The organism is Pseudomonas spelaei (assembly GCF_009724245.1).
Lineage (GTDB): Bacteria > Pseudomonadota > Gammaproteobacteria > Pseudomonadales > Pseudomonadaceae > Aquipseudomonas > Aquipseudomonas spelaei.
The window spans coordinates 172740-228730 of the sequence record NZ_WNNK01000007.1 but is presented as its reverse complement, the minus strand read 5'-3'; the positions used below and the strand labels follow the sequence as shown (position 1 = coordinate 228730).

57 protein-coding genes and 1 tRNA gene (2 of these 58 cut by a window edge) are annotated in these 55991 nt (G+C 59.5%); 42 read left to right on the top strand and 16 right to left on the bottom strand.

Annotated elements, in window-relative coordinates; genetic code table 11:
* The 14 genes from fabF to GNF76_RS10800 form a co-directional block, all read left to right on the top strand.
* A protein-coding gene (gene fabF / locus GNF76_RS10865; RefSeq protein WP_178123271.1) for a beta-ketoacyl-ACP synthase II crosses the window boundary here: on the top strand, positions 1-340 show its final stretch. Its footprint begins 905 nt before the window's first position; only the last 340 of its 1245 coding nucleotides appear in the window; the start codon falls outside the window, past its left edge; the stop codon is at positions 338-340.
* Positions 340-1155, top strand: a complete 816-nt coding sequence (pabC, locus tag GNF76_RS10860; protein ID WP_155583158.1) for an aminodeoxychorismate lyase — start codon at positions 340-342, stop codon at positions 1153-1155. The genes fabF and pabC overlap by 1 nt, the downstream gene beginning before the upstream one ends.
* 1 nt (position 1156) lies before the next feature.
* Positions 1157-2287 carry an endolytic transglycosylase MltG gene (gene mltG / locus GNF76_RS10855; protein WP_155583157.1) on the top strand — a complete coding sequence of 377 codons (1131 nt, stop codon included), beginning with the start codon at positions 1157-1159 and terminating at the stop codon, positions 2285-2287.
* A 19-nt stretch (positions 2288-2306) separates the two neighbouring features.
* Positions 2307-2939 carry a dTMP kinase gene (gene tmk / locus GNF76_RS10850; RefSeq protein ID WP_178123270.1) on the top strand — a complete coding sequence of 211 codons (633 nt, stop codon included), beginning with the start codon at positions 2307-2309 and terminating at the stop codon, positions 2937-2939.
* On the top strand, positions 2932-3921 hold the full coding sequence (locus GNF76_RS10845; RefSeq protein ID WP_178123269.1) for a DNA polymerase III subunit delta': 990 nt from the start codon (positions 2932-2934) through the stop codon (positions 3919-3921). Before tmk ends, GNF76_RS10845 begins: the two co-directional genes overlap by 8 nt.
* Before the next feature lie 63 nt (positions 3922-3984).
* Positions 3985-4767 carry a TatD family hydrolase gene (locus GNF76_RS10840; protein WP_155583155.1) on the top strand — a complete coding sequence of 261 codons (783 nt, stop codon included), beginning with the start codon at positions 3985-3987 and terminating at the stop codon, positions 4765-4767.
* A 435-nt stretch (positions 4768-5202) separates the two neighbouring features.
* Complete coding sequence (locus tag GNF76_RS10835) at positions 5203-5856, top strand: TetR/AcrR family transcriptional regulator (protein ID WP_155583154.1); 654 nt, start codon at positions 5203-5205, stop codon at positions 5854-5856.
* Positions 5857-5995: 139 nt separating this feature from the next.
* A complete protein-coding gene (locus GNF76_RS10830) occupies positions 5996-6964 on the top strand; it encodes a GTP 3',8-cyclase MoaA (protein WP_155583153.1) in 969 nt (322 codons plus the stop codon).
* Between the two features lie 74 nt (positions 6965-7038).
* On the top strand, positions 7039-7644 hold the full coding sequence (locus GNF76_RS10825) for a DUF4823 domain-containing protein (RefSeq protein WP_155583152.1): 606 nt from the start codon (positions 7039-7041) through the stop codon (positions 7642-7644).
* 17 nt (positions 7645-7661) lie between these two features.
* The gene (locus GNF76_RS10820; protein WP_155583151.1) at positions 7662-8222 is read left to right on the top strand and encodes a DUF1285 domain-containing protein; all 561 of its coding nucleotides are present in this window, start codon (positions 7662-7664) and stop codon (positions 8220-8222) included.
* Positions 8223-8292: 70 nt separating this feature from the next.
* On the top strand, positions 8293-9006 hold the full coding sequence (locus GNF76_RS10815) for a GntR family transcriptional regulator (RefSeq protein WP_155583150.1): 714 nt from the start codon (positions 8293-8295) through the stop codon (positions 9004-9006).
* Positions 9003-10004: an ADP-ribosylglycohydrolase family protein gene (locus tag GNF76_RS10810; RefSeq protein ID WP_155583149.1), complete on the top strand. Its 1002-nt coding sequence runs from the start codon at positions 9003-9005 to the stop codon at positions 10002-10004. Before GNF76_RS10815 ends, GNF76_RS10810 begins: the two co-directional genes overlap by 4 nt.
* Before the next feature lie 193 nt (positions 10005-10197).
* Positions 10198-11664, top strand: coding sequence for a purine-cytosine permease family protein (locus GNF76_RS10805; RefSeq protein WP_155583148.1), 1467 nt, complete (start codon positions 10198-10200; stop codon positions 11662-11664).
* On the top strand, positions 11657-12577 hold the full coding sequence (locus tag GNF76_RS10800) for a PfkB family carbohydrate kinase (protein WP_155583147.1): 921 nt from the start codon (positions 11657-11659) through the stop codon (positions 12575-12577). The genes GNF76_RS10805 and GNF76_RS10800 overlap by 8 nt, the downstream gene beginning before the upstream one ends.
* Positions 12578-12646: 69 nt before the next feature.
* On the opposite strand, the gene GNF76_RS10795 is transcribed toward GNF76_RS10800, so the two are convergent.
* Together GNF76_RS10795 and GNF76_RS10790 are read right to left on the bottom strand one after the other, a co-directional pair.
* The gene (locus GNF76_RS10795) at positions 12647-13876 is read right to left on the bottom strand and encodes an MFS transporter (RefSeq protein WP_155583146.1); all 1230 of its coding nucleotides are present in this window, start codon (positions 13874-13876) and stop codon (positions 12647-12649) included.
* 113 nt (positions 13877-13989) lie between these two features.
* Entirely contained in the window at positions 13990-14634 is a 645-nt protein-coding gene (locus GNF76_RS10790; protein ID WP_155583145.1) for an HD domain-containing protein, read from the bottom strand.
* Between the two features lie 113 nt (positions 14635-14747).
* Between GNF76_RS10790 and GNF76_RS10785 the strand changes: the two genes are divergently transcribed.
* The 6 genes from GNF76_RS10785 (at position 14748) to GNF76_RS10760 (ending at position 20895) form a co-directional block, all read left to right on the top strand.
* Positions 14748-15227: a GNAT family N-acetyltransferase gene (locus tag GNF76_RS10785; protein WP_155583144.1), complete on the top strand. Its 480-nt coding sequence runs from the start codon at positions 14748-14750 to the stop codon at positions 15225-15227.
* A 327-nt stretch (positions 15228-15554) separates the two neighbouring features.
* Positions 15555-16376, top strand: a complete 822-nt coding sequence (locus GNF76_RS10780; protein WP_155583143.1) for an SDR family oxidoreductase — start codon at positions 15555-15557, stop codon at positions 16374-16376.
* A 33-nt stretch (positions 16377-16409) separates the two neighbouring features.
* Positions 16410-17399, top strand: coding sequence for a substrate-binding domain-containing protein (locus GNF76_RS10775; protein WP_155583142.1), 990 nt, complete (start codon positions 16410-16412; stop codon positions 17397-17399).
* Entirely contained in the window at positions 17396-18904 is a 1509-nt protein-coding gene (araG, locus tag GNF76_RS10770; RefSeq protein ID WP_155583141.1) for an L-arabinose ABC transporter ATP-binding protein AraG, read from the top strand. Before GNF76_RS10775 ends, araG begins: the two co-directional genes overlap by 4 nt.
* Positions 18905-18920: 16 nt before the next feature.
* Positions 18921-19886, top strand: coding sequence for an L-arabinose ABC transporter permease AraH (gene araH, locus GNF76_RS10765; protein WP_155583140.1), 966 nt, complete (start codon positions 18921-18923; stop codon positions 19884-19886).
* A gap of 205 nt (positions 19887-20091) precedes the next feature.
* Positions 20092-20895 (top strand): IclR family transcriptional regulator, encoded by an 804-nt coding sequence (locus GNF76_RS10760; RefSeq protein ID WP_155583139.1) that lies wholly within the window; start codon positions 20092-20094, stop codon positions 20893-20895.
* On the opposite strand, the gene GNF76_RS10755 is transcribed toward GNF76_RS10760, so the two are convergent.
* A complete protein-coding gene (locus GNF76_RS10755; protein ID WP_155583138.1) occupies positions 20896-21948 on the bottom strand; it encodes an NAD(P)-dependent alcohol dehydrogenase in 1053 nt (350 codons plus the stop codon).
* 179 nt (positions 21949-22127) lie between these two features.
* Here GNF76_RS10755 and GNF76_RS10750 point away from each other — a divergent pair, with 179 nt between their 5' ends.
* Positions 22128-23018 (top strand): AraC family transcriptional regulator, encoded by an 891-nt coding sequence (locus GNF76_RS10750; RefSeq protein ID WP_155583137.1) that lies wholly within the window; start codon positions 22128-22130, stop codon positions 23016-23018.
* A gap of 390 nt (positions 23019-23408) precedes the next feature.
* Here the strand turns inward: GNF76_RS10750 and GNF76_RS10745 are convergent, their stop codons facing one another.
* Complete coding sequence (locus tag GNF76_RS10745; RefSeq protein WP_178123268.1) at positions 23409-25073, bottom strand: 4Fe-4S dicluster domain-containing protein; 1665 nt, start codon at positions 25071-25073, stop codon at positions 23409-23411.
* Positions 25074-25624: 551 nt separating this feature from the next.
* On the opposite strand from GNF76_RS10745, the gene GNF76_RS10740 reads away from it, so the two are divergent.
* From GNF76_RS10740 to GNF76_RS10675, 14 genes are all read left to right on the top strand, one after another.
* Entirely contained in the window at positions 25625-26374 is a 750-nt protein-coding gene (locus GNF76_RS10740; RefSeq protein WP_155583136.1) for an electron transfer flavoprotein subunit beta/FixA family protein, read from the top strand.
* Between the two features lie 2 nt (positions 26375-26376).
* Positions 26377-27306, top strand: a complete 930-nt coding sequence (locus GNF76_RS10735) for an electron transfer flavoprotein subunit alpha/FixB family protein (RefSeq protein ID WP_155583135.1) — start codon at positions 26377-26379, stop codon at positions 27304-27306.
* Between the two features lie 82 nt (positions 27307-27388).
* Complete coding sequence (locus GNF76_RS10730; RefSeq protein WP_155583134.1) at positions 27389-28204, top strand: substrate-binding periplasmic protein; 816 nt, start codon at positions 27389-27391, stop codon at positions 28202-28204.
* A 9-nt stretch (positions 28205-28213) separates the two neighbouring features.
* Positions 28214-28576, top strand: a complete 363-nt coding sequence (locus tag GNF76_RS10725) for a DUF4398 domain-containing protein (protein ID WP_178123267.1) — start codon at positions 28214-28216, stop codon at positions 28574-28576.
* Positions 28573-29385, top strand: coding sequence for an OmpA family protein (locus GNF76_RS10720; protein ID WP_155583133.1), 813 nt, complete (start codon positions 28573-28575; stop codon positions 29383-29385). The genes GNF76_RS10725 and GNF76_RS10720 overlap by 4 nt, the downstream gene beginning before the upstream one ends.
* 191 nt (positions 29386-29576) lie before the next feature.
* A complete protein-coding gene (locus GNF76_RS10715) occupies positions 29577-31016 on the top strand; it encodes an aminotransferase-like domain-containing protein (protein WP_155583132.1) in 1440 nt (479 codons plus the stop codon).
* Positions 31017-31120: 104 nt separating this feature from the next.
* A complete protein-coding gene (locus tag GNF76_RS10710) occupies positions 31121-31609 on the top strand; it encodes a translation initiation factor 2 (RefSeq protein WP_155583131.1) in 489 nt (162 codons plus the stop codon).
* 163 nt (positions 31610-31772) lie between these two features.
* The gene (locus tag GNF76_RS10705; protein ID WP_155583130.1) at positions 31773-32027 is read left to right on the top strand and encodes a YkgJ family cysteine cluster protein; all 255 of its coding nucleotides are present in this window, start codon (positions 31773-31775) and stop codon (positions 32025-32027) included.
* Between the two features lie 41 nt (positions 32028-32068).
* The gene (locus tag GNF76_RS10700; RefSeq protein WP_155583129.1) at positions 32069-32674 is read left to right on the top strand and encodes an START domain-containing protein; all 606 of its coding nucleotides are present in this window, start codon (positions 32069-32071) and stop codon (positions 32672-32674) included.
* A gap of 182 nt (positions 32675-32856) precedes the next feature.
* Complete coding sequence (locus GNF76_RS10695) at positions 32857-33093, top strand: hypothetical protein (RefSeq protein ID WP_246211892.1); 237 nt, start codon at positions 32857-32859, stop codon at positions 33091-33093.
* A 213-nt stretch (positions 33094-33306) separates the two neighbouring features.
* Entirely contained in the window at positions 33307-33648 is a 342-nt protein-coding gene (locus GNF76_RS10690; RefSeq protein WP_155583128.1) for a ribonuclease E inhibitor RraB, read from the top strand.
* Between the two features lie 437 nt (positions 33649-34085).
* Positions 34086-35495 carry a circularly permuted type 2 ATP-grasp protein gene (locus tag GNF76_RS10685; RefSeq protein ID WP_155583127.1) on the top strand — a complete coding sequence of 470 codons (1410 nt, stop codon included), beginning with the start codon at positions 34086-34088 and terminating at the stop codon, positions 35493-35495.
* A gap of 4 nt (positions 35496-35499) precedes the next feature.
* Complete coding sequence (locus GNF76_RS10680) at positions 35500-36450, top strand: alpha-E domain-containing protein (protein ID WP_155583126.1); 951 nt, start codon at positions 35500-35502, stop codon at positions 36448-36450.
* On the top strand, positions 36447-37244 hold the full coding sequence (locus GNF76_RS10675) for a transglutaminase family protein (protein ID WP_155583125.1): 798 nt from the start codon (positions 36447-36449) through the stop codon (positions 37242-37244). The genes GNF76_RS10680 and GNF76_RS10675 overlap by 4 nt, the downstream gene beginning before the upstream one ends.
* A 123-nt stretch (positions 37245-37367) precedes the next feature.
* Here GNF76_RS10675 and GNF76_RS10670 read toward each other — a convergent pair whose 3' ends face one another.
* Positions 37368-38180: a c-type cytochrome gene (locus GNF76_RS10670; RefSeq protein WP_379652555.1), complete on the bottom strand. Its 813-nt coding sequence runs from the start codon at positions 38178-38180 to the stop codon at positions 37368-37370.
* Positions 38181-38885: 705 nt separating this feature from the next.
* On the opposite strand from GNF76_RS10670, the gene GNF76_RS10665 reads away from it, so the two are divergent.
* From GNF76_RS10665 to GNF76_RS10655, 3 genes are all read left to right on the top strand, one after another.
* Positions 38886-40091, top strand: a complete 1206-nt coding sequence (locus tag GNF76_RS10665) for an acetyl-CoA C-acetyltransferase (RefSeq protein ID WP_155583124.1) — start codon at positions 38886-38888, stop codon at positions 40089-40091.
* 16 nt (positions 40092-40107) lie between these two features.
* Positions 40108-42252 carry a 3-hydroxyacyl-CoA dehydrogenase NAD-binding domain-containing protein gene (locus tag GNF76_RS10660; RefSeq protein WP_155583123.1) on the top strand — a complete coding sequence of 715 codons (2145 nt, stop codon included), beginning with the start codon at positions 40108-40110 and terminating at the stop codon, positions 42250-42252.
* Between the two features lie 95 nt (positions 42253-42347).
* Entirely contained in the window at positions 42348-43070 is a 723-nt protein-coding gene (locus GNF76_RS10655) for an amidotransferase (RefSeq protein ID WP_155583122.1), read from the top strand.
* Between the two features lie 21 nt (positions 43071-43091).
* On the opposite strand, the gene GNF76_RS10650 is transcribed toward GNF76_RS10655, so the two are convergent.
* The 3 genes from GNF76_RS10650 to GNF76_RS10640 form a co-directional block, all read right to left on the bottom strand.
* On the bottom strand, positions 43092-44063 hold the full coding sequence (locus GNF76_RS10650; RefSeq protein ID WP_155583121.1) for a magnesium and cobalt transport protein CorA: 972 nt from the start codon (positions 44061-44063) through the stop codon (positions 43092-43094).
* Positions 44064-44128: 65 nt separating this feature from the next.
* Positions 44129-44884 (bottom strand): lysophospholipid acyltransferase family protein, encoded by a 756-nt coding sequence (locus GNF76_RS10645; RefSeq protein WP_155583120.1) that lies wholly within the window; start codon positions 44882-44884, stop codon positions 44129-44131.
* Between the two features lie 215 nt (positions 44885-45099).
* The gene (locus GNF76_RS10640) at positions 45100-45789 is read right to left on the bottom strand and encodes a crotonase/enoyl-CoA hydratase family protein (protein WP_155583119.1); all 690 of its coding nucleotides are present in this window, start codon (positions 45787-45789) and stop codon (positions 45100-45102) included.
* Between the two features lie 333 nt (positions 45790-46122).
* Between GNF76_RS10640 and GNF76_RS10635 the strand changes: the two genes are divergently transcribed.
* A tRNA-Ser gene (locus tag GNF76_RS10635) sits at positions 46123-46212 on the top strand.
* Positions 46213-46357: 145 nt separating this feature from the next.
* Here GNF76_RS10635 and GNF76_RS10630 read toward each other — a convergent pair.
* From GNF76_RS10630 to GNF76_RS10615, 4 genes are all read right to left on the bottom strand, one after another.
* Positions 46358-46966: a hypothetical protein gene (locus tag GNF76_RS10630; RefSeq protein ID WP_155583118.1), complete on the bottom strand. Its 609-nt coding sequence runs from the start codon at positions 46964-46966 to the stop codon at positions 46358-46360.
* Between the two features lie 9 nt (positions 46967-46975).
* The gene (locus tag GNF76_RS10625) at positions 46976-47575 is read right to left on the bottom strand and encodes a papain-like cysteine protease family protein (RefSeq protein WP_155583117.1); all 600 of its coding nucleotides are present in this window, start codon (positions 47573-47575) and stop codon (positions 46976-46978) included.
* A gap of 284 nt (positions 47576-47859) precedes the next feature.
* Positions 47860-48438: a DUF4337 domain-containing protein gene (locus GNF76_RS10620; RefSeq protein ID WP_155583116.1), complete on the bottom strand. Its 579-nt coding sequence runs from the start codon at positions 48436-48438 to the stop codon at positions 47860-47862.
* Positions 48439-48492: 54 nt separating this feature from the next.
* Entirely contained in the window at positions 48493-49377 is an 885-nt protein-coding gene (locus tag GNF76_RS10615; RefSeq protein WP_155583115.1) for a LysR family transcriptional regulator, read from the bottom strand.
* Positions 49378-49471: 94 nt separating this feature from the next.
* On the opposite strand from GNF76_RS10615, the gene GNF76_RS10610 reads away from it, so the two are divergent.
* Positions 49472-50458: an SDR family oxidoreductase gene (locus GNF76_RS10610; RefSeq protein ID WP_155583114.1), complete on the top strand. Its 987-nt coding sequence runs from the start codon at positions 49472-49474 to the stop codon at positions 50456-50458.
* A gap of 124 nt (positions 50459-50582) precedes the next feature.
* Positions 50583-51272 carry an HAD-IA family hydrolase gene (locus tag GNF76_RS10605; RefSeq protein WP_155583113.1) on the top strand — a complete coding sequence of 230 codons (690 nt, stop codon included), beginning with the start codon at positions 50583-50585 and terminating at the stop codon, positions 51270-51272.
* A 161-nt stretch (positions 51273-51433) separates the two neighbouring features.
* Here GNF76_RS10605 and GNF76_RS10600 read toward each other — a convergent pair whose 3' ends face one another.
* The gene (locus tag GNF76_RS10600) at positions 51434-52180 is read right to left on the bottom strand and encodes a 3-oxoacyl-ACP reductase family protein (RefSeq protein WP_155583112.1); all 747 of its coding nucleotides are present in this window, start codon (positions 52178-52180) and stop codon (positions 51434-51436) included.
* A 127-nt stretch (positions 52181-52307) separates the two neighbouring features.
* On the opposite strand from GNF76_RS10600, the gene GNF76_RS10595 reads away from it, so the two are divergent.
* Entirely contained in the window at positions 52308-53231 is a 924-nt protein-coding gene (locus GNF76_RS10595) for a LysR family transcriptional regulator (protein ID WP_155583111.1), read from the top strand.
* Positions 53232-53317: 86 nt separating this feature from the next.
* On the opposite strand, the gene GNF76_RS10590 is transcribed toward GNF76_RS10595, so the two are convergent.
* The 3 genes from GNF76_RS10590 to GNF76_RS10580 all read right to left on the bottom strand — a co-directional run.
* Positions 53318-54046 (bottom strand): aspartate/glutamate racemase family protein, encoded by a 729-nt coding sequence (locus GNF76_RS10590; protein ID WP_155583110.1) that lies wholly within the window; start codon positions 54044-54046, stop codon positions 53318-53320.
* A 24-nt stretch (positions 54047-54070) separates the two neighbouring features.
* On the bottom strand, positions 54071-55600 hold the full coding sequence (locus GNF76_RS10585; RefSeq protein WP_155583109.1) for an NCS1 family nucleobase:cation symporter-1: 1530 nt from the start codon (positions 55598-55600) through the stop codon (positions 54071-54073).
* Positions 55601-55953: 353 nt separating this feature from the next.
* Positions 55954-55991: the 3' end of a phosphoadenylyl-sulfate reductase gene (locus GNF76_RS10580; protein ID WP_155583108.1), read on the bottom strand. Its footprint extends 697 nt past the window's final position; 38 of the gene's 735 nt are visible here — the last part of the coding sequence; its start codon lies off the right edge, out of view; its stop codon occupies positions 55954-55956.

Here is a 55991-nt window from a genome sequence, read left to right as displayed (position 1 = left end):
CGCCCACGGTACGTCGACCCCGACTGGCGACCTGGCGGAAGCCGAAGCCATCAAGTCGGTATTTGGCGAGCATGCCTACAAGCTGGCGGTCAGCTCCACCAAGTCCATGACCGGTCACCTGTTGGGTGCGGCGGGCGCGGTCGAAGCGATCTTCAGTGTGCTGGCGATCCAGGATCAGGTCGCACCGCCGACCATCAACCTGGATGAGCCGGATGAAGGCTGCGACCTGAACTTCGTGCCTCACGAGCCGCAGAAAATGCCGATCGACGTGGTGTTGTCCAACTCGTTTGGCTTTGGCGGCACCAACGGTTCCCTGGTGTTCCGTCGGTTCGCCGAGTAATGCACAGCTGGGTCGACGGTCAGCCGGCGGACGCAGTGTCCCTGAAAGACCGCGGCCTGGCATACGGCGATGGCTTGTTTGAGACCATCGCCGTCAAGGCTGGGCAGCCGGTGCTGCTCGACCGCCACCTGCAGCGCCTCGACGAAGGCTGCAGGCGATTGGCGATTGTTGCGGATCAGCCGTTGATCCGCAGCGAGTTGCTGACCTATGCCGCCGCCCTGGGCAATGGTGTACTCAAGTTGATCCTCACGCGTGGCGATAGCCTGCGCGGGTATGGCATCAACGCGGGGGCCTCGGCGCGTCGCATTCTGCAAGGCAGTCCACCTGCCACTTATCCCGAAGCTCATGGGGCGTCAGGCATACGCCTGTTCCCGTGCGCTACCCGTTTGTCCGAGCAACCTTTACTCGCCGGTCTCAAGCACCTCAATCGCCTGGAACAGGTGATTGCCCGTTCCGAGTGGCAGGATGCCGATCATGCTGAAGGTTTGATGCTGGATATGTCCGGTCGAGTCATTGAAGGCGTGTTCAGCAACCTGTTCCTGGTGCGTGACGGCAGGTTGCTGACCGCTGATCTGAATCGCTGTGGTGTCGCTGGCGTCATGCGGGCCGAGTTGTTGGCCCAGGCGCAGGCATTGGGCATCCCGGTAATCGTGGCCGATATCAGTTTTGAGCAACTACAGCGGGCCGACGAAGTCTTCGTTTGCAACAGCGTATATGGCATTTGGCCGGTGCGTGGATGTGGGGCAATGAGCTGGTCGGTTGGGCCGCTCACCCGTAAACTGCAGGGCATTGTTCGCGCGCTATTGGGTATTTGATTTGAGACGTAAATTTGTACTGTTGCTGGAGATCGGCCTGGTCCTGGCGGGTCTGCTGCTGGGCGCTTCTGCCTGGAAGATGAACTCAGCCCTGGAGCAGTCTTTAAACCTGAGCCAGGAGCAGTTGCTGGATGTACCGGCCGGTGCCACACCCACTGGCACCTTCAACCGTCTGGAAAATGACGGTGTGCTCAAGGACGCCTTCTGGCTGCGTCTCTACTGGCGTTTCAATCTCGACGGCCAGCCGCTGCACAGCGGTGAATACCGCATGACCCCCGGCCTTACCGCCCAGGGCCTGATCGGTCTGTGGCAGCGTGGCGAAGTGGTGCAGTACAGCATCACGCTGGTGGAAGGCTGGAACTTCCGCCAGGTGCGCGCCGCCTTGGCCAAACATGAAAAAATCGAGCAAACCCTGTCGGGCTTGAGCGACAGTGAGGTGATGGACAAGCTTGGTCACCCAGGCATTTTCCCGGAAGGGCGGTTCTTCCCGGACACCTATCGTTTTGTACGTGGCATGACGGACCTTGAGTTACTGAAAAAGTCCTACAACCGACTGGATGATGTCCTCGCTCAGGAATGGAGCAAGCGCGCTCCCGATGCGCCCTACACCGAACCCTATCAAGCGCTGATCATGGCCTCTCTGGTGGAGAAAGAAACCGGAGTGCCAGAAGAGCGTGGGCAGATTGCCGGGGTGTTTGTGCGGCGCATGCAGATCGGCATGTTGCTGCAAACGGACCCGACGGTGATCTATGGCCTGGGTGAGCGCTACAACGGCAAGTTGACCCGCGCCCACCTCAAGGAAGCTACGCCCTACAACACTTATGTGATTAGCGGCTTGCCGCCGACACCGATTGCCATGGTGGGCCGCGAGGCCATTCATGCCGCGCTGAACCCGGTGCCGGGCAGTAGCCTGTATTTTGTCGCCCGTGGCGATGGCAGCCATATTTTCTCTGACAACCTGGATGCGCATAATACTGCGGTGCGTGAATTCCAGATCAAGCGTCGTGCCGATTACCGCTCCAGCCCCGCGCCTGTGGCGAAGCCCGCTGATACGGCCCCCGAGGTACCCGCTGAACAAGCGCCCGAGCCTGCTTCAGTGCCGGACGCCGACGCGCCGCAAAGCCCGCAATGACTCTGACTAAGGACTGCCTGTGACTGGCTTGTTTATTACCCTGGAAGGCCCGGAAGGCGCCGGCAAAAGTACCAACCGTGAATACCTGGCCGAGCGTTTGCGTGCCGAGGGAATCGAGGTGTTACTGACCCGCGAACCGGGCGGTACCCCTCTGGCCGAGCGGATTCGCGAAGTCTTGCTGACTCCGGGCGACGAATCGATGAACCCGGATACCGAACTGCTGTTGGTGTTCGCTGCCCGCGCCCAGCACCTGGCCGAAGTGATTCTCCCGGCCCTGGCCCGTGGCGCCGTGGTGATTTGTGATCGTTTTACCGATTCGACCTACGCCTATCAGGGCGGCGGTCGTGGTCTGTCCCTGGAGCGTATTGCAACCCTGGAGACCTTCGTCCAAGGCGACTTGCGCCCGCACCTGACGTTGGTATTCGACTTGCCGGTGGAAGTCGGTTTGGCTCGCGCCAGTGCCCGTGGCCGCCTGGATCGTTTCGAGCTGGAAGGTCGGGTATTTTTCGACGCGGTGCGCAGTGCCTACCTCAAGCGCGCTGAAGCAGACCCGGCGCGTTACTGCCTGGTGGACGCGGCGCAGCCCCTGGCTAAGGTTCAGCAATCACTGGATACCCTGTTGCCCAAACTCTTGGAGCTTTACCGTGGCTGAGGCCTACCCGTGGCAGGACAGTCTCTGGCAGCAACTGGCCGGCCGTGCCCAGCACGCCCATGCCTATTTGCTGCATGGTCCCGCAGGCATCGGCAAGCGCGCATTGGCTGAGCGATTGATGGCCAGTCTGTTGTGCCAGCGGCCGGAGGGTCTGGAGGCGTGCGGGCAGTGCAAATCCTGCCTGTTGCTCAAGGCCGGCAGTCACCCGGACAACTACCTGCTGGAGCCGGAAGAGGCGGACAAGGCGATCAAGGTCGACCAGGTTCGCGATCTGGTCGGCTTCGTGGTGCAGACCGCGCAGATGGGCGGGCGCAAGGTGGTGTTGATCGAGCCGGTGGAGGCGATGAACATCAACGCTGCCAACGCCTTGCTCAAGAGCCTGGAGGAGCCGTCCGGCGATACCGTCCTGTTGCTGGTCAGTCATCAGTCCAGCCGTTTGCTGCCGACTATCCGTAGCCGCTGCGTGCAACAGGCTTGTCCGTTGCCCAGCGAAGCCATGAGTTTGCAGTGGCTGGGCCAGGCCTTGCCGGAGTGTTCCGCAGAGGAACGGGTCGAGCTGCTGACCCTGGCTGCCGGCTCACCACTGGCTGCGGTCAAGTTGCAGGCCCAGGGTGTACGCGAGCAGCGGGCGTTGGTGGTGGAGGGCGTGAAGAAGCTGCTCAAGCAAGAGCAATCCGCTACGCAACTGGCTGAAAGCGCCTGGAAAGACATTCCATTGCTGCTGCTGTTTGACTGGTTCTGTGACTGGTCGAGCCTGATCCTGCGCTACCAACTGACTCAGGACGAAAACGGCCTGGGCCTGGCGGACATGCGCAAGGTCGTGCAATACCTGGCGCAAAAGAGTGCCCAGGACAAGGTCTTGAGCATTCAGGACTGGATCCTCGCCCAACGCCAGAAGGTCCTGGGCAAGGCCAACCTCAACCGCGTGCTGTTGCTAGAGGCCCTGTTGGTGCAATGGGTTGGCCTGCTCGGTCGCCGTTAATTTCAGTGGCCGACAGGTGTATCGTTGGCCAGACACTTCCTGTGACTCAAGTTGTAATTTCCTATGCTCGTAGACTCCCATTGCCACCTCGATCGCCTCGACCTCGCCGAACACGGCGGCTCCCTGGATGCCGCCCTTGAGGCTGCGCGTCAGCGCGGGGTAGGGCACTTCCTGTGTATCGGCGTCAGCGCCGAAAATGCCGCCGACGTCAAAGCCCTGGCCGAGCGTTACGCCGATGTCGATTGTTCGGTGGGCATTCATCCCCTGGACCTCAAGCCCGGTGAAGCGCCGGCCCTGGATTGGCTGCTGGGCGAGCTCAATCATCCACGAGTGGTAGCCATAGGCGAGACCGGCCTGGATTATCACTACGAGCCGGAAGCCGCCGAGCTCCAACAGGCATCGTTCCGTCTGCACCTGCAAGCCGCCCGGCAAACCGGCAAACCGGTGATCGTCCACACCCGTGGCGCCCGTGCCGACACCTTGGCCCTGCTGCGCGAAGCCGCGCTGCCCCAGGCGGGCGTGTTGCACTGCTTCACCGAGGACTGGGACATGGCCAAGGCCGCTCTGGACCTGGGCTTTTACATCTCCCTGTCGGGCATCGTCACCTTCCGTAATGCGGATGCGTTGCGTGATGTGGCTCGCCAAGTCCCGGCGGACCGTCTGCTGGTGGAGACCGATTCGCCGTATCTGGCGCCGATTCCGCACCGTGGCAAGCCGAACCTGCCGCAATATGTGCGGGATGTGGCGGACTACCTGGCGATGTTGCGGGGCGAGTCCTACGAGCGGTTTGCCGAGCAGACCACCGAAAACTTCAAGCGCCTGTTCCCCTTGGCGCACGTCGCTTAAATTCAAGGCAAAAAAAACCCGGGTTCTGGGGGGTGAATCCGGGCTAAGACCATTAGGAGTAAAACAAAGGTACACAGTCCGTCGGTACCCAGGTCGACGCATCACTTGGGGGAGATGTCGCGCCGACATTTCAAGTATTGATCAGTATCCCATTCAGTCCAGCCACATCTGATCGTTTTTTAAACAGATTTGGAATACGTCCGCTTCGGTTGAGTTCTCATTGGTGCGGTAGACGCCCGAATAGGTCGTGTCTTGTTTCTGACTCAAGCGGCCTTATTCGTTGGCGGACTGTAAGTTAAGTGTCTGGGTTGTTCACATAGACGTTGCCCAACGACCGTTCAGTCGGGATAATCCCACGCACCGGGTAAAACGTTCCACCAAGCACAGCTTGGGACGCACAACCCTCCCCATATTGACCTCTGCAGACCTTTTCTTATGCACAAAGAACCCCGTAAGGTCCGTGAGTTTCGCCGCCGCGAGCAGGAAATTCTCGACACCGCACTCAAGCTGTTCCTCGAACAAGGTGAAGACAGCGTCACCGTCGAGATGATTGCGGATGCCGTGGGTATCGGCAAAGGCACCATCTACAAGCACTTCAAGTCCAAGGCTGAGATCTACTTGCGCCTGATGCTCGACTACGAGCGGGATTTGAACGCGTTGTTGCACTCGGCGGATGTCGACAAGGACAAGGAAGCCCTGTCCCGGGCCTACTTCGAATTCCGCATGCGTGATCCACAGCGCTATCGCTTGTTTGATCGCCTGGAAGAGAAGGTGGTCAAGGGCAACCAGGTGCCGGAGATGGTCGAGGAGCTGCACAAGATCCGCGCCTCCAACTTCGAACGCCTGACCCTGCTGATCAAGGGTCGCATCAGCGAAGGCAAGCTGGAAGATGTGCCACCGTACTTCCACTACTGTGCGGCCTGGGCGTTGGTGCATGGCGCCGTCGCGCTGTATCACTCGCCGTTCTGGAGCAATGTGCTGGAAGATCAGGAAGGCTTCTTCCAGTTCCTGATGGATATCGGCGTGCGCATGGGCAACAAGCGCAAGCACAGCACCGATCTGCCGAACGCCGAGACACCTGCTACCTGAGTCATTCGCGCAAATGATGGCGATATGATTTTCTGCCGGGTGCAGTAGCCCAGGAATATACTCAGGCAAGGACCTTGCTAAAATCTGATTTATGAGTCAGGTTTTAGCGCGCCCGAATTATCCTCTGCCGGAGTGATCCATGATCGTTGATCGACAAGGCAGGCGATTCCGCAATTTGCGGATCAGCCTGACCTCAGCCTGTAACTATGCGTGTACCTACTGCGTGCCCAATGGCAAGCGGCTGGTGGCTGCGCAGGATGAGCTGTCGGCCGAGGCAATGGCGCGTGGCGTGGCCTATTTGATTGAAGCCGCGGGTATCGAGCGTCTGAGGATTACCGGTGGTGAGCCTTTGGTCAGTCCCAAGCTGGAAGCCTTCATGGGGGCGGTGGGGCAGATGGGCTTGAGTGACATCAGCCTGACCACCAATGGTCAGTTACTGGCACGCAAGCTGCCACTGCTGGTGGACGCCGGGATTCGGCGGATCAATGTTTCCCTCGATACCCTGGATGCCGACGGCTTTCGCAGCATTGCCCGCGGCGGCGATCTGGCCACGGTGCTCGATGGTATGGACCAGGCGAGCGCGGCCGGGATCAAGATCAAGGTCAATATGGTGCCGTTGCGCGGTCAGAACCTCGACCAGGTCATGCCGCTGCTCGACTATTGCCTGGAGCGCGGCTATGAGTTGCGCTTCATCGAACTGATGCGCATGGGCCACTTGGCCACTGACGCCAATGCCTTCCTCCAGCAATTCGTCAGCCTCCAGCAATTGCTGAGCCTGATTGGCGACCACCATGAATACCTGCAAGCCGATGCCCCGGTGGATGCCACAGCCGTGCGTTATGAAGTGCCGGGCAAAGGCTTCTTTGGTGTGATTGCCAACGAAAGCGTGCCGTTCTGCCGTACCTGCTCGCGGTTGCGGCTGTCGTCCACGGGCTGGCTCCATGGCTGCCTGTCGTCGAGTAATCGTCACTATGTTGGTGACCTGTTGGACAAGCCCCGCCATCAGGCGTTGCCGGCCTTGCAGCGGCTATTGGTCAAGGCGTTGGGCGACAAGCAAGAAGTGGCGTTCTCGGGCGGAGCAACGGTGATGAAGATCATCGGCGGCTAATCCCCCAAGCTGGCGCAAAATCTGCATCTCGTGCCCATTCGCCGGTTTTCCGTCACCGGCTTTTGGAGGATAGGATGCGTAGTCTGGTGTTGTTGCTGGCGTCACTGGCGTTGGGTGGTTGCATGACCGTCAGCGATATGGCCGAAGGCACTCGCTATCAGATGAGCGATGCCGGGCTTCTCGATCACAGTGATACCCGTCGCGCCAACTCGATCCGCGTGCAGCCCGATTCCTTTATCTTTATTGCCCAGGGTGCGTTTACGCCGCCGGGCAGCGCCTACCCGCGTCCCAACGTGGTGGCCGAAGAAGCCTTCAACGGCTTTGTCGAGTATTTCCCCATGGTCCGCCGCGCCCGCGCGCCGGAGGGGCTGGAACAGGCGATGGCTGAGGCGCGTAGCGTTGGCGCCCATTACTTGCTGTACACCCGCTTCGCCAACGCCGATGACCGCATCGGTAATGCTGACGAATGGGCCGACCAGCAGGCCGTGGATCGCCTGGGGATCGACAGCGGAGTGATTCAGATCATGTTGATCGAGACCAGCACCCAGTACTTGATTGATACTGCGCGGATTCGCAGTCGTGGCGGTTTACTGACGTTCCACGACACCAAACCTGAAGACCTGATTGCCAAGCCCCTGGCGCAATACGCCCGTAGCCTGTTGGGCATGAGTGATCAGTAAGACCTGAGGAGAACCCCATGACCGATTCCGCCAAGGCCAATGATTTGTTGGCGCAATTGCCCAAGGGCAAAGGTCCGGCACCGGTGCATCTGTGGAATCCGGACTTTTGCGGCGACATCGACATGCGCATCGCCCGCGATGGCACCTGGTTTTACCTGGGTACGCCTATCGGTCGCAAACCCATGGTCAAGTTGTTCTCCAACATCATCCGCCGCGACGGCGATGATTACTTCTTGATCACACCAGTGGAAAAGGTCGGGATCACGGTCGAGGATGCGCCGTTTGTCGCGGTGACCCTGGAAGTCGACGGGCAGGGTGAAAGCCAGGTCTTGCGCTTTACCACCAACGTTGAAGAGCAGGTCGAAGCCGGTACCGATCACCCATTGCGAGTGGTGATCGACCCGCAGACCCAGGAACCTGCGCCGTACCTGCTGGTGCGCAACAACCTCGAAGCCCTGGTGCATCGCAACGCTTTCTACCAGTTGGTGGAGTTGGCGGTGAGCCGCCCGATCAACGGTCAGAACTGGCTTGGCGTCTGGAGCTGCGGTGTGTTTTTCCCCATTGGCCTGGAGCCTTGAGGCCGAATTTTTCCTTTCCTTGAAATAATTATCTTGCTGTAGCGGCACGCTTTCGGTTATCAATTTGTACATGATTAGACATGTTCGATTTGATAAGAAAAAACGCGTCGTCGATGAGCTGATCCGCCGTATCGAGGGCGGGACGATGGTCGACGGTTTCCTGTTGCCGGGCGAGCACCAATTGGCCGAAGAGTTTGCGGTCAGTCGCGGCACCCTGCGTGAAGCCCTCGCCGAGCTCAAGCGTCGCAACTACATCGCTACCCAGAGCGGCGTCGGCTCCATCGTCACCTTCGATGGCATGGTGCTTGATCAACGCAGTGGCTGGGCACAGGCGCTGGCGGATACCGGCGCTTTAGTGATCGCCGATATCTTGCGCCTGGAAGCTGTCACGCGGCCGGACTTGCTCAGCCGCTTCGGTGGCGATCAGTTCATTGCCCTCGATCGTCGCCGTCGTACCACGGATGGCACCTTCGTGTCCCTGGAGCGCTCCCTGATGCCTGCCTCCGGTGGCCTGGAAAGCTTGCCGCGTGTCGGCCTGATCGATAACTCCCTGACCATCACCCTGGCAGCCTACGGCTACGTCGGCGCCGGCGGTGACCAGTGGATTGGCGCCGAGCCGCTGAACGAGGTCGATGCCGAGCTGTTGGGGCGTCCGGTCGGTACCGTATTTCTCAGGGCCTTGCGCACTACCTACGACCGTCGCGAGCGGTTCATGGAATACGTCGAAAGCTTGCTCGACCCGCTGCACTTTCGCCTGCACCTTCAATTTGGAACGCCGAAATGACCCCGCACATTCGCGCCCTCGGCGCTTTCTACGGCCTGGCCCTGGGCGACGCCCTGGGTATGCCGACCCAGTCCTTGAGCCGCGAGCAGGTCAAGGCACGCTTCGGTGAAATCACGGCCCTGGAAGACGCCGGAGCCGACCAGCCCATTGCGCCCAACATGCCCAAGGGCTCCATCACCGATGACACCGAACAGGCAATCCTGGTGGGTCAGTTGCTGGTGGACGGCCAAGGCAAGATCGAGCCGACAGTGCTCGCCCAGCGCCTGATCGACTGGGAAGCGGTGATGCGCGCCAAAGGCTCCCAGGACCTGCTGGGCCCCTCGACCAAACGCGCGATCGACATGATCCTGGCCGGGCACACGCCGGAAGAATCCGGGCGCTACGGCACCACCAATGGCGCAGCCATGCGCATTACGCCAGTGGGCATCGCGGCAAACGTTGCCAACCCTGAACAGTTCATCCAGTCGGTGATCCAGGCCTGCCAGGTGACTCACAACACCACCCTTGGCATTGCCAGCGCGGCAGCGGTGGCGGCGGTGGTTTCGGCCGGTATCAATGGCGAGGACCTGGGAGAAGCGCTGAACATTGGCACCCGGATCGCGCAACAGGCCGAAAGCCATGGGCACTGGGTCGCCGGTGGGCGTATCGGCACCCGCATCAGTTGGGCGCGGACCCTGAGTGTCGGCAGCAGCGACAAAGCGTTGTTTACCGACCTGCTCTACGAATTGATCGGTACTTCCGTTGCTTCCCAGGAGTCGGTGGTGGTGTCGTTTGCCCTCGCGCAGCAAGTGGCCGTGGGTGAGATGGACGCTTTTGAAGCCTTGTGCATGGCCGCCAGCCTTGGCGGCGACACCGACACCATTGCCGCGATTCTCGGTGCGATGCTCGGCGCGTGCCTGGGAATGGCGTGCTGGCCTGAGGCGATGATCGAGCAGGTCAAGACCGCCAATGGCCTGGATCTGCAGCCGCTGGTTCAAGGGCTGTTGGCGTTGCGTTAAGCGCCACAGACCCATTTGCAGGAACCGGGTTCATGTGGGAGCTGGCTTGCCTGCGATGGTATCGCCTCGGTTTCCCTGAAAGTCCGAGTCGTCAGCATCGCGGGCAAGCCCGGCTCCCACAGGAGTGCCGGGATGTTGATTCGACTTCCGAAACTGCCACAACCACAAAAACAGGCACCAGGAGCACCCCATCATGAGTTCGACTTCTTCCGGCCAAGGCGCCGGGCAATTGGAAACGCGTGGCATCGAACCCGTCCCGGAAAGCGAGTGCAACGGCCATCCGCTGCAGCTGTTCTGGGTCTGGTTTGCCGCCAACATCAGCATCCTCGGCTTGCCGTTGGGGGCGACGCTGGTGGCCTTTCGCGGGCTGGCGATCTGGCAAGCCATCATCGTCGCGATCCTCGGTGCCGCCGGTTCGTTCGCCGTGGTGGGGATTATTTCCATCGCCGGCCGTCGTGGCCGTGCGCCGAGCCTGACCTTGTCCCGAGCGATCTTCGGCGTACGCGGCAATATCGGCCCAACCCTGGTCTCGCTGATGTCGCGCCTGGGCTGGGAAACCGTCAACACCACCACGGCGGCCTTTGTGCTGCTGTCGTTGTGCTCGATCCTGTTCAACTCGCCCGTGGCCGCAAAAAGTGCGCCGCTGCTGACCTTGCTGTTCATCGGCATTTTTGTGCTGCTGACCCTGGCCGTTTCCGGTCTGGGCCACGCCACCTTGCTGGTGATTCAGAAGTGGGCGACCTACGTCTTCGGCGCGCTGAACATTCTGGTGGGCGGATTCCTCTGCGCGACTATCGACTGGAGCGCGGTATTCAATGCCACTCCGGCACCGCTCAGTGCGATGATTATTGGCGTCGGCACCATGGCCGCCGGCACCGGTATCGGTTGGGCCAACGCCGGGGCGGACATGTCCCGCTACCAGCATCGCAGCGTCAAGGCCGTGCGCCTGGTGGCGTCTGCCGCCTTCGGTGCGGGGATTCCGCTGGTGCTGCTGATCACCCTGGGCGGCTTGCTGTCGGTGGGCAATAACGACCTGGCCTCGGCCACTGACCCGATCATCGCGATCCGCGACATGCTGCCTACCTGGATGGCCGTGCCATACCTGATCACCGCGTTTGGCGGGCTGCTGCTTTCCAATAACCTCTCCGTGTATTCGGCGGGCCTGACCACCTTGACCCTCGGCTTGAAGGTCAAGCGCGTTCACGCGGTGATTGTCGACATCGTTGCGATCTTCGCCGGTTCCATCTACTTCATGCTGATCGCCGACAGCTTCTACGGCCCATTCATCACCTTCATCTCGCTGCTGGCCGTGCCGATCACTGCTTGGGTAGGGATCTTTGTGGTCGACCTGATTCATCGCCACTACTACAGCGCCAAGGACCTGCTGGACGTCACGCCGAGCAGCGCCTACTGGTATCGCGGCGGGATTGAATGGCGAGCATTCGGTGCCTGGGTGGTCGCCATTGTGTTGGGTTTCAGCTTCACCACCATCGGCACCACCGCCGAGAACATCTGGTTCGCTGGGCCGTTGTCGGATTCCTGGTTGGGCCATAACGGCCTGGGCTGGATTGTCACCTTCCTGGTGGCCGGCGGGATGTATGCGGTATTGGGCGGTGCTGCTGATCGTCGCCCGGCGTTAGTAGAGAGCCACAATGTCTAGATTGATTCACAGCGGCCAGGTCATCGTCGACCTGGTCATGTCCCTCGACACCTTGCCGGCAACCGGCGGTGACGTATTGGCCAAGTCCGCCAGCTTCGAAGCCGGCGGTGGCTTCAACGTGATGGCCGCCGCCCGGCGCAACGGTTTGCCGGTGGTCTATCTGGGGCGGCACGGTACGGGGCGCTTTGGCGACCTGGCGCGTGCTGCGATGCAGGCCGAGGGCATTGAAATGGCCCTGGCGGCCAGTGACAACAAGGACACTGGCCTGTGCGTGTCACTGACTGAAACCACCACCGAGCGCACCTTCATCTCCCATATCGGTGCTGAAGGTGAGCTGAGTGCCGAAGACTTGGCCAGCGCCGTGCCCCATGCCGACGACTATGTGTACGTCAGCGGCTACAGCTTGTTGCTGGAGGGCAAGTCCCAGGCCTTGATCGATTGGCTGTTGGCCTTGCCGCGCCAGATTACTGTGGTGTTCGATCCGGGGCCGCTGGTCAAGGCGCCTGATTCTTCGTTGATGGTCGACTTGTTGCCACGCATCGATATCTGGACCAGCAACGGCCCGGAGGCCTTGGCTTTTACCGGTGCGGGAGACATCGCCCAAGCGCTGCTCAAACTCAACGATCATCTGCCTGGCGAGACGCTGCTGGTGGTGCGAGATGGCCCGAACGGTTGCTGGATCAGCCGTCATGGGCAGTCTGAACATGTGCCGGGGTTCAAGGTCCAGGCGGTCGACAGCAACGGCGCGGGCGATGCCCATGCCGGGGTGTTCATTGCCGGTTTGGCCAACGGGTTGGCACCGGCCGTTGCGGCCAGGCGTGCCAATGCGGCCGCTGCGTTGGCGGTCACCCGCTGGGGGCCGGCGACGTCACCGGGCACCGCTGAAGTGGATGCGTTGTTGGCGCAGGCCTGAGTCGGCAGAACAGGCGCCCTTCAGCACGGTGCGATCCCATGACCGGCTGCAGCTACGAAGGTGTTCTCGTCATTCAGGACTTGGGCTGTTTCGGTGCCCCGGGGGTGTTGGAATCATCGCCGCCCGGCGCCAAATCAACCGCCCCACGGTGATCAGCCAGTTAAGCGAAGCCACGGCCAACACGCTCATCAACAGGGTCGACATGCCGTATTCGACGATGACCTTGCCGGCCAGCAACGGAAAGCCGAACACCCCGATAAAGTACGACAGGCTGAACAGCAGCAGTGCCTGGGACGTAGTGCCCGCCGGTGCCTCATTGGCTGCCAGGCCGTTGATCACTGAATAGGTCAGGCCATAACCCACTCCCAGGGTGATGGCCGCCAGCAGGTAACTGAAGCTGTCGTTGACCAGGAAACCGAACATCAGGATCGACACCAGCATCACTCCAGACAAGACACACGACGCCCAATAGGGATCGCGCTTGACCACGATGCTGGCGATCAACAGGCGGCTGGTGATCGCTGCGCTCATGAACCCCAGGAAGAACAATGAATAGTCCAGTGAATGAGCCGCTGCGTAGCTGGTTTGAAACGACGACAAACCACCAAACACACAACCGCCCAGGCCGACCATGATGATGGCGAACACCGCTTTGGAGGACAGCACCTGGCGTGTGGCGGACCAGGAGATTTTCGACACGGCCGAGACGCCCAACAGGTTGGGTCGCTGCTTGAGCTGTGCACCCAATCGCCAGAACATCACCACGCCTGCCAGGCTCGCGAGTGCGGCGATGTAGAACGCTGCGGTCAGCGGCAGGTCGAGGGCATTTGCCGCGCGCCCCAGCAGCGGCCCCGAGCCGATGCCGGTCATCATGCTGCCCGACAGCAGGGCAAAGTATTTGGCGCGTTGCGTCGGCTCCACCAGCATCGCCACAATGATCGGACCCAAGGTGTAAAACACGCCCCAGCCCAACCCCAGGGATAAACCGAAGAGCATCAAGCCTTCGCCAAACCCGGGTGCCAGGGCAAAGCCCAGGCAGGCTACCACCAGCAAGACACCCAGGCAGGCAATGGAGCGGGCCGCGCCCAGGGCGTCCGACAAATGCCCGGACACCATGACCGCGACGAAGGTACTGAGCATCGCCATGGAGATCACGCTCCCGGCGTCATGCTCATTGCCACCTCGGGCGTGAATCAGCAGCGACAGCAGAAAGGTCGAGCCGTACGACAGCGACAGCAGGTAGCTGGCAAGGCAGAACAGGGCGAACAGTTTTCCGTCAACCGGTGGAGTGGAGCGCATGGGCAAGCCTGTGAGTCGTTGGATTTATGCCAGGTTTTTTACCATGCGCGGCAAGACGGTTTGTTCAGTGGTTAGCGGTTTTTGCATTAGCGCCGGGCGGAGTAATTGCGCATTTATTGGGCGCCGATCTCTTCAATGAACGTCTCCATGAACCCCTTGAGCCGCTGATGGCGAACCTGCGCCATGTGTTGTCCCGCCGCCGTTTGGAAGCCATCGGCCAGGTGCAGCAGCTTGGTCTGGAAGTGATCAAGGCAAAAGCGCTTGTCGTCATAGTCCCGGTTCAGGGCAGTAGGATCAGCCGGATCATACAAACCGCTGCCCATGCGTCCGGCGGTATAGAACGTGCGGGCCACGCCGATCATGCCCAGGGAGTCGAGGCGGTCGGCATCCTGGACGATCCTGGCTTCCAGGGAGTTGGGCGTAAGCCCGGCGGAGAAACTGTGAGTCTCGATGGCATGGGTGACGGCGGCGATACGGACAGGTTGCCAATCCAGAGCCTGCAAAACCTTCCCGGCCTTGGCCGCGGCCAGCGCTGAAGCTTTGGAACGCAAGGGTGAGTTCTTTTCCACCGCCACGCAGTCATGCAACAACACCGCCGCCAGCAGCACCTCCAGGTCACCCCCTTCTTTGGCCTGAATCGAGCGCGCGTTGTGCCATACCCGCTGCAAATGGGACAGGTCGTGGGCGCCGTCTTCTGAAGGTTCCAGGGCGTGAGGCAGCAAGGTATCGGCAAGGGCGGACAAGGGAGAGAAGGGCATGAGGATTCTCGTTGGACGGATGCCTCATAGAGTAGTCGCGAATGAAATTGCACTGCAATCAGTCATCAAACCCCCTTAGTATGTGTCCTTTCCTTTGACCTCAAGGCCCGTCCATGACCATCGAGATTCGCCCCGCCGTGCCCAGCGATGCTGCGCAGATCCTGACCTTCATCACGGAGCTGGCCGACTACGAGAAAGCCCGCCACGAAGTGATCGCCAGCGTGGTGGATATCGAGCGCAGCCTGTTCAGTGAAGGCGCCACCGCCCATGGCCTGATTTGTCTGCGGGACGGTTTGCCGATTGGTTTCGCGGTGTTCTTTTTCAGCTATTCCACCTGGCTGGGCAGTAACTGCCTGTACCTGGAAGACCTCTACATCAACCCGGAGCAGCGCGGCGGCGGGGCGGGCAAGAAGTTGCTGCGGCACCTGGCGAAAATCGCCTTCGATAACGGCTGCGGACGTTTCGAGTGGAGCGTGCTGGACTGGAACGAACCGGCCATTGCGTTCTACAAGTCCATTGGTGCCCAGCCTCAGGAAGAATGGGTGCGCTACCGGATGGAAGGCGATGCACTGCGCGAATTTGCCCAAGGCTGAGGGTGGGAGCGATCTAACCCGCAATGCTCAAGACTACAAAGATCAACTGTGGGAGCTGTCGAGCTTTAGCGAGGCTGCGATGGCGTCGGCACTGCCAGCATTGAGGTTGACGGGCCCACCGCAATCGCAGCCTCGCTGGAGCTCGACAGCTCCCACATTTGTTTTTCGTTGCCTTGTAGGGCTGCTTTCACCTAACTGACGGTTGTCAGTTTTTTTGTATGATTTCTCAGTATGTGGGATGAGTAATTATATATTGAGATGTTTCAGGTTCTGGGTTTATAGTCTTCTGCATCAGCACTCACTACCAAAAATAAAACAGGTGAAGCGATGCAGGCACAACCGTTGTCGTTACCCGCCGTGCCCGAGCCGACTTACGGCGAGCGGCTGAAAAACAAAGTGGTGATCATCACCGGCGCTGCCCAGGGCATCGGCGAGGTCATCGTGGCCTGCTTCCAGGCCCAGCAGGCGCGTCTGGTGATCGGTGATATCCAGGGCGAGAAGGTCGAAGCGGTCGCCGCCCATTGGCGTGAACGCGGTGCCCAGATCTACGCGCAACCCGTCGACATCACCTCCAAGGACCAATGGCGCGCGCTGGTGGATGTCGCCATCGAACGCTTTGGCCGTATCGATGTGCTGATCAACTGCGCGGGCGTCAACGTGTTTCGCGACCCGCTGGAGATGACCGACGAAGACTGGCGTCGTTGCTTCGCCATCGACCTGGACGGCGCCTGGTTCGGCTGCCGTACCGTGTTGCCGCACATGATCGAGCAGGGCATCGGCAACATCATCAACATCGCCTCGACCCATTCCAGCCACATCATTCCCGGCTGCTTTCCCTATCCGGTGGCCAAGCACGGCTTGCTCGGCCTGACCCGCGCCCTGGGCATCGAATATGCACCCAAGGGCATCCGCGTGAATGCCATTGCGCCGGGTTATATCGAAACCCAGCTCAACGTCGACTACTGGAACGGCTTCCCCGACCCCCATGCCGAACGCCAGCGCGCCTTCGACCTGCACCCGCCCAAGCGCATCGGCCAGCCCATTGAAGTGGCGATGACCGCGTTGTTTCTTGCCACCGATGAAGCGCCCTTTATCAATGCCACCTGCCTGATGATCGATGGCGGGCGGTCGGTGATGTACCACGACTAAACCCTATAACTCTCCCATAACAAGAGGTGGTTTATGTTCAAGAAGACAGTGCGCACCCTGGCGGTCGCCGTTGCTCTCAGCAGTCTCAGTGCCCTTGCATCTGCCGAAGAAGTGAAGATCGGCTTCCTGGTCAAGCAAGCCGAAGAGCCCTGGTTCCAGACTGAATGGGCCTTTGCCGAAAAGGCCGGCAAGGACCATGGCTTCACCGTGATCAAGATCGCCGTGCCCGACGGCGAGAAAACCCTCTCAGCCATCGACACCCTCGCCGCCAACGGTGCCAAGGGCTTCGTGATCTGCCCGCCGGACGTGTCCCTCGGTCCTGCGATCATGGCCAAGGCCAAGCTCAACAATCTCAAGGTGCTGGCGGTGGATGACCGCTTTGTCGACGCCAAGGGCAAGCCCATGGAAGACGTACCTTACGTTGGCCTCGACGCCTACAAGATCGGCCAGAAACAAGGCGAGGCCATGGCCACCGAAGCCAAGCACCGTAACTGGGACTGGAAGGACACCTACGCCGTCATCAACACCTTTGACGAGCTGGAAACCGGCAAGAAACGCACCGACGGTTCGGTGGAAGGCCTCAAGGCCGCCGGCCTTCCCGCCGACCACATCCTGTTCAGCGCACAGAAAACCCTCGACGTTCCAGGCTCAATGGACTCCACCAACTCGGCCCTGGTGAAACTGCCCAGCGGCGCGAAAAACCTGATCATCGGCGGCATGAACGACAGCACCGTGCTGGGCGGCGTACGCGCCACCGAAAGCGCCGGCTTCAAGGCCGCCAACGTGATCGGTGTGGGCATCAATGGCACTGATGCCATTGAAGAGCTTAAAAAATCGGATACCGGGTTCTATGGTTCGATGCTCCTCAGCCCTGATGCGTCCGGTTATAAAACCGCCACCGCAATGTTCGAGTGGGTCACCAAAGGCACCGAGCCGGCCAAGTTCACCGCATTGGATAACGTGACCTTGATCACCCGCGCCAACTTCAAGGAAGAGTTGAGCAAGATCGGTCTGTGGAAATGAACAGCGCCGCCTTCGATACCCTGCGCTTCAACGGCATCGGCAAGGAGTTTCCCGGGGTGAAGGCCCTGGCGCAGATCAGCTTTGAAGCGCGGCCCCATTCGGTGCACGCGCTGATGGGCGAGAACGGCGCGGGCAAGTCGACCTTGCTGAAAATCCTCGGCGGTTTCTATCCGCCCAACAGCGGCAGTTTGCAGTTGGGCGAGCGCAGCGTCAGTTTCAGATCGGCGGCGGACAGCATCGCCAACGGCATCGCCGTGATCCACCAGGAACTGCAACTGGTGCCGGAGATGACCGTCGCCGAAAACCTGTTGCTGGGGCATATGCCGTCGCGCTGGGGCGTGGTCAATCGCGGGGCGATGGTGCGCAAGGCCCGAGAGTTACTCAAAGGCCTGGCAGACGAACTTGACCCGAACGTGCGCCTCGGCAGCCTGTCCCTCGGTCAACGGCAACTGGTGGAAATCGCCAAGGCCATGTCGCGCAATGCTCATGTAATTGCCTTCGATGAGCCCACCAGCAGCCTCTCGGCCCGGGAGATCGAGCGGTTGATGGTGATCATCGCCCGGCTGCGGGATGAAGGCCGGGTGATCCTTTATGTGTCCCACCGTATGGAAGAAGTCTTCCGGATTTGCGATGCGGTGACGGTGTTCAAGGACGGGCGTTTTGTGCGCACGTTCGAGGACATGCAGCAGTTGAACGTCGATCAACTGGTTAATTGCATGGTCGGGCGCGATATCCAGGACATCTACAACTACCGGGCTCGCGAACATTTTGGCGAGGCGCTGCGGGTCGAGGGCTTGCTTGGGCCGGGGTTGCAGGAGCCCGTAAGCCTGAAGGTCGATAAGGGCGAGATTCTTGGACTGTTCGGCCTGGTCGGGGCAGGGCGCACGGAGCTGTTGCGACTGTTGGCCGGGCTGTCTCGCAGCGAGCAGGGCGCACTGGTGCTGCATGGTCAGGCGCAGACGTTCAAGTCGCCACGGGATGCGATTGCCGCCGGTGTGTTGCTGTGTCCGGAGGACCGCAAGAAGGAAGGCATCGTGCCTCGTGCCAGTGTCGCGGAGAACATCAATATCAGCGCCCGCCGCGACCATGCACGCTTTGGCTGGCTGATCCAGGGCGGCTGGGAGCGGGACAACGCACAGCGACAGATCAGCGCAATGAATGTGCGCACGCCGTCAGCGGATCAACCGATTCTGTACCTCTCCGGCGGCAACCAGCAGAAGGCTATTTTGGGCCGCTGGTTGTCGATGCCAATGAAGGTCCTGCTGCTGGATGAGCCGACTCGCGGTATCGACATCGGCGCCAAATCCGAGATCTACCAGATCATCCACAACCTGGCGGCCAGCGGCATTGCGGTGATCGTGGTGTCCAGCGACTTGATGGAAGTGATGGGCATCTCTGACCGCATCCTGGTGATGAGCGAAGGTGCTTTGACTGGCGAACTGACCCGCGACCAAGCGGACGAAGCACGGCTGCTGCAATTAGCGCTTCCGCGTACGCGGGACTGAAGAATACGAGGTGGGTATGTCACAGGTAAAAACCGCGAGAAGCTTTTGGCCGGGGTTCAACCAGCGCAAGTTTCTCGATGATTGGGTCATGCTGCTGGCGGCCTTGAGCATCTTTGTGCTCAGCGCCGTGTTCATCGACAACTTCCTCTCGCCGCTGAATATGCGCGGCCTGGGCCTGGCAATTTCTACCGTTGGGATTGCCGCCTGCACCATGTTGTTTTGCCTGGCGTCGGGGCACTTCGACTTGTCGGTGGGCTCGGTGATCGCCTGCTCAGGCGTAGTGGCGGGGATCGTGATTCGTGACACTGACAGTGTTGTGCTTGGCGTGTCGGCCGCGTTGGCGATGGGACTGGTGGTAGGGCTGATCAACGGCATCGTTATTGCCAAGCTGCGAATCAATGCGCTGATTGCGACCTTGGCGACGATGCAAATCGTCCGGGGGCTGGCTTATATTTTTTCCAACGGCAAGGCCGTTGGCGTGATGGACGAAGGTTTCTTCGTGTTCGGTAACGGCCAACTGTTTGGTGTGCCGGTGCCGATTGTCATCACCGTGCTGTGCTTTGTATTCTTCGGTTGGCTGCTGAACTACACCACCTATGGGCGCAACACCATGGCCATCGGCGGTAATCAGGAGGCGGCGCTGTTGGCCGGGGTGAATGTTGATCGGACCAAGATCATCATCTTTGCCGTACACGGTGTGATCGGGGCGTTGGCGGGGGTGATCCTGGCGTCGCGGATGACCTCGGGCCAGCCGATGATCGGCCAGGGCTTTGAGCTGACGGTGATCTCTGCGTGCGTATTGGGCGGGGTGTCGCTGAGCGGTGGTATTGGCATGATTCGGCATGTGATTGCCGGGGTGCTGATCCTGGCGATCATCGAAAACGCGATGAACCTGAAGAACATCGACACCTTCTACCAATATGTGATTCGCGGCTCGATCCTGTTGCTGGCGGTGATTATCGACCGCATGAAGCAGCGATAACAATCGATCCAATGTGGGCGCTGCCGCTGTAGCCGCTGCCGAGGTACGAGGCTGCGATGGGCTGCGCAGCGGCCCTCCTGGGCGGTCCTGCGGACGCGCATCGCAGCCTCGTACCTCGGCAGCGGCTACATTTTGATCTTCTCTGTTTTGATGGTCAGCATTTGCCATAATGCCGCTCGTTTTCGTTCCACCACATAGGCCCGATATGCAGGAAAACGCCCACACACCCGTCAAAGACGCCGCCCCCACCGGCACCCAGACCCTGCTGCGTGGCCTGGGCGTGGTGCAAGCGGTGGCCGCCGGCGCGCGCGATCTCAAGGAGATTGCCAAGCGCATCGGCACCACGCGCAGCACCACTCACCGCCTGGCCAGTTGCCTGGTGGAAGAACGCTACCTGCGCGTGGTGCCACAAGTCGGCTACCTGCTGGGCCCGAAGCTGATCGAGTTGGGCTTTCAGGCTCGTGAAGAGCTGCCCCTGGTGACGTTGGCCGTTCCGTATCTGGACGAGTTATCGGCGCTGACCGGCGACACCATCCACCTGGCCATTCGTGAGTTCGACGACGTGCTCTACCTGCACAAGAATCCTGGCCGCAACGGCCCGGAAATGCGTTCGCGGGTCGGCCATCGGATGCCGCTGGCGCGTACCGGGATCGGCAAGGCCTTGCTGCTGGATGACACGGTGGAAGAGTGGCAGCGCCTGTATCAGGTCAGCTTGCCGGCAGGCGGGAAAAGCCTGCAGTGGCCGCAGCACCCGGAACAGTCCTGGGCGCAGTTCGAGCAGCGCATGCAAGAGTATGTGGCGGGCGGTTATGCGTTCGATCTGGAAGACAACGAACCGTCGATCCGTTGCGTGGCGGCACCGGTGCGCGATGCCAGCCGGCGGATTGTCGCCGGCATCAGCATCGCCAGTACCGTGCCCTACATGCCGCTGGAAAAAATGGCCGAGCTGATACCTGTGGTCAAACAGGTCGCAGCCAGGCTGTCAGCGGAGTTGGGCGCGAAGGCCTGATCAGGCCTTCAAGGTCGCCATGTCGATCACGAAGCGGTACTTCACATCGCCCGCGATCATGCGGGTGTAGGCTTCGTTGATGTGGCGAATGTCGAGCATTTCGATGTCGCAACTGATGCCGTGTTCGGCGCAGAAATCCAGGACTTCCTGGGTTTCGGCAATGCCACCGATCATCGAGCCAGCCAGCACTTTACGGCCCAGGATAAGTTTGGCGGCGTTGACGGGCGGGTCCACGGGTTCAACCAATCCAACCAGAATATGCACGCCGTCAAAACGCAGCACGTCGAGGTAGGGGTTCAGGTCGTGCTGCACCGGAATAGTGTCCAGCAGGAAGTCGAAATGCCCAGCCGCAGCTTGCATCTGCGCCTCGTCGGTGGACACGATCACGTGATCGGCGCCCTGGCGACGGCCTTCTTCAGCCTTGCTGGCGGAGCGGGTAAACAGCGTGACTTCGGCGCCGATGGCCTTGGCCAGCTTGATGCCCATGTGGCCCAGACCACCCATGCCCAGCACGCCCACCTTGTCACCGGCCTTGATCCCGTAGTGCTTGATCGGCGAGTACATGGTGACGCCGGCGCAGAGAATCGGCGCGGCGCTGGCCAGGTCGAGCGTGGCCGGGATCTTCACCACAAAGTGTTCGCTGACCACGATACTGTCGGAGTAGCCGCCCATGGTGTTGCTGCCGTCCACCCGGTCGGGGGTGGCGTAGGTCATGGTCGGGCCTTCGAGGCAGTATTGCTCCAGGTCTGCGTGGCAGGCGTCGCAATGGCGGCACGAGTCGACCATGCAGCCAACACCGACCAGGTCGCCGACTTTATGCGCGGTGACGCTGGCGCCGACGGCTGTGACCTTGCCGACGATCTCGTGGCCCGGCATCAGCGGGTACACGGCGATGCCCCATTCGTTGCGCGCCTGGTGGATGTCGGAGTGGCACACGCCGCAGTAGAGGATTTCGATCGCCACGTCATCGGCGCGCGGGCTGCGGCGTTCGAAGGACATGGGGGCGAGAGGAGTGGTGGCTGACTGGGCGGCGTAACCGATGGCGGTGTACATGGAGAACCTCGCAAAAGCAGTGACAGGTGAGGTGGGGCATTCTGGGCGCCGGCCCCTGCGACGGCCATGGCGATTGCTCCGAGTCTTATGCCTATTCGTCCGGGAATGCCCCTTGATTGGCTGCATCTGGCGCCGAACCTGCGATGATGCTGTCATCCCCTTTCTGCGAAATTTTTGTCATGTTGTTGACCCGTCATCTCGACGCCAATGCGGCGTTGGTCACCTTGATCGAACCGCTGACACCCTGCGACGGTTTCTCACCCACGAACCTGCCCGGCGTGCAGGTATTGCGCGCCAGTTGTGACGTGGCACGGGGGCCGCAGATCTACGAGCCGAGCCTGATGATCGTCGCCCAGGGCAGCAAGGTCGCGTACCTCGGGCCGCGCACCCTGGAGTATGGTGCCGGGCACTACCTGATTCAGGCGATGCCGGTGCCCTTCGAGTGCGAGACCTTTGCCATGCCCAATGCGCCGCTGTTGGGCGTCACCGTGGGGATTGATCGGGTGGTGTTGGGGGAGTTGGTCATGGCCATGGGCATCCGGCCTGGGCCGCCGCCGGCGGCGCAAACCCTGGAGTCCATGAGTTCGGTCGTGCTGGATGACGCCATGCGCGGTTGTGTCGAACGGTTGTTGCAGTGCCTGCACGATCCACTGGAGAGCCGGATCATGGGCCCGGCGCGGGTGAGGGAATTGCTGTTCACTGCCTTGCGCGGACCTCAGGCAGATGTATTGCGGGCCTTGGTGGAGCAGCAGGGACAGTTTTCCCGGATCGCCACCTCGTTGAATCATCTGCATGCCCATTACGCCGAACCTCTCAACATCGAGACCCTGGCGGGATACGCCAATATGAGCGCGTCCACCTTCCATGAGCATTTCAAGCGCTGCACGCTGCTGTCGCCGGTGCAGTACCTCAAGCGTTTGCGCTTGCTCAAGGCCCAGCAGTTGTTGCTGGTCGAAGGCATGGGCGTGGCGCAGGCGGCGCACCGTGTGGGGTATCAGAGTACGTCGCAGTTCAGCCGGGAATATAAGCGCTACTTCGAGCGTAGCCCGGGAGATGAACGGGCGGCGTAACTCCTTCAGGTACAACTCGGTTAAAAATGTGGGAGCTGGCTTGCCTGCGATAGCGGTGTCTCAGCCACAGATATATTGCTGATCCACCGCTATCGCAGGCAAGCCAGCTCCCACATTTGACCGAGTTGATTGGTGTTTCTCTGGCTACAAAAAAGACCCCCATTTGGGGTAATGCCGATCAGTTAAGGAGTGGGGATCCAGCAACCGAAGCAGATTCAGTGTGGGAGCTGGCTTGCCTGCGATGCAGACACCTCGATACTTCAGGTATATCGAGTTGATCCAATCGCAGGCAAGCCAGCTCCCACATTCGTTCTTCTCTGCCTTGAGCACCGCGTTCGCTTAACTGACTGGCATTACCCATTTGGGGGCCTCGTTTTTCAAGCCAATACCTTACATATTCGGGTAAGTCGGCCCGCCCGCACCTTCCGGTGTGACCCAGGTGATGTTCTGCGAAGGGTCCTTGATGTCACAGGTCTTGCAGTGCACGCAGTTCTGGGCGTTGATCTGGAAGCGCTTCTCGCCATCTTCTTTGGTGATCACTTCATATACGCCAGCCGGGCAGTAGCGCTGCGCCGGTTCATCATAAAGTGGCAGGTTGGTGCCGATCGGGATGCTCGGGTCTTTCAACTTCAAGTGGCAAGGCTGTTCTTCTTCGTGGTTGGTGCCGGAGATGAATACCGAACTGAGTTTGTCGAAACTCAGCTTGCCGTCGGGTTTCGGGTAGTCGATCTTCTGGCTGTCCTTGGCCAACTTGAGGCAGGCGTAGTCCGGCTTGGTGTCGTGCAGAGTGAACGGCATTTTGCCGCCGAGGATGTTCTGGTCGAACCAGTTGAAGCCGGCACCGATGATCGGGCCGAACTTGTGCATCGCCGGGCCGAAGTTACGGCTGGCGAACAGTTCGTCGTAGAGCCAGCTCTTCTTGAAGCTGTCGACGTAAGCGGTCAGTTCGTCGCCGCCTTCGGACTCGGCGAACAGTCGATCAGCCACAGCCTCGGCCGCGAGCATGCCGGATTTCATGGCCGTGTGGCTGCCCTTGATCTTGGCGAAGTTCAGGGTGCCCAGGTCGCAACCGATCAGGGCGCCGCCCTTGAAGACCATTTTCGGCAGCGAGTTCAGGCCGCCTTTGCAGATGGCACGAGCGCCGTAGCTGATGCGCTTGCCGCCTTCCAGATACTGTTTGAGCACCGGGTGATGCTTGAGGCGCTGGAACTCGTCGAAGGGCGACAGGAAGGTGTTGCTGTAGGACAGGTCGACGATGAGGCCTACGACCACCTGGTTGTTTTCCAGGTGATAGAGGAACGAGCCACCGGTGTTCTCGGCGCTCATGATGTCCAGCGGCCAACCGGCGGTGTGCACCACCAGGCCTGGCTGATGCTTGGCCGGGTCGATTTCCCAGATTTCTTTCAGGCCGATGCCGTAGTGCTGGGCGTCGGCGTCGCTGTCCAGGTTGAAGCGCTGGATCAGTTGCTTGCCAATATGCCCACGGCAGCCTTCGGCGAACAGCGTGTACTTGCCACGCAGCTCCATGCCAGGGGTGTAGAGGCCTTCTTTCGGATGACCTTCGCGGTCGACACCCAGGTCACCGGTGATGATCCCGCGTACCACGCCGTTCTCGTCGAACAGCGCTTCCTGGGCGGCGAAGCCCGGGTAGATTTCCACGCCCAGGTTCTCGGCCTGCTGGGCGAGCCAGCGGCACAGGTTGCCCAGGGAAATGATGTAGTTGCCTTCGTTGTGCATGGTCTTGGGCACAAAGAAGTCAGGAACCTTGGTGGAAGCCTCGGGGCTGCGCAGGACATAGATGTCATCGCGTACCACTGGCGTATTGAGCGGGGCGCCCAGTTCTTTCCAGTCCGGGAACAATTCGTTCAGGGCGCGTGGTTCAAACACGGCACCGGAAAGGATGTGAGCGCCGACTTCGGAGCCTTTTTCGACGACGCAGACGCTGATTTCCTTACCGGCTTCGGCGGCCTTCTGCTTCAGTCGGCAGGCGGCAGACAGGCCCGCCGGGCCAGCGCCGACGATGACCACGTCGAATTCCATGTATTCGCGTTCCACAGGCTATCTCCTACTCAAGGCTCTACAGTTTTTTTTCTAATGGGTGGAGGTTCGGTGTTTCATCCACTATGGCCTGCATGAATCGCATGCAATAGTGCAGGGATGACCCACCTTTCTCTCTAGGTGGCGCATTATATCTACACCACTCTCAGCGTCCAATACAAACGTTTGTTTGAATTGCCCGCAAGCTAGGTAAATCAAAGCAGCGCGGCTTATAACTGACCATTTTGGCGTATTGACCAGAATAGGCGTTCCGGTCAAGATACGGTCGGTTTTGCGCATCCCGTAGGCAGACTGTAGGTTTCAAGGCCACCTCTAAAGACAGGGCGAAGGCAAAAAGGTGACGCGCAATCAGACGATGGCGCGCAGTTTACACGCCGCGATAATGAATGACCTCTCAGTCACCACTGACGAACGGTCATCACTTCCGTGAGCAGGGTCACCCGTCGACGATTGCCGGCGTTTTTGGAGGTGCCCTTGTGTGCCGATGAGCATCAACCGCCAGGTTCGCCTAGGCGACTTTCTTTTCACCGGAGAGTAACGAGGAATCCATGAAGGTTCTTGTAGCTGTCAAACGCGTTGTCGATTACAACGTGAAAGTTCGCGTCAAGGCGGACAATTCCGGCGTCGACCTCGCTAACGTCAAGATGTCGATGAACCCTTTCTGCGAAATCGCCGTGGAAGAAGCGGTACGTCTGAAAGAGAAAGGCGTAGCGACTGAAATCGTCGTCGTCTCCATCGGTCCGACCACTGCTCAAGAGCAGCTGCGTACGGCCCTGGCACTGGGTGCCGATCGTGCCATCCTCGTCGAGTCCGCTGAAGAGCTGACGTCTCTGGCCGTTGCCAAACTGTTGAAAGCCGTTGTCGACAAGGAACAGCCTACGCTGGTGATCCTTGGCAAACAGGCCATCGACAGCGACAACAACCAGACTGGCCAGATGCTGGCTGCACTGACCGGTTACGGCCAGGGCACCTTCGCCTCGAAAGTCGAAGTGAGCGGCGACAAGGTTGCCGTGACCCGCGAAATCGACGGCGGCGCACAGACGGTTTCCCTGAAACTGCCGGCCATCGTTACCACCGACCTGCGTTTGAACGAGCCGCGCTACGCGTCCCTGCCAAACATCATGAAAGCCAAGAAGAAGCCTCTCGAAGTGCTGACTCCGGATGCTTTGGGCGTTTCCACCGCCTCCACCAACAAAACCCTGAAAGTCGAAGCGCCAGCAGCACGCAGCGCGGGTATCAAGGTCAAGTCGGTGGCTGAACTGGTCGAGAAACTGAAGAACGAAGCGAAGGTAATCTGATCATGACTATCTTGGTAATCGCTGAACACGACAACAAGGTTGTGGCTCCGGCCACCCTGAACACCGTAGCTGCCGCTGCGAAAATCGGTGGCGACATCCACGTGCTGGTCGCTGGCCAGAACGTTGGCGCGGTGGCTGAAGCCGCTGCAAAAATCGCTGGTGTGAGCAAAGTACTGGTAGCTGACAACGCTGCCTACGCTCACCAGCTGCCGGAAAACGTTGCCCCTCTGGTAGCAGAGCTGGGTGCTGGCTACAGCCACATCCTGGCTGCCGCCACCTCCAACGGCAAAAACATCCTGCCGCGCGTTGCTGCGCAGCTGGACGTTGACCAGATCTCCGAGATCATCTCGGTAGAAAGCGCTGACACCTTCAAGCGCCCAATCTATGCCGGTAACGCCATTGCTACCGTACAGTCCAACGCTTCGGTAAAAGTCATCACCGTGCGTGCCACCGGTTTCGACCCGGTTGCAGCTGAAGGTGGTTCGGCGGCCGTTGAAGCTGTCGCGGCTGTGCATGACGCGGGTACTTCCAGCTTCGTCGGTGAGGAACTGGCCAAGTCCGATCGTCCGGAACTGACCGCTGCCAAGATCGTCGTTTCCGGCGGCCGTGGCATGCAGAATGGCGACAACTTCAAGCACCTGTACGCTTTGGCCGACAAGCTGGGCGCTGCCGTCGGCGCTTCCCGCGCGGCCGTCGACGCAGGTTTCGTACCCAACGACATGCAGGTCGGCCAGACCGGCAAGATCGTTGCGCCACAGCTGTACATCGCCGTCGGTATCTCCGGCGCGATCCAGCACTTGGCCGGTATGAAAGACTCCAAAGTGATCGTTGCGATCAACAAGGACGAAGAAGCCCCGATCTTCCAGGTGGCTGATTACGGCCTGGTAGCGGACTTGTTCGAAGCCGTACCTGAGTTTGAGAAGCTGGTCTAATCCAGTCTCTTCACTTATAAAGAGCCCGGTCTGTTGACCGGGCTTTTTTTTGCGCGTCAATTTTAGAGTGGAGAATCACGCCATGGAATTGCGTCCCTGGACTGTACTGCTGGGCCTGTTGCTTTTGCCCTCCTTGTCCTTTGCCGCCGGCAAGTGCGAGCGCCTGGTGATCACCGGCAGCCCGGACGCACCGCCCTACCTGTGGCGTGACCCCCAAGACCCTACGCACCTGATCGGCGCCAGTGCCGACCTGTTGCAACAGGTCGGCAAGGACCTGGGTTTGAAAATCGACCTGTTGTATGGCGGCAAGCGTTCCCTGGCGCTGAACGAAGTGAGCAGCGGGCGCATGGACATGCTGGCCGATGCACCACTGACCACCCGCGAGCTGGAAACCCTGGACTACATTCACCCGGCGCTGGTGCAGACTGACTATCTGGTGTGGACCCGCAAGGATTCAGCGCTGGTCTACAACCAAGCTGCCGACCTGCACGGGCACAAAGGCGCGGTTGCTGAGAGGGCACGTTTGAGCCGTGACTTTGAAGCCTTCGCCACTGAGCAACTGACCTTGCAACGCACGCCAACCGTGACCCCGGCTTTCCAGAAGCTGCTGCTCGGAGAAGTGGACTACGTACTGGCAGGGCGTTACTCCGGCATGGCCATGGCCCAAAGCCTGGGTATGGACAAGGACTTGATGGCTCGGGAACTGCCCGTCGATCAGCCGGGCCTGTTCCTGGCCATTTCCCACAACTCGGCCTGCAACGATCCGTGGTTGCGCGGACAGCTCGCCAAAAAGATGACAGAATTGCCCGCGTCCGGTCTGGCGGAGACCGCGCTGCAGAGCAATCTGCAACGTTGGAAGGCGCAATTGCAGCAAGCCGTCGGTACCCCAACAAAGTAGGGATTTTCAGTGACTATTCGACCTCTTTTCGCGGCCCTCGCCGTTGTCGCTCTGGCGGGATGTGCAGCCGATCCTGCGCCGAATGAACAAATGCGCCTGACCCAGCAAGCCTTGGAGCAAGCCACTGCCGTGGGCGCCAGTGCCGACGACTCGCCTGAGTTGAAATTGGCCGAGGGCAAATTCGCCCGGGCCAAGTCCAACATGGCTGATGAGTCTTACAGGCGTGCCCGTATGCGGGCCGAGCAGGCCGAACTCGACGCCCGACTGGCGGAGGCGCGGGTCCTGACCCAGAAGAGTCAGGAAAAATTGAATGTGCTTAACACCCGCATCACGCGCCTGCGCAAGCAGCTGCAACTGGGAGACGCCCAATGAGCCCGATGATTCGCGGTGTGAGCTGTGTATTGCTGCTGGGCAGCATGGCGATGGGCGGTTGTGCCAGTCATCCCGACAGCGATGCTGCCTTGCAACAGGCCAGCCTTGACTTCCAGAAGGTCAAGGAAGACTCCAACGTGCTGCGCATCGCGCCCAAGGATGTGATTCGTGCCGGAGAATCCCTGGCCCGTGCCGACCGGTTTTCCAGCTATTGGGGCAGCGGTGCTGACGTAGAGCATTACGCCTACCTCAGCCAGCGTTACAGTGCGATTGCCCGTGAACATACCGAACAGGCACTTAACGAAGAGCGTGGCGCCAAGCTCGAACTGGAACGCCAGCGCCTGCAATTGGCCCTGCGTGAGGCCAAGCTGCTGAGCGTGCAGCAACAGGGCAAGTGGCTTGAGGAACAGATCATCAACCTGACGACCAAGACGGATCGTGGCCTGGTGATGACGCTGGGGGACATGCTGTTCGATACCGGTGATGCGGAGCTGAAAAGCTCGGCCAACCGCACGGTGCTGAAAATCGTCCAGTTCCTGCAACTGAACCCCAAGCGCGTGGTGCGCATCGAGGGTTACACCGACAATACCGGTGGCGAGCAGGAAAACCTCAAGCTGTCCGTGGACCGTGCCCAAGCGGTGGCGGATGTATTGGTGGACCTGGGCATCGATGATAAGCGCATCCAGGTGGAAGGTTATGGCGACCAATACCCGGTGGAAGTGAATGCTTCCGAGCGGGGGCGTGCGCAAAATCGCCGGGTCGAGATTGTGTTCTCCGATGAGAAGGGCCAGTTGGGCGCTGCCCGATAAAATACGCTCGCTGAAACAACCCGGGTATAGCCCGGGTTTTTCATGCCCGCCATTCAGTGCTCGACCCTTACAGTTTTTTCTATCACTGCCGCCCGTGCTCGACTATTGTGGCAACTGTCCCCGTACACTTCTAAACTGTGCCGGTATGTTTCACACAAAAATAAAATACCCGTGAAATCGAGTGCTGCGTCATGACCAACCTTTTGCTCTATCAACGTATCGCTCAGCAATTGGCTGAGGATATCCGACGCGGTGTTTATCAACCGGGCGAGCGCGTGCCATCAGTGCGCAAGATGAGCTCCCAACTCAACGTCAGCCACGCCACGGTGTTGCAGGCCTACGCGAACCTGGAAGACCAGGGCTTGATTCGCGCACGGCCGCAGTCCGGGTACTACGTGCACCAGACCCCGGCCCTGACCGCGCCTACGCCAGACATCGCCCGGGTGGAGCGCCCTGGGTTGGTCACCCGTAGCAGTATCATTCAACAAGTGCTGGTCGAGTCCCGTCGTGAAGGTGTGTTCCCGTTGGGCGCTGCGGTGCCCAGTGTCGACTACCTTCCGGTCAGGGCGCTGCACCAGCAATTGGCCAAGGTCACACGTTTTCAAAGCCCGCGGGCCTTCAGCTACATGTTCAGCCCCGGTTTCGAACCGTTGCGCCGCCAGGTAGCGATCCGCATGCGAGACGCCGGCGTAGTGGTTGACCCCAGCGAAGTGGTGATCACCCACGGCTGCGTCGACGCCTTGCAGATGTCCTTGCGGGTGCTGACGCGGCCCGGAGACCTGATCGCGGCCGAGTCGCCTACCTATTACGGTTTGCTGCAACTGGCCGACCTGCTGGGCCTCAAGGTCATCGAGATTCCCAGCGACCCGGCCACTGGCATGAGCCTGGAAGCGTTGCAACTGGCGGCCAACCAATGGTCGATCAAGGCGCTGGTGCTGACAACGCGCTTGAGCAATCCCCTGGGCGGCACCATGCCCGAGGAACGGCAGAAACAGTTGCTGCGCCTGGCCTCGGATTTCGATATCCAGATTGTCGAAGACGACATCTACGGCGAACTGATGTTCGAGTTGGGCCGCACCAAGGCCCTCAAAGCCTACGACCGCCTGGACCGTGTCATCTATTGCTCCAGCTTCTCCAAGACACTTTCACCGGGCATCCGCATTGGCTGGATGATTGCCGGCAAGTACCAGCAGGAAATCCAGCGCCTGCAAATGTTCAGCACCCATTCGGCCTGCAGCGTGACCCAGATGGGTACGGCGGCGTACCTGGAAAACGGCGGTTACGACCGGCATTTGCGCTATATCCGTCAGGAATACCGCAAGAACCTCAGTGCCTTCCAGTTGGCGGTGCAACAGTATTTTCCCGAAGGCACGCAGATGACCCGCCCGACCGGTGGCTTCATCTTGTGGGTCAGTTTGCCGGGACGGGTCAATACCCAGGAACTGCATGTACGTGCATTGCAGCAGGGCATCAGTATCGCGCCAGGGCTGATCTTCAGTAACACGGAACAGTTCAACCACTGTATTCGGCTTAACTGCGGGACCCCATGGAACCGCGAGGCCGAGCGGGCGTTGATGACTCTGGGCATGCTGGCAAGCCAGTTGTGCCAGGAAACGGCGGCAGGTTTTTGAACGGTGTAAAGGGGACTCAAACAGTCGTGGATTGATCAGTACGCTTGTCATGCCGCGCTCAACAAGCGAGCATATGGCCCTCTGCCGTTAATGCTGTTGGCGATATGACATCTACTTTTCCTGCCGCGTTGTTGATTTGCCTGTTAAGCCTGTGCAACGCCGGTGTGGTGTTGGCGGCTCCGGTGAGCGAGCGAGCCGCTGCCGTCAGCACTGAACACAAGGCGCCGGTGGCGAAGAAAACCACCCCCCCCAAAAAAAAGCCGGTTGCCAAGAAAGCCGCCCCCGCGAAAAAACGTGCACCTGTCGCCAGCAAGTCCAAATCGGCCCATGAAGTGGCCCAGACCAAACTGCCGCCTGCGCGGCTGGACTTGAGCCTGCCGTCTGACATGGTCAGGCACTTGCAGCCCCTAGGCACCGTACCGAAGCCGAAGAGTGTGCCTTTGTTGCCACCGATGTTCGAGGAAAAGCCCACTGACAATAGCGCCTTCCAGATCAATGGACGCTTGCTCAGCAATGAGATGAAGCTGCAACTGCGCAACGAAGAACGGCGCGAAGTGGAAGGGGCGGCGCTGGATTTCGAGTTCAAGCAATAAACTCCCGCCTGTAAACGTGACGCGAACAGCTGACCTTCTGTCGCAGACTGGTCAGTCACATTGGTTTTGCGCGAAAAACCCCTGTTAGGCCAATTTAAAACAGATGTTTAAGGGCGTACTCTAGCCTGGCCATCAATACTTAGTCGTCGAGGATCTGCTCGTCATGAAATGCCGTGAAGGCTGTGGCGCATGCTGCATTGCCCCATCCATCAGTTCACCGCTACCCGGCATGCCTCACGGCAAACCGGCGGGCGAACGCTGCCTGCATCTGTCGGTCGAACAGCTGTGCCAACTGTTCGGGTTGCCGGAACGGCCAGCGGTCTGCAGTGCATTTCAGGCGGATATCGAGGTGTGTGGTAATAGCCAGGAAGAAGCGATCAGGTTGATCGGCTGGTGGGAGCAGATGACGGCGGCTTAGTGGGCTTTACTGTCGGAACTTCAACAATAAGGAATAAAACAATGGGTTCGCTGAAACGAATGGCTGTGCTGTGCGGTTTTACTGTTGTGTTTGCTGCCGCAGCGCAGGCTGAAGACTGGCAAACGGCCAAGGATGAAGACGGCATCAAAGTGTCTTTGAGTGAAATCGCCGGTTCCAAATACAAGGCGTATCGCGGTGTGACCGTAATCAAGGCGCCGCTGGCCAAGATTCAGGCCTTGCAGGAAGATGCGGTGGGCGCCTGTACCTGGATCCATGAATGCAAGTCGCAAAAACTGCTCAAGCAGGAAGGTGACAAGAGCTGGACCTACACCCAGTTCAATGCGCCATTCCCGGTTTCGGATCGTGACTCGATCCTGGAAATTACCACCACCAAGGCGGCAGACGGCAGCGTGACCCGCAAGCTGTTGGAAGTGCCGACCTACCAGCCGGAAGTGAAGGGCTATGTGCGTGTGGCCCAGGTCGAGGGTTACTGGAAACTGGTGCCTAAAGGCGCCGACCAGACGGAAGTGACCTATCAGGTGCACACCGAGCCTGGCGGCAGCGTGCCGTCGTGGTTGGCCAACAAATTCGTGGTGGATGCGCCGTTCAATACCTTGAAAGCGCTCAAAGAGCGCGCTGAAAAGTAAACGACGTGTAGCCGCTGCCGAGGCACGAGGCTGCGATGGGGCGCGTAGCGGCCCTCGGGGGCGGTCCTGCGGACCGCGTCGCAGCCTCGTGCCTCGGCAGCGGCTACAGTTTGAACGATTGTCAGTGCTCCAAGGTCCAGATGTCTGTAAGCCCATCCATGGGTTTTATCGAGGAGGCACTGATGCAAACGTGGAACATCACCTTCGTTGACGATCACGGCGTCCAGTCTGTGGAGCAGTTCGCCTGCACCGAAAAACCCAGCCTCGAAGACGCTGCTCACCTGATCCGCGCCAAGCTGCTGCCCGTGGCCGCCGAGCTGGACCTTAATGACCTGGATGGCCGCACCGATGAGCCAACGGTCAAGAGCCTGAAGTACCAGAACAGCATCCAAATCCTCAGTATTACCCCCGTCGCCTGAACATTCCCTGACTGCCATTCAACCGCCTCTGGTGGAGGTGATAGCTTCGCGCTACTCTGCAAGGGAGATCAGCGAATGAATCGCTAAGGTCTGGTCTTGTCAGCTACATGCTTGTTTTCCTGCGGTGATGCCATTACCGATTTACCTGTGCCGTTCGAGCACGGGGTTTGGGAAGCACGGAAAGTCTATCCATCAGTTTGAGGAGGACGTTTCATGAGCACAGCCTATCAAGAAGACATCAGCACCAACGTGTTGCGCCGCATGAAAGAGGGCGGCTTTGACTTCTCACGTTTCCACCCCATCGAGTTCTACGCCATTTTCCCGGATGAAGCCCGGGCGCGCAGGGCTGCGGGTCGATTTCGTGGGGAATCCCTCAATGCCCAGGTGAGCGTGCGGGACGACGGCGCCTGGTACCTGGAACTGAGCAAGGTAATGTTCGCCACCTACGACGGCATAGGAGACTTTGAGCAAGACTTTGAGGCGGTGGTCGAGCCTCTGGGCGGGATCATCGAGGGATGGGGCGTGAAGCAGGAGGTGCGTGGGTTACCCATGTAGCGTGATGAACACCACAGCGTATCGGCTGACCCTTGGGTCGGCCGATTTTGTTTGTGCTGTCGCAAATAACCGGCACAAAAAAAAGGCCACCCGAGCGGGGTGGCCAAAAGGGAAGACCGGACATGAAGGGGAACCGATCGGTACACGAGGTACCAAATTACCGGTGGTGCAATAGGTGAGGCTGTAGGACGTGTCCTGTTCAGCTGATGGAGGCGATTATCCCCAGGGATTGCCGGGCAGTGAAATCAACTCTGGCTATGCTGTTGATAGTCAAAGCCTGCGTCGCAATGAGGCATGGGGCGAGACGCTTGGCATTTGCTGCACCGGGACGGTGCGGCGGGCCGTTCGGCTATATCCAACCAATTGATACTTAAGTGTTTATGCCGCTGGCACGGGCCTTGCGATGGTTCTGGCGTCCGGGTGACAAGGAGTACGGCATGATCCGCACTTATTATGATGAGATGTACGATGGGGCAGGACGGGTTCGCCCCCATTACCGCGAGTTCGCCCGCTGGTTGGCTGAAACTCCTGCCGAGTTGCTGGCCCAGCGTCGGCGCGAAGCCGATCTGCTGTTCCACCGCGCCGGCATCACCTTCACGCTGTACGGGGATGAGCAAGGCACTGAGCGCCTGATTCCCTTCGACACCATTCCCCGCAGCATTCCTGCCAGTGAATGGCGGATTGTCGAGCGCGGCTGCATTCAGCGAGTCAAGGCGCTGAACATGTTCCTCGCCGACCTGTACCACGAACAACGGATCATCAAGGCCGGGATCATCCCCGCCGAACAGGTACTGGCCAACGAGCAGTACCAACTGGCCATGCAAGGCCTGGATTTACATCGCGATATCTATTCCCACATCTCCGGGGTCGACCTCGTACGGGATGGCGACGGCACTTACTACGTCCTCGAAGACAACCTGCGCACTCCCAGTGGCGTCAGCTACATGCTGGAAGACCGCAAAATGATGATGCGCCTGTTCCCCGAGCTGTTCGCCGCCCAGCGCATTGCGCCGATTGATCACTATCCCAACCTGCTGCTCGACACCCTGAAAAGCTCCAGCCCGCTGGATAACCCCAGCGTGGTGGTATTAACCCCCGGGCGCTTCAACAGCGCGTTCTTCGAGCATGCATTCCTGGCGCGGGAAATGGGTGTGGAGCTGGTGGAAGGTGCCGATCTGTTTGTAAGGGATGACTGCGTTTTCATGCGCACCACCGACGGTCCGAAAGCGGTCGATGTGATTTATCGCCGCCTCGACGATGCCTTCCTCGACCCGTTGGCCTTTAATCCGGACTCCATGCTCGGTGTGCCGGGCCTGTTAGCGGCCTATCGCTCGGGCAATGTGGTGCTGGCCAATGCCATTGGCACCGGGGTGGCGGATGACAAGTCGGTGTATCCCTTCGTCACCGAAATGATCCGTTTCTACCTGGATGAAGAGCCAATACTGAAGAACGTTCCGACTTTTCAATGCCGTAAGCCCGACGAATTGTCCCACGTGCTGGCCAACCTGCCGGAATTGGTGGTCAAGGAAACCCAAGGTTCCGGCGGTTACGGAATGCTGGTCGGCCCAGCCGCCAGTGCGGCGGAAATTGAAGCGTTCCGGGCGCGAATCAAGGCCAAGCCCCATGCCTATATCGCCCAACCGACGCTGTGTTTATCCACCTGTCCGACCTTTGTCGAAAACGGCATTGCCCCGCGCCATATCGACCTGCGGCCGTTTGTGCTGTCTGGCAAGGAAACCCGTGTAGTGCCCGGTGGCCTGACTCGTGTGGCGCTGCGGGAGGGTTCGCTGGTGGTCAATTCGTCCCAGGGCGGCGGTACCAAAGACACCTGGGTGGTCGAGGATTGAAGCGATGTTGAGTAGAACTGCCTCGGATTTGTACTGGATGTCGCGTTACCTGGAGCGAGCGGAAAACCTCGCGCGGATGCTCGATGTCAGTTACTCCCTGTCGTTGATGCCCCAGGACGGGCGCGGCGATGGCCTGCATGAATTGGCCATGCCGCTGCTGATCACCGGCACTCTGGACGATTACCACGAGCGCCACGGTGAATTGCACGCCGAACGTTTGTTGCATTTTTTTGCCCTGGACGCTGCCAACCCGGCAAGCATCTACAGTTGCCTCGGTGCCGCCCGTGCCAGTGCCCATGCAGTGCGTGGGCGAATTACCGCCGACATGTGGGAAAACATCAACGCCACATGGCTGGAAATTCGCGGCATCGCCCAGCAGGGCTTGAGCCGCTACGGCATGAGCCGGTTCTGCGAGTGGGTCAAGGAGCGCTCTCATCTGTTTCGCGGTGCGACTTACGGCACCATCATGCGCAATGACGCCTTCCGTTTTATTCGCCTGGGCACGTTTATCGAGCGAGCCGATAACACCCTGCGCCTGTTGGATGCCCGCTACGAAATGGCCGGTGACCAGGCTGAAGCGGTCACCGATGGCACGGCCCACGCCTATTACCAGTGGAGCGCGCTGCTGCGGGCCTTGTCTTCGTTCGAGGCCTACACCGAGATCTACCGCGACGCTCCTGGCGCGCGGCAAGTGGCCGAGCTGTTACTGCTGCGGGTTGATGTCCCGCGTTCACTGCGGGCTTGCAGCGAAGAAATCGACCAGATTCTCGCCAGCCTGCCCGGTGTCAACGGTCGTCCGGCCCAGCGTCTGGCCGCCGAGATGGACGCACGCCTGCGTTTTACCGCCATTGACGAAATCCTCGAGGAAGGCCTGCACGCCTGGCTGACCGACTTCATCCCACTGGTGCGCCAGTTGGGTAACGCTATTCACAGTTCCTACCTGGAGGCGGCATGAGACTCTCCATCAGCCACGAAACTACCTACCACTACGAAGACCAGGTACGCGCGAGCATTCAGTACCTGCGCCTGACGCCTCACGACAGTGAGCGCCAGCATGTCCTCAGTTGGCAACTGGACTTGCCCCGTCCGGTGCGGGCGCAGTTGGACCCGTTCGGCAATATCCTGCATGTGTTGACCCTGGACGAGCCTCATGAAGCGATCATCATCGGCGCCCGTGGACAGGTGGACATCGATGAATTGCGTGAGGCTGAACATGAAAGCCAGTCGGCATTCCCGTTCCTGCGTTGTACGCGCCTGACCGAGCCCGATGACGCCCTGCGCGCCTTTGCCGAAAAGCAGTGCCACCAGCGACGGGACCGCAGTGCGCTGATTGACCTGATGCACGCGCTCAATCAGTACATGACCTACTCACCAGGGGCGACCGCAGTGGACACCTGCGCCGCCCAGGCTTTCGCCGGTCGCGCCGGGGTTTGCCAGGACCACACCCACGCCTTTTTGGCTTGCGCCCGCAGCCTGGGGATTCCGGCGCGGTATGTGTCGGGGTATTTGTACACTGAAGACAGCGAACACCTGGCGAGCCATGCCTGGGCCGAAGCCTGGCTGGATGACGCCTGGTACAGCTTTGATGTGACCAACCAGCTTGCCCGGCCCGAGCGGCATTTGAAATTGGCCGTCGGGCTGGATTACCTGGATGCGTGTCCGGTGCGCGGGATGCGCCGTGGGGGAGGGCATGAACAGATGCATGCCAAAGTGTTCGTGGCGCCGACGCTGCAGGTGTCAGCGCAGTAGCCGCCGATGGTTGTAGCCGCTGCCGAGGAACGAGGCTGCGATGGGTTTGGTGCGGCATCCCGACGCAGTAGACCCTGAGGGCGGTCCTGCGGCCCGCATCGCAACCTCGTTCCTCGGCAGCGGCTACTGCTTGCGGCCTGCCATGTGTTTCAGGTAGCCCACCAGCAAGTCCAGCTCACTGTCCGGCAATACACTGGCTGCAAACGCCGGCATCTTCGCCTGGGGCCAATGCCTCAAGCTCTGGGGATCGCGGATGTAGCGCTTGAGGAAGTCACCGCCGAAATATTCCGTAGGGCTGTAGGGGATATTCAAGTCCGGCCCCACTTGTGCATCGCCCGCACCATTCAAGCGGTGGCACGCCATGCAGTTCTTCTGAAACAGCGCAAACCCCTGGTTGATCGGGTCATCGGGCGCCAGCTCCGGATCCGGCAACAGCGCCGGAAATCGTTCGGCAACGGTCTTCAACTGCTTGATTGCAGACATCTGAAACGGCCACTGCTCCGGGCTGATATGGCCCGCCTGCGGATCGGTCCAGACCAGATAAAACGGCCCGGCACTGGGTTTGTCATCCCCCAGCTTCGGCCAGGGGTGGGCTGGATCTTCCACCGCCAGCCAGGCTTGGGCGCCGGTCCTTTCCAGCAACGGACCTGCGCTCAACTCTGCGGCAAAGCCGTCCAGGGCCACCGCCTGCACATGGTTTTGCGGCGTGAGACCTGGCAGCAATACCGCCAAAGGAACGGCGCGATAAGTCATCTGGCGCTTGTAGGAAACGTCATTGATGATCTGTACCGTTCGCACATCCGGGTGTTTGAGCAAGTCAGCGGTTTGCCACGTTTTGCTGGCGTGATCCAGTTCAATGGTCAACTGCGCGGCAGAGGCCGGCAAGGTCAACAGCAGGGTCAGGAAAGCGAGGATGTATTTCAAAGGCGGGCCCATCTGTGGGAGCGTCGACCTTATAACCAAAGGTCGGAATCGTGGCTAACGATACCGCAAATCAACCAAAAACCGGCACGCAAAAAGGCAGCCCCTATAACGGGACAGCTGTACGCAATTTCCCGGTAGGAGCTGCCAAAGGCTGCGATCCTGGCGCTGCACTCGCGCCGCCTGTAGGGATGAGATCAGTCACCCAATGACCTTGGTCAGGTTGGGCAAAATCAGAATCAGGGTGGTGGCGAAGAGGATAAGTCCCGCCTGGCGTACTTTCGATTGTTTGAACATGGCTGACTGCCTTTTGTTGTTATTCCTGAGCGTCAAATGCGTGCCGTTGCATCTCACTATGACGGTGCTACATGAATCTTTTCTTACAGCTGCTCCAGCAAGACCCGGCAGCAACCTAATACAGTTCCTACAAAGTCAACCTTAGAGCCCTTGTCGTTCGTGGCTTAGATCCATTTCATATCAGTAAAGATCAAAAACCTTTAAAAAGTGCATGAGGCCTATCGCCATCTTGGCGGTAGCCCTAGGGCTAGACAGCTAAAACGATTAATCAGCGATTTCCAGTAGCCTCCTACCGTTCGTCTGAGCGTGACCGTCAAGGTCAATGAGCGCTTCGGTCATTGAATCCACAGCCCCTGCGCCTAAGGTAGGGGCACGGCCGGCTCTCACCCTGAGAGCTTCATTGCACAGTGGTTCGAGGACGTCATGACCCAAGCTTTGATCTTTGATGCGATACGCACGCCCCGGGGCAAAGGCAAGGCCGATGGTGCCTTGCACAGCGTCAAGCCGGTGAACCTGGTGGCGGGGTTGCTGACGGCGCTGCAGCAGCGCACCGGCCTCGACACCCGGCAAGTGGATGACATCGTCCTCGGCTGCGTCACCCCGGTCGGTGATCAGGGCGCAGATATCGCCAAGACCGCCGCGCTGGTTGCCGACTGGGACATCAGCGTTGCTGGCGTGCAGATCAACCGCTTCTGCGCCTCAGGTCTGGAAGCGGTCAATCTGGGGGCGATGAAAGTACGCTCCGGCTTCGAAGACCTGGTGGTGGTCGGCGGGGTCGAGTCCATGTCTCGGGTGCCGATGGGCAGTGACGGTGGCGCCTGGGTGCTGGACCCGCAAACCAATATGCACAGCCATTTCACGCCGCAAGGGATCGGCGCCGACCTGATTGCCACGCTGGAAGGTTTTACCCGACACGACGTCGATAGCTTTGCCTTGCACTCGCAGCAGAAAGCGGCGAGGGCGCGGTCAGACGGTTCCTTCAATAAGTCGTTGGTGGCGGTGCGGGACCAGAACGGCATTGTGCTGCTGGATCACGATGAGTTCATCCGTGGCGACTCCACCCTCGAAGGCCTCGGCAAGCTCAAGCCGAGTTTCGAAATGATGGGGCAGATGGGCTTCGATGCCACGGCGTTACGGGTCTACAGCCATGTCGAGCGTATCAACCATGTGCACACGCCCGGCAACAGCTCCGGGATTGTCGACGGTGCCGCACTGATGCTGATTGGCTCCGACGCCAAAGGTCGCGAGTTGGGCCTGCAACCCCGGGCGCGGATTGTCGCCACGGCGGTCACCAGCACCGACCCGACCATCATGCTCACCGGCCCGGCGCCGGCCACCCGCAAAGCCCTGGCCAAGGCCGGTCTGCGAGTCGAAGACATCGACCTGTTCGAGGTCAATGAAGCCTTTGCCTCGGTGGTGCTCAAGTTCATCAAGGACATGGGCATCGATGCCGCCCGAGTCAACGTCAACGGCGGTTCCATTGCCATGGGCCACCCCTTGGGCGCGACCGGGTGCGCGATCCTCGGCACCTTGCTCGACGAGCTGGAGGTGCGCCAGCAGCGCTATGGCCTGGCCACCTTGTGTGTCGGCGGTGGCATGGGTATCGCCACCATTATCGAACGCCTCTGAGCCTAAGGGATTTGTCATGACCGATGCCATTCGTTACGAAAAAGACCAGGACCAGATTGTGGTGCTGACCATCGACATGCCGGGCCAGAGCGCCAACACCATGAACGGGGTGTACCGCGAGGCCATGGCGGCCAGCGTTGCCCGCCTGCAAGCAGAGCAAGAGTCGATTGCCGGGGTGATCATCACCTCGGCGAAGAAGACCTTTTTTGCCGGTGGCGACCTCAATGAACTGATCAAGGTCGACAAGCCCCATGCCAAGGCCTTTTATGACAGCGTGCTGGTGTTGAAAGCCCAGCTGCGCGCCCTGGAAACCCTCGGTAAACCGGTGGTGGCGGCGATAAGTGGTGCGGCCCTGGGCGGAGGTTGGGAGATCTGCCTGGCCTGTCAGCACCGGGTGGCCCTGGACCATAAGTCGGTGCAGATCGGGTTGCCGGAGGTCACTCTCGGTCTGTTGCCGGGCGGTGGCGGGGTGGTGCGGATGGTACGCATGCTGGGTCTGGAAAAGGCTTTGCCCTACTTGCTGGAAGGGAAAAAGGTTACGCCGCAACAAGCGTTGCAAGCCGGGTTGATCGATGAGTTGGCGGCGGACCGGGATGAACTGCTGGCCAAGTCCAAAGCCTGGATCCTGGCCAACCCCGGCGCGAAACAACGCTGGGACATCAGCGGTTACCAGATCCCTGGCGGTACACCCTCGAACCCGAAAGTGGCACCGATGCTCGCCATCGCGCCGTCGATTCTGCGTAGCAAAACCAATGGCTGTTTTCCGGCCCCGGAGAAAATTCTCTGCGCTGCCGTGGAAGGCGCCCAGGTGGACTTCGACACGGCGCACCTGATCGAAACCCGCTACTTCACCGAGCTGGTCACCGGTCAGGTGGCGAAAAACATGATGGGCACCTTCTGGTTCCAGCTCAATGAAATCAATGCAGGCCGCTCGCGACCTCAAGGTTTTACACCCTACGTGACTCGCAAGGTCGGCGTGCTCGGTGCCGGGATGATGGGCGCGGGGATCGCCTACACCAGCGCATCAGCCGGGATCGAGGTAGTGCTCAAGGACATCACCCTGGCGGCAGCCGAGAAGGGCAAAGCCCATTCGGCAGCGCTGCTGGACAAGAAGGTCAGCCGTGGGCAATTGACCGCCGATCAACGGGAAAGCACCTTGGCGCGGATTCTTCCGACCGAGTCTGACGCCGACCTGGCCGGTTGCGACCTGATCATTGAGGCGGTATTCGAAGACCGTGAACTCAAGGCCAAGGTCTCGGCCGCCGCACAACGTGTTGTGGGCGCTGAGGCGGTGATCGCCTCCAACACCTCGACCTTGCCTATCAGTGGCCTGGCCACGGCAGTGCCCGACCAGAGCAAGTTCATCGGCCTGCATTTCTTCAGCCCGGTGGAAAAAATGCCCTTGGTGGAAATCATCAAAGGTGCTCGAACCAGCGACGAAACCCTGGCGCGTGGTTTCGATTTCGTCCTGCAAATCAAGAAAACGCCGATCGTGGTCAATGACAGTCGCGGCTTCTTCACCTCGCGGGTATTCGGCACGTTTACCAATGAAGGCATCGCCATGCTCGGCGAAGGTGTAGCGGCGCCGATGATCGAGACCGAAGCGCGCAAGGCCGGTATGCCCATTGGTCCGCTGGCGGTTTCCGACGAAGTGTCTCTCAGCTTGATGAGCCATATCCGTCAGCAAACCGCAAAGGACCTGCAGGCCGAGGGCAAACCACTGCCTCAGCATCCGGCATTTGTGGTGATCGACTTGTTGCTCAATGAGTACAAGCGGCCAGGCAAGGCGGCCGGCGGTGGTTTCTACGATTACCCGGTTGGCGCGCAGAAACACCTGTGGCCGGAGCTGAAAACCCGTTTTGAGAAGTCGGGCCAGCAGATCTCTGCACAAGATGTGCGTGATCGCTTGCTGTTTATCCAGGCGATTGAAACCGTGCGCTGCGTGGAGGAGGGCGTGCTGATGTCCACCGCCGACGCCAACGTCGGCTCGATCTTCGGTATCGGCTTTGCGGCCTGGAGTGGCGGGGCGCTGCAATTTATCAATCAATATGGCTTGAACGACTTTATTGCCCGCGCCCGCTACCTGGCCGAGCAATACGGTGAACGGTTCTCGCCACCGGCCTTGCTCCTGGAAAAAGCAACGCAGGGCACGACTTTCTGACGGTTTTGGGTGCACGCGGGGCTTGCCTTGCCAGGGTATTTCAAGGCAGGCTCTGTGGGTGTGCATTATTCCCATCACAGTGTCAGGTATTTTTTATGTCGCTACGCGTCTGCATCCTCGAAACCGATAACCTGCGTCCAGGCCTGGTCGATCAATATCAAGGTTACGGGCAGATGTTCAAGCGCCTGTTTTCCAAGCAGCCGATCGCCGCTGAATTCGTTGTCTACAACGTGGTACAGGGTGAATACCCGTCGGATGACCAAGTGTTTGATGCGTACCTGGTGACTGGCAGCAAAGCCGATTCCTTTGGTACCGACCCCTGGATTCAGACCCTCAAGACTTACCTGCTGAACCGCTATGAGCGCGGCGACAAGTTGATCGGCGTCTGCTTCGGTCATCAGTTGTTGGCGCTGTTGTTGGGCGGCAAGGCTGAGCGGGCCAGCCAGGGTTGGGGCATGGGCATCCACGACTACAAACTCAACGCCAAGGCACCCTGGATGAGCCCGGTGGTGGAAGAACTGACGCTGTTGATCAGCCATCAGGACCAGGTGACGACCTTGCCGAACAACGCCACGGTGATTGCCTCCAGCGAGTTCTGCCCGTTTGCGGCGTACCACATCGAAGATCAAGTGCTGTGCTTCCAGGGCCACCCGGAATTTATCCACGACTATTCCCGGGAGCTGCTGGAAATTCTTCAGACAACCCTGGGGGAAAAGGTCTACAGCAATGGCGTCGCCAGCTTGGCGCGAGACCACCACGGTGTCACCGTGGCGGAATGGATGATGCGCTTTGTCGCCCACAAACCGCAGGTCGCTTGATCAATCAACCGGCGGGATGGGTTAAAGCCATCCCGATCGCTTGAAGCTGAACCACAAACCGCTACATCCCACCGCGATAAACCCCAGCACCGCAAAATAGCCGTAGTGCCATTGCAGCTCCGGCATGTTCTGGAAGTTCATCCCGTAGATCCCGGCCACCGCCGTCGGGAATGCGAGGATCGCCGCCCAGGCGGCAAACTTGCGCTGCACCACGCTCTGGCGCGAGGCCTCAAGCAATACGCCAATCTCGATAGTCTGGCTGGCGATGTCTCGCAAGGTCGCCAGGTCTTCCATCTGCCGTGTGACGTGAATCTGCACATCGCGAAAGTACGGACGCATGTTCTTGTCGATAAACGGAAAGCTCAGCTTCTGCAGTTCCTCACTGATTTCCACCATCGGCGCCACATAGCGACGCAGGCGCAGCACGTCGCGGCGCAGGCCGTGAAGGTTCTGGATGTCCCGTTCATTCAGGGAGTCGCACAGTACGTTACGCTCCAGTTCATCGATCTCGGCGTGAATCGCCTCGCTCACCGGCTGGTAGTTCTCGGTGACGAAATCCAGCAGTGCATAGAGTACGAAATCTTCCCCATGCTCCAGCAACAGCGGCCGTGCCTCACAGCGTTGGCGTACGTAGCCGTAGGACGCCGAGTGGCCGTTGCGGGCCGTGATGATGTAGCCGTTGCCGGCGAAGATATGGGTTTCGATGAACACCAGCTTGCCGTTTTCGCGAACCGGCGAGTAGGTCACGATAAACAGTGCATCGCCGAAGGTTTCCAGCTTGGGCCGGCTGTGTTTTTCCAGGGCGTCTTCGATGGCCAGTTCGTGCAGGTTGAACTGACGTTGCAGATTGGCCAGCTCCTGGGCATTGGGCTCTTCCAGGCCGATCCAGACAAAGTGGCCAGGCTTGGCGGCCCAGGCGGCACCCTCGTCGAGGGTGATATCGGTGACTTTCTTTCCGGCGCTGTAGACGGCCGCCGCAACAACTCTACCCATAATGCTGATCGCTTCTTCTTGGATGGCAGGTGACAGGCAGCTTAGCCTGCCCTGCGCTATCAGAGTCAGCGAATTCGGTGGGGTTCACCGGCAATTTCAGGCGTGGTTTGCAGTTCTCGATCCATCGCCTCAATACAGTCGAGCATCTGTGCCCGACAGGTCAGCATCAACTGAGGCATGTCATCCATGGTCAGGCCGGTTGTAGGAATCGCCGGCAACGAACGAATCAAGATATCGCCACTGTTCCAGGCGTTCAGTTTCATCTGCTTCACGTAAGTGCTGACACACACCGGCACAATCGGCACGCCCGCGGCAATTGCCATCTGGAATGCGCCTTTCTTGAACGGCAGCAGGGTTTCACCCAGGTTGCGTGTGCCTTCGGGGAACACCCAGATCGACGTGTCCTCGTGCTGCAAGGTATGTGTGGTGGTGAGCATCGAGCGGCGTGCCTTCTGCGCGTTGCCCCGATCAATCAGCACATTGCCCGCCAACCAGAACAATTGCCCGAACAACGGCACCCATTTCAGGCTTTTCTTGCCGATGCACACGGTGCGGTAGGGCACCACGTTGCCGAACACGAACAGGTCATAGTTGGATTGGTGATTGGCAATGATCACGCAGCTGTTGGGCTTGTTCCGCAGCGAGTCGACCTGGGTCTTGACCCGCAAGCGCAAGATCCACATCGCTGGCAGCGCATACAGCCGCGCGCACAGGCGGCTGTTGTCCGGATTGAATGGCCGGCAAATCCCCAGCAATACGCCGAGCACACCCGCCACCATAAAATGCAGGCCCATCAATAACATGCGTAACAAATAAAGCATCAACACGGACCATCGGGACAAAAGGTGGCGCAGTGTACGGATGTGCACTGTTTTCGGCAATTGCCCCTATAGAGGTAGAAGATGGACGATGTTTGAGCGCATGTTTCAACATGCGTTGATAGCACCGGTTTAGAGCGCTAGAGGAACTTGCCGAACGCAGGGTAAGAAAAAGCCCGACTCAAGGTCGGGCTTCCGCTACAGCTAATGTGGGCGACTTAACCCAAGTGTTCCTGGTCCTGGATGATCGCGTTATCCAGCGCTTCCAGCAGCGCCTTACGCACTTTGAGCTTGGTGTGCTTGTGGGCGTTCATGTTGATCTTCTTCAACTGACGCGCCGCTTCCAGGGCGGCCGCTTGCAGCTCCTCGGGCGCTACTACCTTGTCGAGGAACCCGGCACCCAAGGCACCTTGCGGGTCGAACATCTCGGCATTGATCACCGACCGATGAAATGCCGACTTGCGCAGACGATCCCGCGCCAACTCGATCCCGGCGTGGTGCATGGTCATGCCGATCATCACTTCATTCAGGCCAATGCTGAACGGCCCCTCGACACCAATCCGATAATCGGCCGACAACAGCAGAAACGCCCCCTTGGCCACCGCATGCCCAGGGCACGCAACGATCACCGGGAACGGGTGCGACAACAGGCGCCGTGCCAGGGTCGAGCCCGACGTCACCAGGCTGACCGCCTCTCTAGGGCCGGCAGTCATCACCTTCAAATCGTAGCCACCCGACAAAATCCCCGGCTGGCCCGTGATGATCACCACCGCCCGGTCCTGCACAGCCTGGTCCAGCGCTTCATTAAAGGCACTGATCACCGCAGGCGAAATGGCATTGACCTTACCGTTGCTCAAGGTCAGGGTCGCGATACCGTCTTCGAGGTGGTAAGCAATCAACTCACTCATGACGCGATTCCTTGTAATACGTGTAATAGAAGTACAGGCAGCAGACGTTACCCACCGCGCCCGCCCTGGTAAAGCGCCGTGACTGACTACTCAGTCAGACTTTTCCCTCATGCCCACCCGACAGCGGCCTTAGGCAGGGCGCAGCCCCCACTATAGACAAGCGCCACCCGTGCCTGAGAATGGCCGAATCGCCACCCTGCACACGGCAGCGGATGCGCCTGGAACGGGATAACCGTCTAAGCGCATGAAAATTCTGAAAAAAACCTTTGCCATCGGAAAAGCTTTCGACTACATTAGCGCGCCTCGACAGACTGAATCAGTTTGACGAGATACGGTGAAGTGTCCGAGTGGCTTAAGGAGCACGCCTGGAAAGTGTGTATACAAGAAATTGTATCGAGAGTTCGAATCTCTCCTTCACCGCCACATTCTACAAACACAAACCCCTGATTTTCCTAGAGAAAGTCGGGGGTTTGTGGTTTCTGACGTCTGAAAAAAGATGATAGGAGAACGGTCAGGAGTTTCCCTCGTTTCCAGCCAATCTCAGGCATTCAGCCTTTCAACGGATAACTCAACTCCCCAACAGCCCCGTGGTGTCCGCATCAAACAACGCTTTCGCCTGACCGGCGGCGGGCTTGAGCAGGGCAAGCAGGTTCGCCTCGCTGTACAGCTGTGTGCCGGTCAGGGCTTTTGGCGTCGGTTCGATGGGGATAATGATGTCCTCGTTTTCGGCATCCTCCACATGCAGCCAGATGGCGACAAAATGCAGTGCCGAGATAAATAGCACCCTCAGTTCGTAGCTTTTGCCCTGCAGGTTCGGCGAGTTTTCTGCCAGCGTCAGCGCGCTGACAGTGGAGGCGGCAACGACACCATGGTTAAGCGATGAGAACTCGACATTGCCCTGTACTTCGGCCAGTTCGGCATCGGCGACGGTCGCCCCATCTGAAAACACCAGGTAGTGCCAGTTACCCAGGGCGGCATCTTTCAGGCCATGGCCCAGGGAGAGGTCTTCCAGGCTGAGGGAGTAGCCACGGTAAGGCTCGGAGAGGGTTATTTTGCTGGGGGCCGCGCTGGCGAATTGGCGGTTGATGCCAAAGCCTTTGGTTTGCAAGGCTGCTTGCAGTGCGGGACGAAGTTTCTGTACGCCATTGGAAGGCGCTTTGGGATAAGTCAGTTGCATGTTGCCCTCCTAGTTTTTCCGAGTGAAGTAGGTGTTAGTCCAATTGCCGCCGCCGTTATATGAGCGGGGGAATGAATTAAGCGCTCGTGTGGAATAGCCATAGATGGAATCTGCAATGAGCAGATAGTTTCCATTGGTTCCATAAATGGTGTTGAAGTGAGCGCCTCCGCCATACCAGGCGACACGTACGCCTATCGGCCTTCCCATGTTGATCTGGTTTTCGATAGCCGACAGTTGAATTGAACCCTGGCTCATGTTTGCAAAGCTTCGGGTTGTCCTGAGTGCGGAGTCGAGATAACCATAGACGTTGCATGGCCCCGGCTGGTTGCAGCAGGAGTTCCGGTTAAGCTCGGAGTTGGCGACGTTGCACTGGGTCCAGGAGCCGGTGCCGTAATAGTTGCCGACAGAGGCCGAAACAGCTGCCCAGCACCAGTTGCTCTGGGTTTGCGGCTGCATGTTGAAGTTAAGGCTGCCGGCGGCAAAGCTTGCCCTTTCTTCAGCGATATCAACTTCCGTCAGTTGAGGGTCGATAAGGTTTTTAGTCAGACACTTTGGTAGTGCCTTACCCGTGGCAGCGTTATTTGTTTGTGTATCTTCCGTCGTTAACATTTTCATCCTCCATGAGTGAAAATAGTTTCAAGCGTTCAATAAGGTGTTGGTCGACCTATTTCAATAAAACAGTTTCAGTGGATGAGATCTCGGACTTTTCTATTTGCCATCTTTGATGGCGGTTCCGATGAGATCTCGATTTAACCTTAGGACGATTTATGCATTACCGCAATCAAAAATATGCATTTATGCAAATTCATTGATCCTGCTCAAGGGATCAAGCCGGCAAGTCTTCGTAGAAAGCGCCATAAACCTTATGGCGAGGAGGGGGCCAAGTGGAAACGCTATAGGTGCAACCAGGCCAAGCTACCCAACACCACGCTCACTCCCGCGGCGGTGTACGACAGGCGCTTTAACCACTCCTTTCTCGTCAACAGCGTAATCGCCGCCAACGAGATCGCGATCTGAATCGCCGTCATTGCCTGCGCCCAGCGGTGGTGTTGGTGCAGTGCCTGTTCTGACTTTGCATCCCACTCCCGTGAGGTGGCCTCCAGCTTTTCTGCTTGTTTGCGCACTTCTTCCTTCTGGCTTTTGTAGCGCTGGACTTCGTCGTTGTAGTGCGCCGCGTCCACACCGGGGATGTGTGCCGCCAATTCTGCGAGGTTCTGCCGGCTGGATTTAGCCTGGTAATAGTTCCACTGGTTGGCGGCTTCGGTCTTGAAGATGGCGGCGTTGTTTTTGTCCATCGCCGCTTCGCTTTCGGTGGAGCCGGCCTGGTAGCTGAGCATGGCGCCTGCGGTGGCCATGAGGGCGGTCATTACGGCGATACGGCCGGCGAAGCTGTCGCCGCGCGCGTGGGAGTGTTCGGTCGCGTGTTCGATGTGTTTTTCGTGGGGGCTGGGGACTTCGAAGGCTTCGGACATGGCGGCGTCTACAGAGGGTTTCAGAGTGCCTGATTCTTCACCAGTGAAGCTGTCTCAATCCTGTACGTAACGCTGCAAACCCTCTACCAAGGCATCAAAAGTCACCCGGCAGCGTGGGCTGTTGCGCAGGTCTTCGTGCATGGTCACCCAGGTGTCCAACTCGAGTGAAAAGGCATCCGCCAGCACCCGTGTTAATCGGCTGTCTTGCTGGGCCAGCGGCACCTGACACACACCGATGCCGGCGCCGGCGCGGATCAGCGCCAGTTGCGCCAGGTCGCTGTCGCTGCTCAAAGCGAAATGGCTTCGATCAATGCCTTTCAAAGGCAGGCTTCGGATAAAGGCGTTTTCCTGGTCGTAGCCGATGATGGCGTGGTGTGCCAGCTCGCTCAGTTGCCGGGGCGTGCCGTGATATTGCAGATAGTCGTTGTGGGCATGCAGGCCCAGTTCGATGTTGCCAATGCGCCGTGCCAGCAATTGTTCCTGGCTGGGTCGGACCATGCGCACGGCGATGTCAGCTTCCAGTTGCAGCAGGTCGAGCAGGCGGCTGCTCAACACCAATTCGACTTTCAAGTGCGGATGCTGTTGGCGCAGGCGGGCGAGGATGGGCGGCAGAACTTCGACGCCAATCACCTCACTGGCGGACACCCTGACCACGCCACGCACTTGTGGGCCTTGGGAGGAGGCGACGCGTTCGAGGGCGGCGGCGGTGGTTTCCATGGTTTCGGCGTGGGTCCGCAGCGTCAGGGCAACCGCCGTGGGCAGCAGGCCGCTGGGCGAGCGGGTGAACAAGGCCACATTCAAGGCCTTCTCCAGCGCGGCAATGTGCCGGCCCACTGTAGGCTGTGTGATGCCAAGCCGCCGCGCGGCGCCCGACAGCGATCCCTCTCGGAGTACGCCGAGGAACGACCGGTAAAGCTCCCAACCAATATTCGATGCCATGCATAAATGTATAGCGCATGGATGGTCTTCGGCAATTCTTATATAGCGCGTTGGCTAGCAGAATCGACTCATCCAAACGCTTCGGGAGACAAACATGAACAAGGTGCTGGTGTTGGGTGCTACGGGTGGGATTGGTGGCGAGGTGGCGCGGCAGTTACTCGCTGCAGGCTGGCAGGTGCGTGCGTTGACCCGTGATGTCGCCAAAGCTTGCGAGCAGAACGCCGCTTTCACCTGGATCAAGGGCGACGCCCTGAACCGCCAGGAAGTGATCGACGCCGCCAAGGGCTGCTCGGTGATTGTGCATGCGGTTAACCCGCCAGGCTATCGGCGCTGGGCGGAGTGGGCGATGCCAATGCTCGATAACAGCATTGCGGCGGCCACCGCGCAGGGCGCGACGCTTGTCTTTCCGGGGACGGTGTACAACTTCGGGCCTGATACGTTCCCGTTGGTGCGTGAGGACTCCCCCCAGCAGCCGCGTACTCGCAAAGGTGTGATTCGGGTGGAGATGGAGCGTCGTTTGTTTGAGGCATCCACAAAAGGTGCGCGGGTGTTGATCGTACGCGCCGGGGACTTTTTCGGCGCCAAGACGGGCAACAGTTGGTTTTCACAAGGACTGATCAAGCCTGGCAAACCGGTCGGCACGATCAGTTACCCAGGTGCTCCTGGCGTTGCACATCAGTGGGCCTATTTACCTGACGTGGCGCAGACGATGGTCGAACTGCTGGAGCGCCGCGAACAGCTTGATGCGTTTGCCTGTTTTCATATGGCCGGCCACTTGGATGCGGACGGTACGCAACTGGGCCAGGCGATTCAGCGAGTCGTTTTGCGTCGGACGGGAACGGAGCCGCGCGTAAGAAGCTTTCCCTGGTGGTTACTGAAATTGGCGTCACCCTTTGTTGTCACCTTCCGCGAAATGCTGGAGATGCGTTATTTGTGGGAAATGCCTTTGCACATGGACAACACCCGGTTAGTTCAGGTGCTGGGTCGCGAGCCTCATACACCGCTGGATGAAGCGTTGGAGGCGACATTGACCGGTATGGGTTGTTTACCTGCACGGCCCGCGCCCGTTTCCATTGCCTGATACTTCAGGTTGATCAGCAGTATTCGGGCGGGCCATCAGTCTAAGGGAGAATGGGTTGCTTGCAGGCAAGCCGGGCCGTTATTGTGCTGAATCCTTTTAGTCCTTCGCCCACGGATCAGCTCTGATGAATGCACCGCGTACTGCTGTCGGCCCGATCAAGGCCGTGATTTTTGATATGGATGGGTTGTTGCTGGACACTGAAGGCATCTACACCGAAGTCACACAAATCATCGCCGAACGTTATGGCCGTACCTACGATTGGGGCATCAAGCAACACATCATCGGGCGTGGCGCCCAGGACCTGGCTGAGTACATCGTCAAGGCGCTGGACCTGCCGATTACACCTGCAGAATTCCTGGTGGTCCGCGAGCCGCTGATGAGCGAGCGTTTCCCCAAGGCCCTGGGCATGCCCGGTGCCGAGGCGCTGGTGCGGCACTTGAAGGCGCACAATATTCCGATTGCCGTGGGCACCAGTTCATCGCGCAATTCGTTTGGCCACAAGACCACGTTGCACCGTGAATGGTTTGGCTTGTTTGACACCATCGTCACGGCCGACGACCCGGAAGTCGGCGCCGCCAAGCCTGCACCGGACATCTTCCTCACCGCCGCTCGCCGCCTGGGCGTTGCGCCCGAGGATTGCCTGGTGTTCGAAGATTCGCCGTTTGGGGTCACCGCCGCCAAGGCCGCGCACATGACGGCCATCGCTGTGCCGGATGAAGCCATGGCCGACAGCAAGTACCACCACGCCGACCAGATCATCCGCAAGCTGGCGGACTTTGATCTTGAGGCCTACGGCTTGCCGCCAATGCGCTGATTCAACACCGAATCCAACTGGGCAAACCCAATCAATGTGGGAGCTGGCTTGCCTGCGATAGCATCACCGGGGTTTCACTGAGAGACCGAGGTGTCTGTATCGCAGGCAAGCCAGCTCCCACATTTGATTTCGTTCAGCTCAGCGGTTGCATTCCAAACTGATCACGCACTGAACCCGCCATCAATCGTCAAACTCGCCCCAGTGATATAACCCGCTTCCGGCCCCACCAGGTACGCCACAAAACTGGCGATTTCTTCCACGTGCCCGTAACGCCCCACCGCCATAAACCCGATCAGGCTCTCGGCAAAATCGCCGTTCGCCGGGTTCATATCCGTGTCCACCGGCCCCGGCTGCACATTGTTGATGGTGATCCCGCGTGGCCCCAGATCCCGCGCCAGGCCTTTGGTCAAGCCCACCAGCGCCGACTTGCTCATGGCGTACGGACCACCACCGGCAAATGGCATGCGTTCGGCGTTGGTACTGCCGATGTTGATGATGCGGCCGCCTTCGCCCATATGTTTGGCGGCTTCCTGAGTGGCGACGAACACGCTGCGCACGTTGATTGCGAGGGTCTGGTCGAAGTCTTCCAGCTTGAAATCTTCCAGCGGACCGACGGCCAGCACACCGGCGTTGTTCACCAGGATGTCCAGGCGCCCGAACGCTTCAACCGTGGTGCTGACGGCGCTGCGGATGGCGGCTGCGTCGGCGCTGTCGGCATGAATCGCCAGGGCTTTGCCGCCTGCACTGATCACGCTGTTCTGCAGTTCCTCGGCCTTGGCGGCGGAGCTGACGTAAGTGAAAGCAACGGCAGCGCCCTGGGCCGCAAGGCGTTTGACGATCGCGGCACCGATGCCACGGGAGCCGCCCTGGATCAAGGCGACTTTGCCGCTGAGGTTGTGTGTGGTCATGTTGATCTCCAAAAATATTCAAGGCGGACTGCCTTGTTGTTGGAGCTGAGTATCGACCTCACCGGGCTGCCCCGGTAGACCGTCATTGCTATAGTCTGTGTAAACCAAAAGTTTAGAGTGAAGTGGCATGGAGAGCTTTGGCAGTATCGAATGCTTTGTGCGCAGCGCTGAAGGTGGCAGCTTCGCCGAAGCGGCCCGGCACCTGAGCCTGACCCCGGCGGCGGTAGGCAAAAGCGTCGCCAAGCTGGAAGCGCGCCTGGGTGTACGGCTGTTCCAGCGCAGCACCCGGCGTCTCACGCTGACCGAGGCCGGCAAGTTGTTTCTGGAGGAAGTCAGCGGCAGCCTCATTACCATCCAGAACGCCGTAGCCAATCTGGCCAGTGCCGAAGGGCGGCCAATGGGCACGTTGAAGGTAAGCATGGGCACGGTGTTCGGTAACCGTTACGTGGTGCCGTTGCTGGGGGCGTTTTTGCAGCGTTTTCCCGACATCAGCCCGGACTGGCACTTCGACAATCGTCAGGTAGACCTGATCGGCCAGGGCTTCGATGCCGCCATTGGCGGTGGTTTTGAACTGCCTCAAGGGGTGGTTGCACGCAAGCTGTGTCCAGCCCATCGAATCCTCGTGGCCTCGCCGGACTACCTGGCGCGACGCTTGCCAGTACGCGCCCCCGAAGACCTCGGGCACTGCAGCGGGATCCTGATCCGTTCGCCCCAGACCGGGCGAATCCGTTCCTGGCAACTGACCAACCGTGCCCGTGAACAGCAGCCGCTGGTGCTCAAGCCACGCATGACCATGAGCGATTCCGAAGCAGCGTGCCATGCCAGTGCCCAAGGCCTGGGCATCTCGCTGGTGAGCATGCCGATGGCGGTGCCGTTCCTCGACAGCGGCGAATTACAGCGGGTGTTGCCGGACTGGTACGTCGACGACGGCAATATCTCCCTGTACTACGCCGAACACAAACTGCTGCCCGGCAAAACCCGAGCGTTTATCGACTTCATCATCGAGCAGTTTGTCGAACAGGGATTGGGGCCGCGGTTCAGTGCGATCTGATTAGGGCGTGGGAACGATCGATGCAGTGGGCGCCGTCCCCTGTGGGAGCCGGGCTTGCCCGCGATGCAGGCGACTCGGTTTCAGGGCTACCGCCCGAACTTACCCGGCCAGCCAATCACCTTCTTCGGCCTCGGCGTCGCGTAAGTGCGCACCTTTGATGTCGACAACCCCAGCCGCACCAACCCCTCGGCAATCGTCACCGCCGCCGTCACTCCATCCACCACTGGCACGCCGGTGCGTTGGCGAATCTGCTCATCCAGCCCGGCCATACCACCGCAGCCCAGGCAGATGACCTCGGCCCGGTCTTCGATGATCGCCAACTCCGCCTGGCGCACGATGGCTTCCATGGCGCGCTGTGGATCTTCTTCCAGCTCCAGCACCGCCATGCCGCTGGCCCGCACGGACGCACAGCGCTGATACAAACCGGCCAGTTTCAGTCGGTCCTCGATCAGCGGCACGGTGCGATCCAGTGTGGTCACCACCGAATAGGCATGCCCAAGAAACATCGCCGTGCTGGCGGCGGCCTCGGTGATGTCCACCACCGGTACGTTCAGCAGTTCCTGCAAGCCTTCGCGGCCGTGCTCGCCGTAACCGGCCTGGATCACTGCATCGAACGGTTGGTCGTAGGCCATCACCCGGTCCATCACCGCAATGGCGGCCAGGTAGCTTTCAAAATTGCCTTCCACCGATTCGGCGCCGAACCAGGGCGTCAGCCCGACGATCTCGGTGCCGGGTGAGGCCACCGTCCGTGCTTGTTTGGCAATCGCGTCGGTGATGGACTCGGTGGTGTTGACGTTGACCACAAGGATGCGCATGGAATGTCCTTAACAGTGTCGAAATCAATGGCTGGCGTTATCGACCGCGATGGCTTCGCCGTTGACGTCGGCGTAATGCGGCTGGCGCTTGGCAATAATCAGGTACAGCAGCCCTGCAATACCGGCGCCAATCAGCCAGGAAAAGGGCGAGATGCTGGCAAAGCCGGGCAGCAGGGCCAGGAGAATGGCGATCACCGCCCCAGGAATAAACGCCGCGACAGCCCGTAGATTGACCCCGCGGCTGTAGTAGTACGCACCATTGGGATCTTCGCTATACAGCTGCGGCACATCGACCCGGCTTTTACGGATCAACCAGTAGTCGACCATGATTACCCCATACAACGGCCCTAGCAGCGCGCCCAGGCCAGACAGGAAATACACAATCACCAGCGGGCTGTTGTAGAGGTTCCACGGCAGGATCAGCACCGCCACGGTGGCACTGATCAGCCCGGCCCGGCGGAAGTTCAGGTACCTGGGCGCCAGGTTGCTCAGCACAAAGGCCGGGGCGACGAAGTTAGCCATGATGTTCACCGCCACGGTGACGATCAGGAACGCCAGGCAGCCCAGCACCAGGAAGAAGGTGCTAGGAATCGAGGCGATGATCTGCGTGGGGCTTTCGATCACCTGCCCATTAATGTGGAACTGCCCGCCACACAGCAGCACGGTGATACTGGCGAATACCAGGATGTTCACGGGCAAGCCCCAGAAGTTGCCGACCTTGATGGTTTTGCAGCACGGTGAAGAACGGGCGAAGTCACTGAAGTTAAGGATCATGGTGCCGTAGATCGCTAGCCACAGGGCACCACCGGCAAAAATATTGCGCCACATCTCACCACCGCTCAACGGCTCGCGGATTGACCAGGCGATGTTGCCGCCGGCCTGGAAATACATCCAGCCGGCCAATGACGCTACCGTGAGCAGAATCACCGGCCCTGCGAAGGCCTCATAGCGCCGGACCATTTCCATGCCATAGGCGAGGATGGCCAGTTGTACGAACCAGATCGCCACAAAACAGACCCAACCCAGACTCGACAGGCCGAGGATCGTGTTGTGATCGTAGTCGGCAAATCCTGGATGAATCGCCGTCAGCAGTACGCGCAGCACCACCGAGGCCAGGTAGGTCTGGATGCCGAACCAGGCGATGGCGATCACTGCTCGAATCAACGCGGGAATCTGCGCGCCATGAATGCCGAAACTGATGCGGCTGATCACCGGGAACGGCACGCCAGTCTTCTGCCCCATGTAACCGGACAGGTTCATGAAGCAATACACCAGTGCCGCGCCGATCCCCAGGGACAGCAGAATCTGCCAGCCTCCCAGGCCCAAGGCATACAGGCCGATGGCGAAGGAGTAGTTGGCGATGTTGTGTACATCGTTGGTCCAGAGGGCAAAGATGCTGTAGCGACCCCAGCGCCGACCTTCGGCCTTGGTGGGTGCCAGGTCCTTGTTGTGCAAGCGTGGGCTGAGCACCAGGGGGCCGGGGCTTATGGCCTCTGGGGTCAAGGTAGAGGAGGGCAGATCCAGTGCGATGTTATTCGAGAGACTTGTACGCATTCCGGCAGGCTCCAAGGCATCTGCCGGAAAATCGCAGAGGCCAAAGTGTATGTATGTTTTGTATTTATTGTATACAAAGCGTATTTCACCTTAAGCCACATACGTGCCATATTTTCGTCTATCAAATCTGTTGTTAATTTCGTTTTTATAGGTTGTTGCAATAACTTGCTGAATTTAAAGCGATATAAATTGACCGTTTGAACAGGTATTTATTTTGTGCGGGGAGTTTGAGCAATCGCAGACAGGAGAGTGTCGCGAGAAAGGGTGTAACTTTTCGGTGCGTTAATTTTTAAGTGCACACAAAAATGGCACCGTTGGTGACATTTTTGTGTACATGTACTTCTGGCGTGGCATCACGCCTTGCTGATGATATTCCCTGCGTGCAACCCGC

Bases quoted from the DNA above. Each gene is read 5' to 3' on its own strand.
- GNF76_RS10675 (WP_155583125.1), top strand. From the start codon at position 36,447: ATGAGACTCTCCATCAGCCACGAAACTACCTACCACTACGAAGACCAG.
- GNF76_RS10715 (WP_155583132.1), top strand. From the start codon at position 29,577: ATGACCAACCTTTTGCTCTATCAACGTATCGCTCAGCAATTGGCTGAG.
- GNF76_RS10785 (WP_155583144.1), top strand. From the start codon at position 14,748: ATGACCATCGAGATTCGCCCCGCCGTGCCCAGCGATGCTGCGCAGATC.
- GNF76_RS10695 (WP_246211892.1), top strand. From the start codon at position 32,857: ATGCAAACGTGGAACATCACCTTCGTTGACGATCACGGCGTCCAGTCT.
- GNF76_RS10600 (WP_155583112.1), bottom strand. From the start codon at position 52,180: ATGACCACACACAACCTCAGCGGCAAAGTCGCCTTGATCCAGGGCGGC.
- GNF76_RS10800 (WP_155583147.1), top strand. From the start codon at position 11,657: ATGTCTAGATTGATTCACAGCGGCCAGGTCATCGTCGACCTGGTCATG.
- GNF76_RS10680 (WP_155583126.1), top strand. From the start codon at position 35,500: ATGTTGAGTAGAACTGCCTCGGATTTGTACTGGATGTCGCGTTACCTG.
- GNF76_RS10655 (WP_155583122.1), top strand. From the start codon at position 42,348: ATGTCGCTACGCGTCTGCATCCTCGAAACCGATAACCTGCGTCCAGGC.
- GNF76_RS10690 (WP_155583128.1), top strand. From the start codon at position 33,307: ATGAGCACAGCCTATCAAGAAGACATCAGCACCAACGTGTTGCGCCGC.
- GNF76_RS10720 (WP_155583133.1), top strand. From the start codon at position 28,573: ATGAGCCCGATGATTCGCGGTGTGAGCTGTGTATTGCTGCTGGGCAGC.
- GNF76_RS10665 (WP_155583124.1), top strand. From the start codon at position 38,886: ATGACCCAAGCTTTGATCTTTGATGCGATACGCACGCCCCGGGGCAAA.
- GNF76_RS10775 (WP_155583142.1), top strand. From the start codon at position 16,410: ATGTTCAAGAAGACAGTGCGCACCCTGGCGGTCGCCGTTGCTCTCAGC.
- GNF76_RS10640 (WP_155583119.1), bottom strand. From the start codon at position 45,789: ATGAGTGAGTTGATTGCTTACCACCTCGAAGACGGTATCGCGACCCTG.
- GNF76_RS10645 (WP_155583120.1), bottom strand. From the start codon at position 44,884: ATGCTTTATTTGTTACGCATGTTATTGATGGGCCTGCATTTTATGGTG.
- GNF76_RS10820 (WP_155583151.1), top strand. From the start codon at position 7,662: ATGACCGATTCCGCCAAGGCCAATGATTTGTTGGCGCAATTGCCCAAG.
- GNF76_RS10790 (WP_155583145.1), bottom strand. From the start codon at position 14,634: ATGCCCTTCTCTCCCTTGTCCGCCCTTGCCGATACCTTGCTGCCTCAC.
- GNF76_RS10750 (WP_155583137.1), top strand. From the start codon at position 22,128: ATGTTGTTGACCCGTCATCTCGACGCCAATGCGGCGTTGGTCACCTTG.
- GNF76_RS10605 (WP_155583113.1), top strand. From the start codon at position 50,583: ATGAATGCACCGCGTACTGCTGTCGGCCCGATCAAGGCCGTGATTTTT.
- GNF76_RS10660 (WP_155583123.1), top strand. From the start codon at position 40,108: ATGACCGATGCCATTCGTTACGAAAAAGACCAGGACCAGATTGTGGTG.
- GNF76_RS10700 (WP_155583129.1), top strand. From the start codon at position 32,069: ATGGGTTCGCTGAAACGAATGGCTGTGCTGTGCGGTTTTACTGTTGTG.
- GNF76_RS10840 (WP_155583155.1), top strand. From the start codon at position 3,985: ATGCTCGTAGACTCCCATTGCCACCTCGATCGCCTCGACCTCGCCGAA.
- araG (WP_155583141.1), top strand. From the start codon at position 17,396: ATGAACAGCGCCGCCTTCGATACCCTGCGCTTCAACGGCATCGGCAAG.
- GNF76_RS10830 (WP_155583153.1), top strand. From the start codon at position 5,996: ATGATCGTTGATCGACAAGGCAGGCGATTCCGCAATTTGCGGATCAGC.
- GNF76_RS10810 (WP_155583149.1), top strand. From the start codon at position 9,003: ATGACCCCGCACATTCGCGCCCTCGGCGCTTTCTACGGCCTGGCCCTG.
- GNF76_RS10795 (WP_155583146.1), bottom strand. From the start codon at position 13,876: ATGCGCTCCACTCCACCGGTTGACGGAAAACTGTTCGCCCTGTTCTGC.
- GNF76_RS10815 (WP_155583150.1), top strand. From the start codon at position 8,293: ATGATTAGACATGTTCGATTTGATAAGAAAAAACGCGTCGTCGATGAG.
- GNF76_RS10630 (WP_155583118.1), bottom strand. From the start codon at position 46,966: ATGCAACTGACTTATCCCAAAGCGCCTTCCAATGGCGTACAGAAACTT.
- GNF76_RS10685 (WP_155583127.1), top strand. From the start codon at position 34,086: ATGATCCGCACTTATTATGATGAGATGTACGATGGGGCAGGACGGGTT.
- GNF76_RS10740 (WP_155583136.1), top strand. From the start codon at position 25,625: ATGAAGGTTCTTGTAGCTGTCAAACGCGTTGTCGATTACAACGTGAAA.
- GNF76_RS10730 (WP_155583134.1), top strand. From the start codon at position 27,389: ATGGAATTGCGTCCCTGGACTGTACTGCTGGGCCTGTTGCTTTTGCCC.
- GNF76_RS10620 (WP_155583116.1), bottom strand. From the start codon at position 48,438: ATGTCCGAAGCCTTCGAAGTCCCCAGCCCCCACGAAAAACACATCGAA.
- GNF76_RS10590 (WP_155583110.1), bottom strand. From the start codon at position 54,046: ATGCGCATCCTTGTGGTCAACGTCAACACCACCGAGTCCATCACCGAC.
- GNF76_RS10710 (WP_155583131.1), top strand. From the start codon at position 31,121: ATGACATCTACTTTTCCTGCCGCGTTGTTGATTTGCCTGTTAAGCCTG.
- GNF76_RS10615 (WP_155583115.1), bottom strand. From the start codon at position 49,377: ATGGCATCGAATATTGGTTGGGAGCTTTACCGGTCGTTCCTCGGCGTA.
- araH (WP_155583140.1), top strand. From the start codon at position 18,921: ATGTCACAGGTAAAAACCGCGAGAAGCTTTTGGCCGGGGTTCAACCAG.
- GNF76_RS10585 (WP_155583109.1), bottom strand. From the start codon at position 55,600: ATGCGTACAAGTCTCTCGAATAACATCGCACTGGATCTGCCCTCCTCT.
- GNF76_RS10755 (WP_155583138.1), bottom strand. From the start codon at position 21,948: ATGTACACCGCCATCGGTTACGCCGCCCAGTCAGCCACCACTCCTCTC.
- GNF76_RS10780 (WP_155583143.1), top strand. From the start codon at position 15,555: ATGCAGGCACAACCGTTGTCGTTACCCGCCGTGCCCGAGCCGACTTAC.
- pabC (WP_155583158.1), top strand. From the start codon at position 340: ATGCACAGCTGGGTCGACGGTCAGCCGGCGGACGCAGTGTCCCTGAAA.
- GNF76_RS10825 (WP_155583152.1), top strand. From the start codon at position 7,039: ATGCGTAGTCTGGTGTTGTTGCTGGCGTCACTGGCGTTGGGTGGTTGC.
- GNF76_RS10705 (WP_155583130.1), top strand. From the start codon at position 31,773: ATGAAATGCCGTGAAGGCTGTGGCGCATGCTGCATTGCCCCATCCATC.
- GNF76_RS10595 (WP_155583111.1), top strand. From the start codon at position 52,308: ATGGAGAGCTTTGGCAGTATCGAATGCTTTGTGCGCAGCGCTGAAGGT.
- GNF76_RS10625 (WP_155583117.1), bottom strand. From the start codon at position 47,575: ATGTTAACGACGGAAGATACACAAACAAATAACGCTGCCACGGGTAAG.
- GNF76_RS10835 (WP_155583154.1), top strand. From the start codon at position 5,203: ATGCACAAAGAACCCCGTAAGGTCCGTGAGTTTCGCCGCCGCGAGCAG.
- GNF76_RS10805 (WP_155583148.1), top strand. From the start codon at position 10,198: ATGAGTTCGACTTCTTCCGGCCAAGGCGCCGGGCAATTGGAAACGCGT.
- GNF76_RS10610 (WP_155583114.1), top strand. From the start codon at position 49,472: ATGAACAAGGTGCTGGTGTTGGGTGCTACGGGTGGGATTGGTGGCGAG.
- GNF76_RS10670 (WP_379652555.1), bottom strand. From the start codon at position 38,180: ATGGGCCCGCCTTTGAAATACATCCTCGCTTTCCTGACCCTGCTGTTG.
- GNF76_RS10735 (WP_155583135.1), top strand. From the start codon at position 26,377: ATGACTATCTTGGTAATCGCTGAACACGACAACAAGGTTGTGGCTCCG.
- GNF76_RS10650 (WP_155583121.1), bottom strand. From the start codon at position 44,063: ATGGGTAGAGTTGTTGCGGCGGCCGTCTACAGCGCCGGAAAGAAAGTC.
- GNF76_RS10760 (WP_155583139.1), top strand. From the start codon at position 20,092: ATGCAGGAAAACGCCCACACACCCGTCAAAGACGCCGCCCCCACCGGC.